Here is a 55,906-nt window from a genome sequence, read left to right as displayed (position 1 = left end):
GCGGTCGCCGAGGGCCGCGCCGAGCACCTCCTCGGACTGGCCGGCGGAGTACATGTCGGCGGTGTCGAAGAAGTTGACGCCCGCGTCCATGCTCCGGTGGACGAGCCGTCGGGCCTCGATCGTGTTGAGCCGGCCCATGTGCTGGAAGCCGTGGCGGCCTCCGAACGTCATGGTGCCGAGGCAGATCTCGGAGACCTGCAGGCCGGTGCGGCCCAGGTAGCGCATACGCATACGGATCGTGCTCCTCGGTCTGTCAGCGCGCCGCGATCTGCTGGTCGGCCATCGGTGTCCCGGCCCCTGCCTCGGTCGCGGGAGCCGAGGAGACAGGAGCCGTGGTCTGCCGGGGCCGCAGGAACGCGATGGCGACGAGGCCCGCGAGGAGCAGCGCGCCGGCCGCGAGGAGCAGACCGTTCTGTACGCCGTTCAGGACCGCGGCCGGACCGTTGCCGCCGGCCGAGTCGATGCCGGCCGCGGCGACCGTGGCCAGGATCGGGGTGCCGACGGTGACACCGAGCTGCTGGCCGGTGTAGGCGAGACCCGTGGCGAGGCCCTGCTCGTGGTCGGGCAGGCCCGAGGTGGCGGTGATCATGTAGCCGACGACGGCGAGGAGGTGGCCAAAGCCGCCGGTGGCGGTCGCGACGAGCAGCAGCGGCATACCGCCCTCGGTGTCGAGGAAGAAGAGCGCGGCGGTGCTCGCGGCCTGCAGCAGCAGGCCGTAGACCAGCGCGCGGTGGACACCGATCCTGCCGATGATCCGGGCGGCGAAGGCGCCGCCGAGGACGGCCGCGACACCCAGCGAGGCGAACGTGAAGCCCGCGTTGAGCGGGCTCATCCCGCGGACCTGCTGCATGTAGAGGGTCAGCAGGAAGACCATGCCGGTCATCATCGCGAAGGTGACCAGGCCGGTGGCGTTGCCCCAGCTGACGGTCCGCCGGCGCAGTACGCGCAGGTCGACGAGCGGGGCGGTGACGCGGGACTCGACGGCGAAGAAGGCGATCAGGAGCACGAGACCGGCGCCGAGGGCGAGCAGCGTCGTGGTGGAGGCCCAGCCGTTGCGCTCGGCGGAGGTGATGCCGAAGATGATCGACAGCAGGCCGCCGGTGACGGTGACCGCGCCGAGGAGGTCGAGCCTCGGCGTCTCCTCGTTGCGGCTCTCCTTGATGAGGATCGGGGCGGCGATCGAGGCGACGATGCCGACCGGGACGCTGATGAAGAGCGTCACGCGCCAGCTGGTGAGGTCGGTGACGACTCCGCCGAGGACCACGCCGGACAGGAAGCCGAGCGACAGCAGGGCGCCGTTGATGCCGAGCGCGCGGTCGCGCTGCGAGCCCTCGGCGAAGCTGGTGGTGAGCAGCGACATGGCCGCCGGGGTCAGCATCGCCGCCGCGACACCCTGTGCGGCACGGGCCGCGAGCAGGAAGCCGGGGGTGGGGGCGAGACCGCCGGCCAGCGAGGCGACGGTGAAGAGCACCATGCCGGCGATGAACCAGTTGCGGCGGCCGTAGAGGTCCGCGGCCCGGCCGAAGAGCAGCAGCAGTCCGCCGGACGGCAGGGCGAAGGCGGTCACGACCCACTGGAGGTCGCTCAGTTGGAAGCCCAGGTCCTCGCCGAGGACGGGCAGGGCGACGCTGAGGATGGAGAAGTCCAGGGCGAGCATGAACTGCGCGCCGCACAGGAGGGCGATGATGAGCCACTGGCGGGTCGTGAAGGGCACCTTGCCCTGCGAAGTGGCGGAGTCGGAAGTCATGCCAGAAGGCTGGCAAATATCGCCACGGCGTGGGGAGCGCGAAAGTATCATGGGTTCATGACCACCAGCCTCAACGCGGTACGGGAGCCCCGCCGACGCGAGGAGCTCAAGCACTTCCTGCGCACGCGGCGGGAGCGCCTCGGTCCCGAGGACGTGGGTCTTGCTCCCGGTGGGCGCCGGCGCACCCCGGGGCTGCGCCGGGAGGAGGTCGCGATGCTGGCCGGCATCGGGGCCTCCTGGTACACGTGGCTCGAACAGGGCCGGGACATCAAGGTGTCGGAGCAGGTCCTGGACGCGATCAGCCGGACGCTGTTGCTCGACGCGGTGGAGAGGGACCATCTGTACCGGCTGGCGGGGATGAACCCGCCGCGGCGCACGGCGGCGGACGAGCCGGGAGACCCGGGCCAGTTGACGGCGCTCCTGGAGGGCTGGATGCCGAGCCCCGCGTACGTCATCGACCGGTGCTGGAACATCGTGGGTACCAACCGGGCGGCAGAGCTGGTCTTCGGTTTCGGCGAGGGTGACACCAACTGCCTGGTGGCCTTCTTCACCAACCAGGCCTTCCGGGCGCGTCATCGCTACTGGGCGGAGGTCGCGCCGGGGCTGGTGTCCGAGTTCCGCAGGGACGCCGCGCGGTACCCCGAGGAGCCGGAGTTCACCCGGATCGCACGCCGACTGGAGGGGGAGAGCCCGGAGTTCGCGGCGTTGTGGTCGCGGTACGAGCTGACGCCCACCAGCCAGGGTGTGAAGGCGATCGACCATCCGTGGGCGGGGTGTCTGATCTTCGATCACTCGGTCCTCGAGATCCCGGACCGTCCCGGCATCCGCCTGATGCTGCACACGGCGCGGGCCGGTACCGATGTCCGCGAGCGGGTCGTGGAGCTGCTCGCGCGCGACGAGCGCAAGGGCCGGATCTCGCTGGTCGAAGCGGGCTGAGGCGGGCCGAGGCGGGCTGAGGCGGGCCGAAGCGGGCCGAGGCGGGGCGAGGCGGGGCGAGAGGGCTGGCGTGGGGGCTGCCTGTGGGCGTCGTACGGGAACCTCCGCGAGGGTCCGCACAAGAACCGCTGAAGGCCGACAAGAGGCCAGCCCAGGAAGTCAAGACAGACCACGATTCAGTGCCAATGCTCTGATAAACATGGCTGCGGTTCGGTTCCCGTGAGCAGAGGACGTTTCCCGTGGTCAAGAAGAGCAAGCTCGTCACGGCCGGTGCCGTCGCCGCCGTGGCGTTCGGCGTCGGATTCGCCACCCAGCCCGTCGCCCAGGCCGAGATCCCGCCGGTGAGCGCGGTCGTGCTGAGCGAGGGCGTCACCTCGGCACCCTTCAAGATCAAGGCGAACGGCGACCGCAAGGTCCTCTACCGCAAGGCGGTCGTGCAGCCCGGCGCCTCGACGGGCTGGCACTACCACCTCGGCGAGGAGATCGCCGTCATCAACTCCGGTACCTTCACCCGGATCGAGGGCGCGGACTGTTCGGTACGGGAGTACGGCCCGGGCGAGTCGCTCGTGGAGCCCGTGGGTCCCGACACCGTGCACATGGGCGTCAACAACGGCACGGAGCCGGTCGAGCTGTACGTCGTCGACATCCTCCCCAAGAACGCCTCCGGCCCGACCAAGGCCGCCCCCGACCCGGGCTGCGACGCGACCGGGAAGAGCGCGACCGTGAAGAGCGCGACCGGGAAGAGCGCGGCAGGGAAGCGCGCGGCCGCCGGGGCCGAGTGATGCGCTTTCCCGGCCCGTTGGGCATCTCCGCCCCCTCGGTCTGGCTTCCCGCCGGGCGCCAGAGCTCCGAGGAGGCCGTCGCGAGGGGACTGGTCGACGCCGAGAGTGCCGAGGAGCTGGGCTACGACCGGCTTCCCGTGGCCGAGCTCGCCCCGCCCGAGATGGCGGTCGAGGCCGGCCGCCACTCCCTCACGGCGGCGGGAGTGGACGCCGCCGCCGTGGGCCTGGTCATGCACGCCTGGATCCACTACCAGGGCCACGACCTGTGGTCCCCCGCGCACTTCGTCGCCGACGGGATCGGCGCCCGGGACGCCGTGCCCGTCGGCGTCCAGCAGGTGTGCAACGGTGGCGCGGCGGCCGTGGAGCTGGCCGCCGCCCGGCTCTTCGTCGAACCCGGCCTCGGCCACGCCCTGATCACCACGGCCGACGCCTTCGTGGAGCCGGGATTCGACCGCTGGAGCGGGGACTACGGCATCGCGTACGGAGACGGGGCCACCGCCCTCGTCCTGCACCACCTGCCCGGGAGCGAGGGCGGCCGGCCGGCCGACCTGGTCCTGCACGCCCTCTCCACGGTGGCCGCACCGAGCCTGGAGCGGATGCACCGCGGCGACGACCCGTTCAGCCCGGCCGCCCGCTCCCTCGGGCCGCGGGTCGACATCCGTCGTACCAAGAAGGCGTTCCTCCAGGCGGAGGGCATGGAGGCGTTCACCGGGGCGAGCGCCGCGGCGCTGAAATCCGCGGTGGGCGAGTGCCTGGCGGCCGCGGGCGACGTGCCGCTGCGGTACGTGGTGGCGCCGCGCCTCGGCCGTAAGACCGTCGACCTGGCCTACGCACCGATGCTGACGAAGCTCACCGGGGCGGAGCTGCTGCGGCCCGGCGCCGACACCGGGCACCTGGGCGCCGGGGACACCGCGGCCAGCCTCGCGGACCTGCACGCCCGGCGGATGCTGGGCCCCGGCGAGTACGCCCTCGTGGTGAGCGCCGGTGCCGGGTTCACCTGGTCGTGCCTGCTGGTCAGCGCCGCCTGACGCGACGAGGGCCGCGGCGCCTGACCCGGCAGGTGCCGCAGCGCCTGACGCACCGAGGGCCGCGATGCCTGACCGGCGGAGGGCCCTCGGCGCCGACGCACCGAGGGCCACCGGTCAGCGGCGCCCGGCACCACAAAGAACAACAAAGACCGCGGGCCGGCGGGGCTCTGTGCCCCGCCGGCCCGCGGTTCTCGTTCTTCCCGGTCAGCCGTCAGCCGGTCGCCCGCATCGGTGCCAGGTGCACCACATGCCGCATCGCTCTGCGGTCCGCCTGCCGTACGACCACGTCGGCGGCCGCCCGCAGCCGGGTCCGGTCGAGGGACGGTTCGCCGCGGAGGATGTCCTGTTCCATCTGGACCAGGAACGGTGAGGGCTCCAGGCCGAGTTCCTCCACGAGCCGGGCGCGCAGCCGCCGCATGACGGCGAGCGACTCGGCCCGCCGGCCGCAGCGGTACAGGGCGAGCATCAGGTGCCGGTGGAAGTTCTCGTGCAGCGGGTGGCGGGCGGTCAGCTCGGTGAGCTCCGGCACCAGCGTGTGGTGTGCTCCTCGCTGGAGATCGGCGTAGATCCGGTGCTCCAGCGCGCACAGCAGGGACTCTTCCAAGTGGACGATCCGGGCGCCGAGCAGCTCACCGGCCTCCACATTGACGAGTGCGGGCCCGCGCCAGAGTCCCACGGCCCGGTGCAGCAGGTCCGATGCCTGGACGAAGTCCTCCCGCTGAATCGCCCCGTTACCCGTCGCGACGAGCATCTCGTACTCCGTGGCGTCGAGCGCGACATTCGCCGTGGACAGCACATAGCTGCCGCCCTCGGTTATCAGGATTTCTTCGGCGACTTCATTGGCGCTCTTCCCGAGGGATTCTGCGATGGTACGCCGGACCTGTCCGATGTATGTCTGTATTGTTGCGGTAGCCGTTCGCGGCGGATTGTTCCCCCACAACTCCTGAACGAGTGCGTGGACGGATACGGCGCTGTCCGCATTGACAGCGAGTAAAGCCAGAAGCCGGCGCGGCTTGGGCGCCAGGACGATCGGTTCAAGCTCGTCGTTCAGGATCGTCATCGGTCCCAGGACATGAATCTGCACGACTCCCCCTTGTCTGCACCACTCCCCCTTAATTGGGCCATCCATCCCGTCGGTGGCGAAATGGTTGATCCCTGCATCCCCCGTAACCCGTGGTGCGCAGCACGCGAGACCAGCCAACCATAGCAGGGCTCTGGCCTAAAACCTTTTTGGGGCCGCCCCCGGTGGCAAACATTTACACGTTCTGTTCCTGCTATTTACTTTGGCCGCGGCATCGAAAAAAGGAAACCGCGGTGATTCACCGAAGGGTGAATTCACCGTGGTTTCCTCATGCCGGCGCCAAGGGATTCGGAGGACTATTCCAAGGACCCCAGAACGGTGATCGCCCGCTCCAGGTACTCCCGGAAGTGGGCGAGCTCCTCGGGCGTGAACTCGGCGCTCAGCGAGCCCTCGACACGCAGGGCAGCCTTGTCCGCCTTCTTGGCGATGGCGCGGCCGGCCCGGGTCGCCCGGTTGACCACGACCTTCTGGTGGAGCTCCGAGGGCTCGCGGAACACGAGATCGGCCTTCTCCAGGTTGGTCAGGACCGTGGCCATGGTCTGCGGCGTGACCATGCACTCACGCGCGAGCTGTGCCGCGGACATGCCGTCGGAGACCGACAGCAGCAGTAGGACCGAGTACTGCGGAACCGTCAGCCCGTATTCGCGCAGCACTTCGGTCTTGCGTCCGATGAGGGCCTGCTCGGCCCTCTTGATCGTGTGCCCGAGTCGGCCGGCGGCGACCGTCTCCGTCGTCGTGTTCGCCATGTCAATAGTCTTGCATACGGCAGAGGACGAAGCAGTAGTCGCACATTGCCGCCTTCGGGCAGGCCCGCGGTCGTTCCCCGGGGCCTTCTGGGTCACCGGCTCGACCGGCGCCGGGCCGGCGGGATCGCGCAGGTCAGCCGGGCGGTACAGGTGCGCCGTCCGCGGTCGTCGGTGATGACGATCTCGTACGTGGCGGTGTGGGTCCCCACGTGCAGGGGCCGGCAGTGCCCGGTGACCTTGCCGGAGCGTGCCCCGGCGTGGTGGGTGCAGGACAGTTCCTGGCCGACGATGATCCGGTCGGCGCCCGCGTGCACCCAGGCCGCGAGCGAGCCGAGGGTCTCGGCGAGGACGGCGTTGGCTCCGCCGTGCATCAGTCCGATGGGCTGACGGTTGCCCGACACCGGCATGGTGCCGATCACGAGATCGGGCTCGCACACGCTGATCTCGATGCCGAGGCGCTCCACGAGCTGCTCGTCGACGTAGGGCGGCAGGACCTCGACGGGTCCGAGGGCGGTCTGGGTCACGGTCGCCCTCTCAGTGCGCGGCGGCGGGCTCGGGCGCCGCCGCGGCCGGGTCGCCGGTGCCGTCGCCGGGAGCGGCGGACGCGTCGTCGGAGTCCGTACGGCCCTTGAGCAGGCTGCCGACGACGACCGCGCTGACCACGCACGCCGCCGCCACGATCCACATGGTGGTGTGCAGGCCGCTGCCGTACGCGTCGGCCATCGCGGTCACGGCCCGGTCCCGCACCTCGCCGGCCGGCAGTTCGCCGGCGGCCTCGGTCAGGCCGCCCTGGAGCGTCCGCGAGGTCAGCGCGTCGGCGCCGCCCGGGAAGGCGGAGACGGCGTCGCTGTCGAGGGCGCTCTTGGTGAGGGCCGTGACGAGGGTGGCCAGACCGGCCATGGAGACGGCGTCGGAGGCGAGCCGCACCGTGTTGAACATGCCCGCGGCCATGCCCATCCGCTCGGGCTCGACGGCGGAGACCGCCGCGCCGTCCAGGATGCCGAGGGAGATGCCGTACCCGATGCCGAGGAAGAGCAGCGGGCCGGCCAGCGCGGCCGTCGAGGCGCCCGGGTCCACCATCGTCAGCCAGGCGGCGCCGACGGCGGAGAAGGAGAGGAGGACGACGAACAGGGCGCGCTGCGAGACCTTCTGGGCGACCACACCGGTGACGGCGGGCATCACCAGCGACGGGCCCGTGAGCAGCAGCAGGACCAGGCCGATGCGGACGGCCGACAGACCGCTCGTGGAGGTCAGGTACGGCGGGAACACGATGACGAGCGCGACGAAGCTGAACGCGAGGACCAGCGGCACCAGGCAGACGGCGAGGAACTGCGGCCGTGCGAAGAGGCCCAGGTCGAACATCGGGTGCTCGGCGCGGCGTTCGACGGTCACGAACGTCACCATCAGGACGAGGCAGACGGCGAACGAGCCGAGGACGACCGGGTCGGTCCAGCCCCGGCCGGGGCCCTCCACCAGGGCGAGGACGAACAGGGCGACGCCGAAGCCGAAGGCGAGGGTGCCGGGCCAGTCGAACCGCGGTCCGCGCTGGGGTTCCGTGCGGGGCAGCAGCGGAGTGCTCAGCAGGACGAGCGCGGAGACGGCGGCCAGGACGAGGAAGACAGAGCGCCAGCCCCACAGGTTGACCAGGACGCCGCCGAACATCGGCCCGAACGCGAGGCCCGCGCCCAGGAACGTGCCGAACAGTCCGAAGGCCTTCGCGCGGGCGGGGCCGTCGAAGGACTGCGCCAGGATCGCGGTGATGGAGGCGAGCGCCGCGCCGCTGCCGAAGCCGGCGATCGCGCGTGCCGCGTCCAGCAGCAGGATGCTGTTGGCCAGTCCGGAGACGGTCATCCAGAAGGCGAAGAAGGCCATGCCCCAGGTGAACATCCTGCGGTGGCCGATGCGGTCGGCGAGCGAGCCCATGGCCGCGAGGCTGCTGGACGCGGTCAGCATGTAGCCGTCGACCACCCACTGGGCGGCGGCGAGCGAGCTGTTCAGGTCGGCGCCGATGTCGGGGACGGCCACGGACGGACCGGTCACGACCAGGGTCATAAGCGGGCCGACGACGCACGCCGCGGCGAGCGTCGCCCGCGGGTTGCCGGTGGACACGGAGATCACCTCTGTCTTATTCGTAGTCAGCTATGTGTATGAGCTCTGGCATAGAGTAGGGGTCTGAACATAGAGGATGTCAATGTCGTATGGCAGAGTTCTGTGTGAAGGTGAGAGTCTGCTGTTCGACTCAGCGGCACAGGACTCAGAGGCACAAGGGGAAAGGCGGTGCGCACGTGATGCGCAGGATCCAACTGGGCGGCTCGGAGAGGACCTTCGCGGCCGTCGGCCTCGGCTGCATGGGGATGTCGTGGGGGTACGACGAACTGGGCCGGGACGAGAGCGAGTCCATCGGCGTCGTCCGGCACGCCCTGGAACTCGGCGTCGATCTCATCGACACGGCCGACCAGTACGGCCCGTTCACCAACGAGCTCCTGGTCGGGAAGGCGCTGCGGGGCCACCGCGACCGGGCACTGCTGGCCACCAAGGGCGGACTCGTCGTGGACGACCCCGCCACCTACCGCAGCCACCGCGACGGCCGGCCCGAGTATCTGCGCGCCGCCGTCGAGGCGAGCCTGGAGCGGCTGGGGGTCGACCACGTGGACCTCTACCAGCTCCACCGCATCGACCCCGAGGTCCCGGTCGAGGAGAGCTGGGGCGCGCTCGCGGAGCTCGTGAAGGAGGGCAAGCTCGGCGCCCTCGGCCTCTCCGAGGCGTCGGCGGAGGAGATCGGCCGGGCGCACGCGGTGCATCCGGTCGCCTCCGTGCAGAGCGAGCTGTCCCTGTGGAGCCGTGACGCGCTGACGGACGGGGTGGTGGAGTTCTGCGGGCGCGAGGGCATCGCGTTCGTCGCGTTCGCCCCCCTCGGCCGCGGCTTCCTGTCCGGACTGATCAGCGGCCCGCAGGACCTGCCGACGGTGGACGGGCGGCACCGGATCCCGCGCTTCCAGCCGGAGGCCCTCAGCGCCAACCAGGCGATCGTCGAGCGCGTGCGGTCCGTCGCCGACGGGCTCGGCGCGACCGTGGCCCAGGTGGCGATCGCCTGGGTGCTCGCCCAGGGCGAGCACGTGGGCGTCATCCCCGGCACCAAGACCCGCCGTTACCTCCAGGACAACGTGGCCGCCGGATCGCTGGTCCTGCCGCCCGAGGCGCTGGAGCAGCTGGCGGTGCTGCCCGCGGCGGTCGGCGCGCGCTGAGACCAGCCGGTCCACCCCGGACCCGCCGGTGAACGGTGCGACGGCCCGCTCGGCCGCCGCACCGCCCACCGGCGTGTCCGGGCGGACCAACACCGCCCACCGGCGTGTCCCGGGCGGACTACACCGGCTGGCGCCTGGTGCCCGGCATGAGCGTGGCCGGGACGACGGGCCAGCCGTGCTCGGCGGCGTGCGCCGTCATCCTCGGGTGCGCGCCGACCACTGTCGGACGGCCCACCATGCTCAGCATGGTCAGGTCACCCGGGTCGTCCCCGTAGGCGTAGCAGTCCGCCGGGTCCGCGCCGAACTTCTCCAGCGCCTCACGGACCGCGTCCGCCTTCGCGGGCCCGAACATCGCGTGCCGGATCGCGCCGGTCATCAGCCCGGCCCCGTCCAGCTCCGGTTCCGTGCACAGGACCAGGTCGATCCCCAGGTCGTCGGTGATCGGGTGCAGCGTCGCGGGCCACGAGCCGGAGATCACCACCGTGTGATGGCCCGCCGCCTGGTGGCGCCGGAGCCGGGCCACCGTCGGCTCGATGAAGGGCGCCCCGCGCTCGCGCAGATCGGCGTACCACTCACGGGCCTCCGCGATCACGTCGTCCCACGGGATGCCGGCGTGCAGCTCGTAGAACTTGGACACCACCTCGACCGGGGTCACGCCCATCGACGCCAGCCGCCGCAGCGGGTCCACGAGCCGCTCGTACGCCGTGCCGGTGACGTCCCCCTGGCGCCGCAGCCGGTAGCGCAGCAGCGAGAACGGGGTCTTCATCGCGATGAGCGTCTCGTCGGCGTCGAAGAACGCCACCACCGGTCGGGAGTGGTCGGTGGTGAGGGACGGGAGGGCGGGAGGTGGGGTCATGACCGGCTCCTGAGATGTGCCGCTCGGTCGAGCAGTCGCGTGGTGTCCTGGGGCCGTGCGGGATCCAGCCGGGCCAGCAGATGGCCGTCGGGGCGCACCACCGCGACGGCGGGGCGCGGGCCGAGGGCCCGGGCCAGGCCCTGGGGGACCGCACGGGTCAGATCGAGTACGGGGGTGGCGTCGGGCAGTTCGCGGCGCACCCGGTCCCGGGTGCGCGGCCAGTCCGCCGGCGGGGTGCGCGTACCGGGCCAGAGCAGCACGGTGTGCCGGTCCCGGTCGATCGCCGGCCAGCCTCCGCTGTCGAACCGCGGGGCCGTGACCCCGGGCGCACCGTCCCCGGCAGCCGCGGAAGCCCCGGACGCCCCGGACGGCCAGGGCCCGGAGGCCACCTTCAGCGGCAGCCGGGGGTGGCGGTCGCCGTCGTAGCTGACGGCCGTCTGGCCGAGCTGCGGGGCCAGCTTGCGCTGGAAGAGCCCGGTCCGGTCCGCCGCCATGAACGCCGCGTCCCGCAGGGCGACCTTCGCCGGGGTGTTGACCAGGCCGGCCTTGGTGAGGAGCTCCGTCGAGCGCGCCACCTGGTGGGAGACGGCCCGGCGCTCGGAGTCGTACGAGTCGAGGATCGCCTCGCCGAACTCGCCGTGGAGGACGCCGGACAGCTTCCACGCCAGGTTGAACGCGTCCTGCATGCCGGTGTTCATGCCCTGCCCGCCCGCCGGGCTGATCACGTGCGCGGCGTCGCCCACCAGGAAGCAGCGCCCGCTGCGGAAGGTGGAGGCGATCCTGACCCGGACCCGGAACGAGCCGCTCCAGAGCAGTTCCTCGACCCGGCTGCGCCCTGCCGCCCGGTCGTCGACGACCTGCTGGAACATCTCGCGCGGCGGCGGGTTCTGCTCGTCGTAGGCGTCGTGCGGCACGTTCAGGGCGATGCGGTGCACGCCGTCGCCCATCGGTCCGAGGACGATGGCGCCGCTCGGCGCGTAGCAGTAGTGCGACAGGTCCTCGGGGAGGCTGGTGGAGAGGCGGGCGTCGGTGATGGCGAACGACACGTCGACCGGCGGGCCGTCGTAGGCGATCCCCAGCTCCCTGCGCACGGTGCTGTGCGCGCCGTCCGCGCCGACGAGCCAGCCGGGCTCCAGTTCCTCGATCCGGCCGTCGTCGTGCTCCAGCTTGACGGCCGGGCCGTCCGCCGTGTTGTCCAGCGCGGTGAGCCGGACGCCCTCCTCGAGGGTGCCGCCGAGGGCGGCGAGCCGCCGGCGCAGTACCCGTTCGGTGTCGTGCTGCGGGATCGTGAGCGCGAACGGGTACGGCGAGTCCGGCAGCCTGCTCATCCAGGCGGTCGCCAGACGGCGGCCGCGCGAGTAGAACGCGGTCCCCGCGAGGCGGTGGCCGGCGGCGAGGAGCTCGTCGGTCACCCCGATCCGGTCGAGCAGTTCGAGGTTGCGCGGCCAGATGACGTTGGCGCGGGAGTGCGCCGAGTGGCCGCGACCGGCGTCCACGACGCGTACGGGGATGTCCCGCTGGAGCAGTTCGCAGGCGACGAGCAGACCGACCGGGCCCGCGCCGACGACCAGGACGGGACGGTCCGCCCCGATCGCGCGACCTCCCGTCAGGCCGCCCACATCAGACCTCCGTTGACCTCGACCACGCTGCCGTTGACGTACGAGCTGTCCTGCGAGGCGAGGAACACGGCGGTCGCTCCGACCTCTGCCGGGCGGCCGAGCCGGCCGGAGAGCAGCCGGCCGCGGTAGTACTCCCAGGCGCTCTCGTTGGAGGCCAGTTCCTTGCCCATGCCCTCGTCGATGTAGCCGGGCGACAGGCAGTTGACGGTGATCCCCTTGGGCGCGAGCTCGGCCGCCGAGGTACGGGTGAACATCTCCACGGCGGCCTTGCTGGCGCTGTACGCGGAGGCGCCGATCGCCGCCCGGCCGGCCACGCAGGACGACAGGTTGATGATGCGTCCGCCGATCCCGGTGGCCTCGCGGCGCGCGGTCATCGGGCCGATCACCGCGCGCGTGCAGAGGAAGACACCGGTCAGGTTGGTCGCGAGGGTGGTGTTCCAGTCCGCGACCGAGAGCCGGGCGATCTTGCCGTCGCGGCTGACGCCCGCGTTGTTGACCAGGATGTCGATGCCGCCGAAGGTCTCGGCGGCGGTGTCCATCAGCCCGGCCACGGATCCCTCGTCGGTGACGTCGGTGTGGTGGTAGACCAGCCGGTCGCCGTGGTCGTCGGCGAGCTCCTTGATGTCGTACGGGTTGCGCGCGGCGACGACCACCGAGGCGCCCTCCGCGAGGTAGGCCTCGGCGATCGCCCGGCCCAGGCCCCGCGTCCCGCCAGTGATGACGGCCGTCTGTCCGTCGAGCCTCATGGGCTCCTCCATCCGATGCTGTGTGCGTGTGGTGTGCGTGTGTGGCTCTGCGCCGACGGGCAGAGAAGGGCCGGGCGGCGGGCTCAGTACCAGGTCAGCAGCGCGGCGCCCGCGGTCATGCCGCCGCCCACCGAGGCGAGCAGCACCCGCTCGCCGCGCCGCAGCGGCTTCTCGCGGTGCGTGGCGTGCAGGGTGAGGGGCACGGACGCGGCGACCGTGTTGCCCAGGTGGGGCGCGGTGTAGGCGACGCGCTCCGGGTCGATGCCGGCGTCCGCCGCGAAGGTCTCCAGGAGACGCGTGTTGGCCTGGTGGAAGACGAACCGGTCGACGTCGTCCAGGGTGAGTCCGCAGTCGTCGAGCGTGACGGCGGTCAGCTTCGCGAGCACCGAGAGGGCGTAGTCCCGCACCGAGCGGCCGTCCATCCGGAAGAGGTGCTTGCCGGCCTCGCGGGCCTCGGCGTCCAGCGGCGTCCGGGTGCCGCCGGCCTCCACGCCCACGTAGTGGTGGTACTCCCCGTCCGTGACCAGGTGCACCGACTGCAGTCCGTAGCCCTCGGGCACCTCGCCGAGCAGGACGGCGCCCGCGCCGTCGCCGAAGAGGCTCACCGTCCGCCGGTCGGACCTGTCCATGATCGTGGAGAACATGTCGGCGCCGACGAGCAGCACGTGGTCGCCGTGCCGGCCGGCCTTGAGGAGGCCCTCGGCGACCGCGAGGCCGTAGAGGAAACCGCTGCAGACGGCGTTGATGTCGAAGGCGGGCAGCGAGGAGAGCCCCAGCTTGTGCTGGAGGATCGCCGCGGTGGACGGCTGCGGCACGTCCGGGGTGCTGGTCGCCACGACCAGCGCGCCCAGCCTCTCGCGCACGGACTCGTCGGCGCCCTGGAGCGCCTCGCGGGCGGCGGGGAGGGCCAGGTCGGACGTGGCGGTCCCGGGCTCGGCGTACCGCCGCTCGAGCACGCCGGTCCGCTCGGCCACCCAGGACTCGGGCATGCCCGTCCAGGCGCTGATCTGCTGGTTGTCGACCACCTTGTCCGGTGTGTAGGAGCCGATCGACAGGACGCCGACTGCCATGGTTTCCCTTTCCTGCGCGGGGGATCCCGCGCGTGGGTTGGTGCGCGTGGCTTGCTGCGCTTGGTGCGTGGTGGTGAAGGCGTACGGCAGGGGGCGTCAGTGACCCATGCCGAGCCCACCGCTGACCGGCAGCACGGCGCCGGTGACGTACGAGGCCTCCTCGCCGGTGAGGAAGCGGACGGCGGCGGCCACCTCGTCGGCGGTGCCGGCGCGGCCGAGCGGCGTCATCGCCAGGTACTGGTCGAGGCGGGCCGGCCGCACCTCGCGGAGCATGTCCGTCTCCACGAGCCCGGGGGCGACGACGTTGACGGTGATGCCACGGCTGCCGAGCTCCCAGGCGAGCGAGCGGGCGAGGCCGACGAGGCCGGACTTGGCGGCGGTGTAGTTCGTCTGGCCGGGCGAGCCGGTGAACGCGACGGCGGAGGAGATCAGCACCATCCGGCCCCAGCGCGCGCCGAGCATGGAGCGGGAGGCGTGCCGGGCGACCCGGATGACCGCCCGCAGGTTGGTGTCGAGCACGGTGTCCACGGCCTCGTCGTCGAGGGTGAGCAGCAGCCCGTCCCGGGTGATCCCGGCGTTGGCGACGAGGACCTCGACGTCGCCCTGTTCGGCCGCGACCTCCTTGAAGGCCCGCGCCACCTGCGCCTCGTCGGTCACGTCGCAGCGCACCCCGAACAGGCCCTCGGGGGGCTCGCCGGTGCGGTAGGTGACCGCCACCCGGTCGCCGCGGGCGGCGAGCGAGCGGGCGACGGCCAGTCCGATGCCCCGGTTGCCCCCGGTGACGAGCACGGAGCGGGGCGGGGCGTTCTCGGTCGTGGTCACGCCGGCGTCACCACGATCACGGCGTTCTGTCCGCCGAAGCCGAACGAGTCGTTCACGGCGGCGCCGATCTCCATCGGGCGGGCCTCCTTGGCGACGACGTCGACCCCGATGCCCGGGTCCAGGCTGGACAGGTTGGCCGTCGGCGGGACGAGCCGGCGCTCGACGGCGAGCACCGTGTACACCGCCTCGGCGGCCCCGGCCGCGCCCAGCAGATGGCCGACGACGCCTTTGGTGGAGGTCACGGCCGGCTTCTCGCCGAAGACCCGGCGGATGACCCCGGCCTCGGTGATGTCGTTGAGCGGCGTCGACGTGCCGTGCGCGTTGACGTGGTCCACCTCGGAGGCGTCGACCAGGGCGTCGGCGAGCGCCGCCCGGATGGCCCGCTCGGCCCCGCTGCCCGTCGGATCGGGCGCCGAGGCGTGGTGGCCGTCGGCGGACGCGCCGAAGCCGGAGACCCGGGCGCGGATGCGCGCACCGCGCGCCGTTGCGTCCTCGACCCGCTCCAGGACCAGCATGGCCGCTCCCTCGCCGGCGACGAATCCGTCGCGGTCGGCGTCGAAGGGCCGGGAGGCGGACGCCGGGTCGTCGCGCCGGGTGGACAGCGCCCCGGCCTTGGCCAGGCTGGCCATCGCGGTGGGGGACATCGCCGCCTCCGCTCCGCCGGCCAGGACGATGTCGCAGACCCCGGACTCCAGCAGGGCACGGGCGTAGCCGATCGCGGTGTTGCCGGAGGCGCAGGCCGTCGACACCACCTGGTTGGGGCCGAGTGCCTTGAGGTCCATGGCGATGTAGCCGGCGGTCATGTTGACCGGGCCCATGACCATCAGGAGCGGTGAGACGAAACCCGGGCCGTCGGCCAGGTGCTTGCCGTGCTCCCGCTCGACGGTGGACCAGCCGCCGAGGGAGGTGCCGACGACCACGCCGACGCGGGGGCCGTCCCAGGCCGCCGGGTCGAGCCCGGCGTCCTCGACGGCCTGCCGGGCGGCGACCACGCCGAAGTGGCTGATCGGGTCCATGCGGACGGCGGAGCGCCGCCCGAGCAGCGCCCCCGCGTCGAAGCCCGGCACGCGACAGGCGAAGTCGACGGGCAGGCCCGCGAGTTCGGGGTCGACGGCGGCGGTGGACCGGCCGGCCCACACCGTCTCGAAGTTGGCCTCGACGCCGAGGCCGGCCGGGGTCACCAGGCCGACGCCGGTGACGGCCACGTCGAAGCGTCTCGTGCGCCCGCTGCGGGCGCTCGTCGGTATGCCGGTCATCAGGCCACCGCGATCTTGGCGTCGATCTCGCCGAGGACGTCGGCGAAGGTGTTCTCCGGGGTCAGCGCGGTCTCGTCGATCTCGACGCCGAACTCCTTCTGCACGATGACGCTGAGTTCGATCAGGGCGAGCGAGTCCAGTTCGAGGGCGTCGAAGGTGGCGGTGGTGTTCAGCTCCTCGGCGGGGACGCCGAGCTTGTCGGAGACGAGGGCGAAGAGACGGTCCTGGGAAGCGGACATGGTGGTGGCTCCTTGGGAGGTGGTGTGGTGCGGATGAAGGTGGGTCAGGGGCCGTGGTGGGGTCAGCACTTGCTGACGACCACGGCGGTGAAGGTGAAGCCGCCGCCGCCGTTGAGCACGAGCGCGTGGCTCCCGGGCGGGAGCAGATCCGTGCGGGCCAGGTCGGCGAGGGAGGCGTTCAGGTCGCCGGCGCCCACGTGTCCGGTGGCGCGGCCGAGGTCGAGCACCTCCGCGGAGGTGACCTCCGTCAGCGGCGGGATGTACGCCTCCGCCATCGCCTTGCTCCCGAGGCGCGGGATCACGGCGTGGCGCAGCCGCGGATCGTCGCCGGTGAGGCCGGCGGCGGCCAGAGCCTCCTCGACGACGCCACGGATCCGGTCGGCGGCCGTCTTGAGGAAGAGGTCGACGCCGTACGCCTTGATGAACGCGCGCTTGGTCCGCCGCACGTCGATCATCGGACTGTGGCCCATCGGTGTCGCGTTGAGCTCGTCGTCGCCGCGGTGCATCACCTCGAGTTCGGAGGCGGCCCGGGTGGCGAGCGAGTGCAGCAGCAGGTCGGGGGCCCGCCCGGGGCCCGTCGGCGCTCCGGCGCGGTCGACGAGGACGGCCGTCGCCGCGTCGCCGGCCGCCATGCCGTAGTCGCTGAGCCAGCGGTGCCAGCTCGGCATCAGGAAACGGTCGGCGGTGGTGACGAGCGCGGGCCCGGCGTCCGGGTCGCCCTGGAGGCGGCTCGCGGCAAGCTCGATGCCGACGGCGCCGCCGTTGCACTGCTGGAGCAGCCCGATCGGTACGGCGTTGTCGGCGCCGATCCGGCGGGCGATGTAGTGCGGGGCCGACCAGGCGTCGTGACCCTGGTGGTGGACGCTCGCGTGCAGGACGAGCGAGAGCCGCTCGGCCCGGGCTCCGGAGAGCGCGAGGGCCTGGTGCGCGGCCTCGACGGCCATGTCCGGGGGTGCGGTGTCCTCGCTGACCGGGAGCGATGTGTAGCCGAGTTCGCGGGCGGTCTTGGCGGGGATGTCACCCGCGGCCACGGCCTCCTCGACGGTCTGGCGACCCTCCGGGTACCAGGCCGTCGCCGTCAGGGCGAGCGGTGAGTCCAGTCGCACGGCGCCGTCACCGGCCGTCCGTGGCCGGGGCCGGCGGCCCCGGGAGCGCGGCGACGGCGACCGTGGCCGTGCAGACCGAGGCCCCGTCCTGGAGGAAGTCGACGGTGAAGCGGTCGTCCGACGCGGGTGCGACGGAGACGGTGACCGGGCTGTCCAGCTCGACGAAGCGGCGGAACGTGGCCGCGAAGGCGGCGGCGTAGCGGCGCTCGGCGGGCGCCCCCGCGGCGAGCACCGCGGCCTGGCGGGCCGCCTCCATGAGCGCCATCGCGGGCACGTGGTCCAGCGGGTGGTCGTACATGGCCGGGTGCAGGACCGGCACGTCGAGCAGGGCGCGCAGGGCGACCGGCCCGCCGGGGCGCTCGACCTCCGTCAGGACCACGTTCTCGGTCCGCTCGCGTCCCACCAGGGCGGGTGCCACGGGCGTGCCCGCGCGGGTCTGCGGCATCGCGGAGGAGAGCGGCGGAACGGTGCCCCGGCTCTTCTCCCGGTGCGCCCCGTAGCCGTCGCGGCTGAGGTAGCCGGCCACGACGGAGCTGGTCCCCGCCCGCCGGCCGGCCACGACGAACGCGCACTCCAGGGTGGCGGCCAGCAGCTTGGTGCCGCGCCGCCTGAGGTCGCGCGTGGTGACCTCGACGACGAGCTCGTCCGGGGCGTCGCCGCGGGCCCGCAGCGCCGCGAGGTCCGTGAACTCGGTGGTCCAGTCGCTGATCAGGAAGGACGTGTCGTACGTGACGTCCAGCCACCGGTGCGCGACGACGGTGACGGCCTGCCGGGCGGCCTCCAGGAGGAACAGGGGGTCGAGCAGCACGGGCCGCTGCGTGTGGTCGTTGTAGTAGCCGTGTGCGCGGGGTGCCTGGACGGCCACGGCGAAGGTGTCGTCGTCGAGCCGGACGGCGTCCGTGACGAACACCTCCATGACGGCCCGGCGGTGCACCAGGACGCGGTCCAGCGGTCGCTGGTAGGCGAGTTCGGCAGCGACCGGAGCGGCCTCGGGCCGCTCCTGCTCAGCAAGGGTCATGCCCCGTCCGTTCGTCCGTGGGTCTGGGTTCGGCGACGCCCCCCGAGGGCGTGAAACCAGCCTCACAGCCGCCCCTTGGGTTTCGTCTGCGAACGGCGAAGGGTCTGACCGACGGCTTCGGGACGGCTGGATCGAGAGCCGCTCAAGGATCACTGGAGACGGGGTGCGGACGCCCCGGACATGCGTAAAGGGCCGCCCCCGGGTGGGGACGGCCCTTGTTTCGTACGGGTTTCGCGAGTGCCGACGGCTGTGTCGCGCCGGTTCAGTCCGGCTGGACCGCGAGGACGATCTTGCCCCGCACATGGCCGGTTTGCACGAGTTCATGCGCGCGTGCCGCCTCGGCGAGCGGGAACTCGGCGCTGACGTGGACCCGGACCTCGCCGCGCTCCGCCATCGCCACCAGCTCGGCCAGGTCGGCCGGGTCGGGGCGGACGAACACGTACTGGCCGCCGAGCCGCGTCACGTCGCCGGAGATGGAGGCGAGCCGCCCGCCCGGCCGCAGCAGCGCGGGCGAGCCGAAGAGGGTGTCGCCGCCCATGAGGTCGAAGACGGCGTCGACGCCCTGTGGCGCCAGGGCGCGCACCCGGTCGGCGAGTCCGGGCCCGTAGGTCACCGGCTCGGCCCCGAGCGACCGCAGGAAGTCGTGGTTGCGCTCGCTCGCCGTCCCGATGACCCGGGCGCCGAGGGCGCGGCCGATCTGCACGGCGAGCGAGCCGACCCCGCCGGCGGCCGCGTGGACGAGCAGCACGTCACCGGCGGCGATCTGCAGATGGCGGCGGAGTGCCTGGTACGCGGTGAGCCCGGCGGCCGGCAGTCCGGCCGCGGCCCGCGGGTCGAGGGAGGGCGGCCTGTGCGCCAGGGTCCTGACGGGTGCGGCCACCAGCTCGCCGTACGTGCCGCGTTGCATGTGGTCGCAGCGGACGTAGCCGACGACCTCGTCGCCGGGGGAGAACTCGGTGACGCCGAGGCCGGTGCGCTCGACCACGCCGGACAGGTCGCAGCCCATCACCATCGGGAAGTGGGACTCGAACCAGTCGTCGATGTAGCCCTCGCGGATCTTCCAGTCCGCCGGGTTGACGCCCGCGTACCGCACGCGGACGAGCACGACGTCCGGGCCGAGGCGCGGCTCGGGCAGGTCCATGAGTTCCAGGACCTCGGGCCCTCCGTAACGCTGGACGGCGATGGCCTTCACGTGCGAACCCCCTGATGGGACGACGACCGTACGGGTATGGGGCGCCGGACCCGGTCGGGGCGCGGGACGCCGGCACCGGCCACTATAGGCGAGTTCTGAGCCAGGGTTCTGATACACAAACGGTAATTGACATATGACCGAGGTCTCGGTCAGAGTCGCGTCATGCTCGTACTGTCCGCCTCCACCGGCAAGTTCGGCACGAACGTCCATCTCGTCGCCGCAGGACCGGGAAATCCCTGCCTCATCGTCGACCCCGGGCACGACTCCGCCGAAGCGGTCCGACAGGCCGTCCGGGCCCACCGCCTGGAGCCCGAGGCCATCCTGATCACACACGGCCACATGGACCACACGTGGGACGCCGTGCCGCTCGCCCGGCACTACGGAGTCGCCGCCTGGATCCACCCCGCCGACCGCTACCAGCTCGGCGCCCCCGCCCGGGGGCTGCCGGACTCCTTCCCCCGCGAACTCCTCCTCGGACACCCCGACGAGGAGCCCGACGAGGTGAGCGAACTCCCCGCACAGGGCGGTGAGCTGACCTTCGCGACCGGCCCCGTCACCGTGCTGCACACTCCCGGACACACCGGGGGTTCCGTGATGTTCCGCTTCGACGGTGGCGCCGAGCCGCTCCTCGCGACCGGGGACAGCCTCCTCGCCACCGGCCCCGGGCGCGCGGACGCGCCGGGCGCCAGCCCGGCCGGTCTGGAGAGCTCCCTGCGCATGATCGCCGGCCTCTGCCCGGACGAGACCCGGCTGCTCACCGGCCACGGCCCCACCACCACCTTCAGCGAGACGGGAATCCGATGACGAACACCGCCCAGACCCCCACGACCCCGGGACACCGCATGCGCACCGTCCGGTTCGAGTCCTTCGGTGACCCGTCCGTCCTCGGCGTCGCGGACGCCGCCGTGCCCGAGCCGGAGGCCGGACAGCTCACGGTCGACGTGCAGTACGCGGGCGTGAACTTCGCCGAAGTGATGTTCCGCCGCGGCCAGTTCCCCGTGGACCTGCCCCACTTCCCGGGTCTCGAGGCCGTCGGCACCGTGCGCGCCGTGGGCGGGGACGTCACCGGCTTCGAGGTCGGCGACCGCGTGGCCGCCCTCACGCTCGGCGGCGGCGGCAACGCCGAGGTGGTCGCCGTCGGAGCCGAGCACGCCGTCCGCCTCGACGGCGACCTCGCCGGGCTCGACGGCGCCGTCGCGGCGGGCGCCCTGTGCAACGTCACCACCGCGCTCGGCGTCCTCACCTCGGCGGGCCGGCTCGCGAAGGGCGAGACCGTCGTCGTCCTCGCCGCCGCCGGCGGTGTCGGCACGGCCGCCGCACAGCTCGCCCGCTCGCTCGGCGCCGCCACGGTCATCGGCGTGACGAGCTCCCCGGCCAAGGCCGCGTACGCCCGCGCCTACGGCTACGACAGCGTGGTGTCCTACGACGAGCTCGAGCGCGAGGTGGCCGAGCGGACCGGCGGCGCCGGCGCCGACCTGGTCCTGGACTCCGTCGGCGGCGCCTTCCGGTCGTCCGTGACCGGCCTGCTGGCAGCCTTCGGCCGCCACGTCATCTTCGGCAACGCCGCCGCCGAGGACGTCACCTTCGAGGGCAACCACCCCTGGTACACGAACAGTTCCCTCGCGGGCTACAACCTCGGCGGCGTCGCCGGCCGCGCCCCGGCGCTGCTCCGCGCCCACCTGGAGCAGGCGCTGACCGAGGTCGCCAAGGGCACCGTCCGCGTGGACGTGACGGTCCTGCCGCTGCAGGACGTGACGCGCGCACACGAGCTCCTGGAGACGCGGGCCTCCACCGGCAAGTACGTCCTGGACGTCCGGAACTGACCACGGCACGGCGGAAATCAACGGGGGAATTCATGCGTGAGTCGGAGTCGGGGTTGCCGATCGAGCCGGTGTACGGGCCGGGTGTGCTGGAGGGGTGGGATCCGGCGGAGGAGTTGGGTGAGCCGGGTTCGTTTCCGTTCACGCGGGGTGTGTACCCATCGATGTATACGGGTCGTCCGTGGACGATGCGGCAGTACGCGGGTTTCGGTACGGCGGTGGAGTCGAATGCCCGGTACAAGCAGTTGATCGCGAACGGTACGACGGGTTTGTCGGTGGCTTTCGATCTGCCGACGCAGATGGGTCACGACTCCGATGCCCCGATTGCGCATGGTGAGGTCGGCAAGGTGGGTGTCGCGATCGATTCGGTCGACGACATGCGGGTGTTGTTCGACGGTATTCCGCTGGACCGGGTGTCCACGTCGATGACGATCAATGCGCCGGCCGCGCTCCTGCTGCTGCTGTACCAGCTCGTGGGTGAGGAGCAGGGCGTCCCGGCGGAGAGGCTGACGGGGACGATCCAGAACGATGTGCTGAAGGAGTACATCGCGCGGGGTACGTACATTTTCCCGCCGAAGCCTTCGTTGCGGTTGATCGCGGACATCTTCAAGTACTGCAAGGCCGAGATCCCGAAGTGGAACACGATCTCGATCTCGGGTTATCACATGGCGGAGGCGGGTGCCTCGCCGGCGCAGGAGATCGCGTTCACTTTGGCGGACGGCGTCGAGTACGTCCGTACGGCGGTCGCGGCCGGGATGGATGTGGATGATTTCGCACCGCGTCTCTCCTTCTTCTTCGTGGCGCGGACGACGCTTTTGGAGGAGGTGGCGAAGTTCCGGGCGGCGCGGCGGATCTGGGCGCGGGTGATGCGCGAGGAGTTCGGTGCGAAGAATCCGAAGTCGCTGATGCTGCGTTTCCACACGCAGACCGCCGGGGTGCAGCTCACCGCGCAGCAGCCGGAGGTGAATCTGGTGCGCGTCGCGGTGCAGGGTCTGGCGGCGGTGCTGGGTGGTACGCAGTCGTTGCACACCAACTCCTTCGACGAGGCGATCGCGCTGCCGACGGACAAGTCGGCGCGCCTGGCACTGCGGACGCAGCAGGTTCTTGCGTACGAGACGGATGTGACCGCCACCGTCGATCCGTTCGCGGGGTCGTTTGTCGTGGAGAAGTTGACGGACGACGTCGAGGCGGCCGTGCTGGAGCTGATGGGGAAGGTCGAGGACCTGGGCGGCGCGGTCAGCGCGATCGAGCGCGGTTTCCAGAAGAGCGAGATCGAGCGCTCCGCCTACCGGATCGCGCAGGAGACCGATTCCGGTGAGCGGGTGGTGGTGGGGGTGAACCGGTTCGCGGTGGAGGTGGAGGAGCCGTACGAGCCGCTGCGGGTGGATCCGGTGATCGAGGCGCAGCAGGCGGAGCGGCTGGCCGGGCTGCGTGCGGAGCGGGACCAGGCGGCGGTGGACGCGGCGCTGGCGGAGCTGCGGAAGGCGGCGGAGGGCACGGACAACGTGCTCTATCCGATGAAGGACGCGCTCAGGGCACGGGCCACCGTCGGCGAGGTCTGCAACGCCCTCCGCGACATCTGGGGCACCTACACACCCACCACCTGAGCCACACAGAACACAGGGGGAAGCACAATGAACACGCCGATTCGTGTCGTGATAGCCAAGCCCGGACTGGACGGGCACGACCGCGGAGCCAAGGTCATCGCCCGCGCCCTGCGGGACGCGGGGATCGAGGTCATCTACACAGGGCTCCACCAGACCCCACGCCAGATCGTCGAGACCGCCCTCCAGGAGGACGCCCACGGCATCGGCCTGTCGGTGCTCTCCGGAGCCCACATGACGCTCTTCGCCGAGGTGCTCCGGCTCCTCGCCGAGGCGGACGCCCGGGACATCACGGTCTTCGGCGGCGGCATCATCCCCGAGGCCGACATCCCGCAGCTCCGGGAGATGGGCGTGGCCGCCCTCTTCACCCCCGGAGCCCCCACGCACGAGATCGCCGCCTGGGTGCGCGGAAACGTCGCTCCCGAGGCCGGGGCGCTCCAGCCGACGGGAGGCGCACGATGACGACGAGCACGGAGGCGACCGGCCTCGGGGCCCTCCTTATACGGGCCCCGCGGCGGAATTCCCGGACCACGGCGTGCGCCATGTGCGGGGGGACCGGCCGCTCGACCACCGGCTCCAGACTCGGTGTCACGCATTCATAGAAGCCACGTTTGATTGTCTTCGCCAGTGAAGTCGGCCTGTACAAGGGAACCGATGCCGGCAAATCCGTCGCTGCCTATCTGGATGACTTTCAAGGAGTGCTCGGCCCTGATCGTATAGCCTCTGTGACCGTGATCACCTGTCGAACTGATGGCGAACAGTTGATTCTTTCCGCCGTGCCAGTCCCACAGAATCACCCGGGCTCCGTTCGCCGTGGACGCTTCCTGTATGTCGAGGACCTTGGGCAGGCCGGCGGGGTCGTCGTTCGTTCGAAACTGCGGCACGGCGATGCGGTAGAGCCCGGACGGCGGTACCCGTTGGAACTGGATCGACAGGTTTTGCACGCTCTCAGGGTCGAACAGCTGGGTCATCAAGACGGTTCCACTCACGGGCGGCGTCTGCTGCAAGACCCAGGAGTAATTACCGAATTCAAGGATCGACCTCACTCGGTCCCCCGCGATATTCAGTTGCTGTGGCCCCGTGGTCGCACCCGAGAATCCTGCCGTGACAGGATCTCCGTCATCCCCGTCCGTGCACAGCACCTGATTGCTGTGCTTCGCCCTTACCCATGCTCCCGTACTTACGCCATCCCGATTGACCGTGAATCGCTGATTGTCGCCCCCGTGCCAGGGCCAGCAAATGAGTCGCGCGCCCCCCTGCATCGACGCGTTGTCCACGTCCAGTACTTTTCCCGAGGACGTGTGAAGAATCCGGATGGACCCGTCGTCGAGTGGCTGCACGCACCATCGTTGGCCCGGGCCCCCGAAGAACTGCCGAAGGACGATGGAACCCTCGCCGTTCGCGCCGCCTTCTGGCGTCAGCGCCAGTTGCGAGCCTGTGTTGATGAGGGGGCCTTCGAACCAGCGGCTGAAGGGGTTCTCGATGGGTTCCTCAGGCATCGGATTCTCCCGCCGGGTGGAGCACCCCGAGTCCTGGTTCCAGGCTATGCAGGTCCTGTTGGTGATCGCATGCGCGCGCTGCGGTCCTCGCGCCGGAGCCCGCAGTCAGATCCGGCGGCCTCGGGGGAGACCGCGACGGCAGTAGCGCTCAGCTCGCCTTCCGGTACACCCCAGAAGATCTCGCCGGTGTGGATGCGGACGGTGGCGCTTGCGGGTGTCGTCGGTGATCCCGACCCACTCGGCATCAGGGCCAGGGCGTGTATCGGAAGTGGATCTCATCAAGTGTCGAGCGGAAGTTCCAGCAGTTCCTCTGGAGGCTGGAAACCGGAGCGCTGATACAGAGGGGTGCTGCGCTCTGACGGCCATACGATCAAGCCCTCGAGGCCAGCGCTGCGTGAGTGCTGCTTCAGCGCCTCCAGGAGTGCCGAGCCGGCTCCTTTGTTCCGTTGTGACGGCATGACGAAGAAGTTCGTGACATAGCCGACCGGGTTGTTGTCGCCATAGGGCTCCGGCATCCTCTCCACGAGACAGAGGAAGACGTGTCCGCAGATTTCGCCCTCGGTCTCCGCGACCCAGGCCAACCAGTGGCCATCGCTGAGCCGGGTGCGGATCCACTGCTCGGCCTCTTCCAGGAGCCGAGCAGGAGCTGGCGGTTGCCCTTCGTGGTCCTCCTGCTTGAACGTCCAACGTAGTTCGGCCAAGGTCCGCGAATCGGCGGGCCGGGCCGGACGCACGATGAGGTCTACCGTCATGGGGACGAGCTTCGGTCCTATAGCACGGTGAGGCAAACCGATTTCCGCGCCGGTCACAGCCACTCGTTGATAGCCGCAACGAGGACGGTCGCCTCGTAGCGGACCGCGAGTTTGTCGTATCTCGTGGCCACTGCCCGGTTTCTCTTGAGGCGGTAGATGCCGCACTCGACCGCGTGGCGCTCCTTGTAGTCCTCCGAGTCGAACTTCGGCGGTCGGCCGCCGTGCGAGCCGCGCTTCTTGCGGTTGCCGGCCTGGTCAGCTTTGTCCGGAATCGTGCAGCGGATGCCACGTCGACGCAGATAGGCGCGGTTCTTGCGGGAGGCGATCAGCCGGCCGGCGGCTTCACGCTCCCTCGTATGCCGGGTCCGCGGTCCCGCGGCCCGATGCGGATCACCGCCGTAGAACGCGCCGCGGCCTCCGCGGCGCTGGGCTGCCCGCCGTGGGAGCTTGGGCTGTGCGCCGGATGCAGCCAGATGATGCGGCGGTACGGGCAGAACGCGGCCATGTACTGCAACGTGTGCCGGGCCGTCCTCAACGGGCGATAGACGGGAACTGCAACCAAAACTGCAACCACACACGTCGAAGGGCCCCACCGCGAACGGTGGGGCCCTTCGACATCGTGCCCGGTGAGGCACTGGCGGAGGATACGAGATTCGAACTCGTGAGGGGTTGCCCCCAACACGCTTTCCAAGCGTGCGCCCTAGGCCACTAGGCGAATCCTCCGCGGCAAACAATACAAGACGCTGAGGGGTGCTCGCGAACGTGATCCAGAACGAGGTCACGCGGTCGGGACCGGGGGACCGCGGGGCCTCTGGGATCGGGTACCCTTGGCGGAGCCCCTCACGTGGCGCTATCTGACTGAACTCCCCCAGGGCCGGAAGGCAGCAAGGGTAGGTCGGCTCTGGCGGGTGCGTGGGGGGCGCTTGCGTTCCCGGGTTGTCGGTGGGCGCCTATAACCTCGTATACGTGTCGTCTCTCGCGCTGTACCGCCGCTACCGCCCCGAGTCCTACGCCGAGGTCATCGGGCAGGAGCATGTCACCGACCCGTTGCAGCAGGCCCTGCGGAACAACCGGGTCAATCACGCGTACCTGTTCAGCGGGCCGCGCGGCTGTGGCAAGACGACCAGTGCGCGCATCCTCGCGCGCTGTCTGAACTGTGAGCAGGGTCCCACTCCCACGCCCTGCGGGGAGTGCCAGTCCTGCCGTGACCTGGCGCGGAACGGGCCGGGTTCGATCGACGTCATCGAGATCGACGCCGCCTCCCACGGTGGTGTGGACGACGCCCGTGACCTGCGGGAGAAGGCCTTCTTCGGGCCCGCCTCCAGCCGGTACAAGATCTACATCATCGACGAGGCGCACATGGTCACCTCGGCGGGCTTCAACGCCCTGCTGAAGGTGGTCGAGGAGCCGCCGGAGCACCTCAAGTTCATCTTCGCCACCACCGAGCCGGAGAAGGTGATCGGGACGATCCGGTCCCGTACGCACCACTACCCGTTCCGGCTCGTGCCGCCCGGCACCCTGCGGGACTACCTGGGCGAGGTCTGCGGGCGCGAGGGCATCCCCGTCGAGGACGGGGTGCTGCCGCTCGTCGTCCGCGCGGGCGCCGGATCCGTGCGTGACTCGATGTCCGTGATGGACCAGCTGCTGGCCGGCGCCGCCGACGACGGTGTGACATACGCCATGGCGACCTCTCTTCTCGGCTATACGGACGGGTCCCTGCTCGACTCGGTCGTGGACGCCTTCGCCGCCGGCGACGGCGCGGCGGCCTTCGAGGTCGTGGACCGCGTCATCGAGGGCGGCAACGACCCCCGCCGCTTCGTCGCCGACCTGCTGGAGCGGCTGCGCGACCTGGTGATCCTCGCCGCCGTGCCGGACGCCGCCGAGAAGGGGCTCATCGACGCCCCCGTGGACGTCGTGGAGCGCATGCAGGCGCAGGCGTCCGTGTTCGGCGCGGCCGAGCTGAGCCGCGCGGCCGACCTGGTCAACGCCGGACTGACCGAGATGCGCGGAGCCACCTCGCCCCGGCTGCAGCTGGAGCTGATCTGCGCGCGCGTGCTGCTGCCCGCCGCCTTCGACGACGAGCGGTCGCTCCAGGCCCGGATCGACCGGCTGGAGCGCGGCGCCGCGGCCGCCCCGGCGTCCGCCGCCGTCTTCACGGCCGGTTCGCCCGCGCCCGCCATGGGGTACGTCCCCGGGCCCGACGCCCACACGCCGATGGCCCCGCCTCCGCCCGCCCCGGTCGCGCAGCCCCCCGCCCCGCAGGCTCCGGCCCCCCAGGCCCCCGGGCCCGTACAGCAGCAGCCCGCCGCGGAAGCGCCCCGGCCCGGTGCCTGGCCCGGGGCCGCGACCCCCGCCGCACCTGCCGCCCCCGCTCCCGGCGCCTGGCCGGGTGCCTCCACCCCCGCGCCCCAGGCCCCCGCCGCCGCGCCCCAGGCCGCCGCGCCCGCCGCCGCACCCGCCCCCGCCGGTGACATGGCGCAAGGCGCCGCCCAGGTGCGGAACATGTGGCCGTCGATCCTCGACGCCGTCAAGAACAAGCGCCGCTTCACCTGGATCCTGCTCAGCCAGAACGCCCAGGTGGCCGGGTTCGACGGCACCACCCTCCAGCTCGGCTTCCTCAACGCCGGCGCGCGGGACAACTTCGCGAGCAGCGGCAGCGAGGACGTCCTGCGCCAGGTCCTGGCCGACCAGTTCAACGTGCAGTGGAAGATCGAGGCGATCGTCGACCCCTCGGGCGGTGCCACCCCGCCGCCCGCCGCGACCGGCTTCGGGGGCGGACGCCCGGCCCAGGCCCCCGCCCCGCAGCAGCCGTGGTCTTCCTCACAGCAGACCCAGCAGGCCCAGCAGCCCCCGTCGGGCCAGCAGGCCCCGCAGTCCCAGCCGTCGCACCAGCCCCCGCGCGCGTCCTCCGCCGCGCCCGCCCCGCAGGCGTCCTCGGCCGCTCCCGTACCGCAGAGCCAGCCGTACGCTCCGCCGCCCGTCGCGCCCGAGGACGACGTGCCGGAGGAGGACGACCCGGACCTCGTCGACTCCGCCCTCTCCGGCCACGAGCTGATCGTGCGCGAGCTCGGAGCCACCGTTGTGGAGGAATACACGAACGAGTAGGGACGTCTCGCTCGGTGGCCCGCACAAGGGCTATCCCGCCGCGCGGGCTACCCTGGCTGGCGTGAAGGTCCTCGTCATCGGCGGCGGCGCCCGCGAACACGCCCTGTGCCGCTCTCTCTCCCTCGATCCCGACGTCACCGCTCTGCACTGCGCGCCCGGCAACGCCGGAATCGCGGAGGTCGCCGAGCTGCACCCCGTCGACCAGCTGGACGGCGAGGCCGTCGCGCGGCTCGCCACCGACCTCCAGGCCGGCCTGGTCGTCGTCGGCCCGGAGGCCCCGCTCGTCGCGGGTGTCGCCGACGCCGTCCGCGCGGCCGGCATCCCCTGCTTCGGCCCGTCCGAGGAGGCGGCGCAGCTGGAGGGCTCCAAGGCGTTCGCCAAGGACGTCATGGCCGGCGCCGGCGTCCCGACCGCCCGCAGCTACGTCTGCACCACCCCCGAGGAGATCGACGAGGCGCTCGACGCCTTCGGTGCTCCGTACGTGGTGAAGGACGACGGCCTCGCGGCCGGCAAGGGCGTCGTCGTCACCGACGACCTGGCGGAGGCGCGGGCGCACGCGCTCGCCTGCGGCCGGGTCGTCATCGAGGAGTTCCTGGACGGCCCCGAGGTCTCCCTCTTCGCGATCACCGACGGCGTCACCGTCCTCCCGCTCACCCCCGCGCAGGACTTCAAGCGCGCGCTCGACGGCGACGAGGGCCCGAACACCGGCGGCATGGGCGCGTACTCGCCACTGCCCTGGGCCGACCCCAAGCTGGTCGACGAGGTCATGGCCACGGTGCTCCAGCCGACGGTCGACGAGCTGCGCCGTCGCGGCACGCCGTTCCAGGGCCTGCTGTACGCGGGTCTGGCGATCACCAGCCGTGGCGTACGGGTCATCGAGTTCAACGCCCGCTTCGGCGACCCGGAGACCCAGGTCGTCCTGGCCCGGCTGCGGACCCCCCTCGCGAGCGTCCTGCTGAACGCCGCCAACGGCACCCTCGACAGCGAGCCGCCGCTGAACTGGCACGAGGACGCGGCCGTGACCGTGGTCGTCGCCTCGCACAACTACCCGGGCACCCCGCGCACGGGCGACCCCATCGAGGGTCTGGACGACGTCGCGGCGCAGGATGCACCGCACGCGTACGTCCTGCACGCCGGGACGAAGCAGGACGGCGACGCGATCGTGAGCGCCGGCGGCCGCGTGCTGTCGGTCACCGCGACCGGAAAGGACCTGGCGCAGGCCCGCGAGCGGGCGTACAAGGCGGTCGGCCGGATCCGTCTGGACGGCTCGCAGCACCGTACGGACATCGCGCGCAAGGCCGCGGGGGAGTGAACCTCTAACCGCCCCGAACCGTCATCACCTTTGCCCAAAGCCATTCCATCGAGTGACGGCTGAGCCATCCGGATGACGCCTGCCGACGCCCCAACTAGGGTGCGGCGCAGGTGTTCCGGCACTTGGCCCACCGGCATTGCGATGTCAGTGGCGGGTGCCACAGTGGGGGAGTGAGCAACACCGCCACAGGCAGTCCCGACGAGGGCAGGAGGGGGTGATGTACGGCGTGTCCGGTACCGGTTCGGTTCCCGGCGAGGAGATGGGTGCGCGTGCCGCGCGCTCCCGGGCCGTCGGCGTGCTCCGGGTCCGCGGCAGGGCGCTGGGCGTCGCCGTGCTCCCGGCAGCCGCGGCCGTGATCCTGTACGCGGGCGGGGTCACCGGCCACATGACCGGGGCCGGCTGGGACGCCGCCCGCTGGCTCACCACCGTGCTCGCGCTGGTCGTCCTCCTCGCCGCGGCGGCCGTCGCCCTGGTGATCGCGCGCTCCCGGCCCGCCGTCACCCCCACCGTCGAGCTCGCCGAGACCTCGGCCCCCGACCTCTACCGCATGGTGCGGGACCTGGCCGACCGGCTCGGCGTCCCCGCGCCCTCCGCGATAGCCCTGACCCCGGACTGCGACAGCTGGCTCGAGGACCGTACGCACCCCGCGCACCGCCCGGGGCGTACGGGCGCGCTCCGGCGCTCCACCGACGCGCCGGTCCTGGTCATAGGCTCCCCCTTCCTCTGGTGGATGCGGGTCGGCGAGCTGCGCGCCGTCCTCGCCCCCGTCGTCGCGGGTACGGCTCCCTCGGCGCACCCCGACATAGCCGCGGCACGCCGCTTCGTCCAGGGCCTCGACGCGGCGGTGGCCGCCCCCCGTACCCCCGGGCTCGACCCGGCACGCAGGCTCGGCGCGCACGCGATCGCGTGGGTCGCCCGGGTCCTTCTGCGCCTCTGTCGCGGACACGCCGCCGAGATGGAGCGGGGCGTCGCCGTCGCCGGATCCGAGCGCGCACAGGCTGTGGACTACGGCATCCGGATCGTCGCCCAGGAGCAGGTCGGCCTCGCCTACGCGGGCTGGGACCGGCTGCTCACCCGCGTCGCGCTGCCCGCCTGGCGGATGGGCCGCTGGCCGTCGAGCCTCGACGTGGGCGTCGTCGCGGCCCTCACCGAGCTGTCCCGCCGCGACCGTCTCGCCGAGGGCTTCACCTCACGGCTCGGCGAGCGCCCGGCCTGTGACCTGCTCGAAGAGCCCGGTGCCGTCGACGAAGCCGCCTCGCTGCTCGCCGCCCGGCTCTTCCACGGCGGCCCGGCGGAGGCCGGCCCGGACTGGGCCCCGGTCGACTGGAGCCAGTACCCGGAGGAGGTCGTGGACCGGAAGTGGCGCAGCGACGCGGCCCGCCTCCACCAGGTCCTCGACGAACTGGGCGTCCTCCCGCCACGACCGGACACCCCCTCGGGCGCCCGTGCCGCCACGAACACCCGCGTCGGCGCCGGCACCCGCACCGGCAAAGGCAACGGCAACGGCGTCGGTCCGGCTCACGAGACCGCCGCTCGCGGCAGCGCAGACGGTCCGACGCTGACCCGCGTGATGACCCACCTGTCGGCCCGCCCCGGGCCGCCCCCGACGGCGGACGGCACTCCCGGCACCCCGCCGCCCCTTCCCGCCCTCGCCCCCACGCCCATGCCCACCCCCACGCCCGCCCCCCTGGCCCCCGCGGCCGCCGACGACCCTGACGATCTGGACCTCGCCGAGCCGCCCGTCTCCAACCCCGCCGCCGACGCCCTCGCCGCCGCGCTCACCGCCCGCGTCGCGCGCGAGGAGGCCGCCGCCGGGCCCGCCGCGCCCGCACCCGCGCCGCACACCGCCGCGGGAGCCCCCGGCGGCGACACGCTGCCCCTCTTCCCGCTGCAGCCGCCCCGGACCGGGCGCGATCTCCTCGCCGACCATGTGACGGCGATGGTCTGCTGCGCCGCCGTCGACACCGCGGGTGCGGCCCCCGGTCTCGACTGGCTCGACGGTCCCGCTCTGCTCGTCGGCGGCGTGCGGAGCACCGACCTCACCGCCCGCGTCCTCGCCCTCGTCGAGGACGGCGACCCCGAGCCCCTGAACGCCTGGCTCGCCGAGACGGGCGTACGCCCCGAGAAGCCCGTCCGCCTCGTGTGAGCCGGGACGGCCCCGGAAGCTTGCCTTCCGTTCACGTCAATTCGCGACGAACGGTGACGGAGTGCGTGCGTTATGTGATGTGCTGGAGACCGGCACTGACAGCAGCACATGACAGCCCATGACAGCGCATGTGCGACACGACGGCAGACGGCACGCGGGGGAGTCGAGGGAGGGGCGCGTTATGGGGGCGGACCAGATCAGGCGGTGGGAGTCGGGCGCGCTCGCCCACGCCGTCACGGACCCTTTCGGCCAGGGCCCCCTGCCCTGGCTGCGCGGTTCGGAGAACTACTTCGACGACACGGGCCAGGTCGTCCCGTGGTACGCCGACGAGACGCTCGCCCGTGGCGGAAGCGGCGGTCCGCGCACCGCCGACGACGTACGGAGCCAGATCAAGGGGTTCGCGTCCAACGGGGCCGTGGCACCCGGCGAGGCGATCGATTTCCACATCACGGTGGACCCGCCGCAGCAGTTCTCGGTCGACATCTACCGGATCGGTCACTACGGCGGCGAGGGCGCCACCAAGATCACCACCAGCCCCCGCCTCTCCGGCATCGTCCAGCCCGCGCCGCTCGCCGCCGACCGCACGGTCTCCTGCCACCACTGGTGGCAGTCCTGGCGCCTGCAGATCCCGGCCCACTGGTCGATCGGCGCGTACGTCGCCGTGCTCACCACCCTCGACGGCTACCGCTCCCACATCCCCTTCACCGTCCGCGACAGCCACCCCGCCGACCTGCTCCTCGTCCTGCCGGACATCACCTGGCAGGCGTACAACCTCTATCCCGAGGACGGCCGGACGGGCGCCAGCCTCTACCACGCGTGGGACGAGGACGGCCGCCTCCTCGGCGAGCGGGACGCGGCGATCACCGTCTCCTTCGACCGCCCCTACGCGGGCGCCGGTCTCCCCCTCCACGTCGGCCACGCCTACGACTTCATCCGCTGGGCCGAGCGGTACGGCTACGACCTCGCCTACGCCGAGACCCGCGATCTGCACGCCGGCCGCGTCGACCCCACCCGCTACCGCGGCCTGGTCTTCCCCGGCCACGACGAGTACTGGTCCGTCCCCATGCGCCGGACCGTCGAACTCGCCCGCGAGCAGGGCACCTCCCTCGTCTTCCTCTCCGCCAACACCATGTACTGGCAGGTCGAGCTGGGCCCCTCGCCGTCCGGCGTCCCCGACCGGCTCCTCACCTGCCGCAAGCGCCGCGGCCCCGGCCGCTCGGCGCTCTGGCGCGAGATCGACCGCCCGGAGCAGCAGCTGCTCGGCATCCAGTACGCGGGAAGGGTGCCGGAGCCGCACCCGCTGGTCGTACGGAACGCGGAGCACTGGCTCTGGGACGCCACCGGCGCCGGGGACGGGGACGAGATCCCCGGCCTGGTCGCGGGCGAGGCGGACCGCTACTTCCCGCGCACCGCCCTCCCCGAGCACCAGGGCCGGATCCTGCTCGCCCACTCGCCCTACCGGGACGGCGAAGGCGCTCTGCGCCACCAGGAGACCTCGCTCTACCGCGCCCCGTCCGGCGCCTGGGTCTTCGCCTCCGGCACCTTCGCCTGGTCGCCCGCCCTGGACCGGCCGGGCCATGTCGACGAGCGGATCCAGCGCGCCACGGCGAACCTCCTGGACCGCATCTGCAAGCGGGACTGATCGACGGCAGGGTCTGACCAGGGCTTCGAAGGGGTCGCGCGCCGGGTCACCCGGAGAGTGCGAGAGAATCGGAACCGCTCCTGGATCAACCTACGCGGAGGAACCGTGTCCGGATTCGTAGAAAAGCCCGAGCCCGTCCAGGTCCCGGGCCTGACCCACCTCCACACGGGCAAGGTGCGTGACCTCTACCGGAACGAGGCCGGCGACCTCGTGATGGTGGCCAGCGACCGCATGTCCGCGTACGACTGGGTCCTGCCCACCGAGATCCCCGACAAGGGGCGGGTGCTCACCAAGCTCTCCCTGTGGTGGTTCGACCGGCTCTCCGACCTCGTCCCCCACCACGTCCTCTCCACCGAGCTGCCGGCCGGCGCTCCCGCCGACTGGGAGGGCCGCACCCTCGTCTGCAAGTCGCTGACCATGGTCCCGGTCGAGTGCGTGGCCCGCGGCTACCTGACCGGCTCCGGCCTCGTCGAGTACGACGCCTCGCGCACGGTCTGCGGCATCCCGCTGCCCGAGGGCCTCAGCGACGGCTCCGAGCTGCCCGCGCCGATCTTCACCCCGGCCACCAAGGCCGCGGTGGGCGACCACGACGAGAACGTGTCGTACGAGGAGGTCGCCCGCCAGGTCGGCGAGGAGACCGCCGCGCTGCTGCGCGACACGACCCTCGCGGTCTACGGACGCGCCCGGGACATCGCCCGCGAGCGGGGCATCATCCTCGCCGACACCAAGTTCGAGTTCGGCTTCGAGGCCACCGGAGACGGCCCGGTCCTGGTCATCGCCGACGAGGTCCTCACCCCGGACTCCTCCCGCTTCTGGCCCGCCGACCAGTGGCAGCCGGGCCGCGCCCAGCCCTCGTACGACAAGCAGTTCGTCCGTGACTGGCTGACCTCCCCGGCCTCCGGCTGGGACCGCAAGAGCGAGCAGCCGCCGCCCGCGCTCCCGCAGGAGGTCGTGGACGCCACGCGCGCCAAGTACATCGAGGCGTACGAGCTGCTGACCGGCGCCGCCTGGTCGTAGCCCCGAGCGGGGACACGAAGAAGCCCCCGGTCCGAGAGGACCGGGGGCTTCTTCCATGGAGCGGACGACGAGATTCGAACTCGCGACCCTCACCTTGGCAAGGTGATGCTCTACCAACTGAGCCACGTCCGCATGCGCCGTAGCGCGGAGCCAACTATACCCAACCTTTCGCGCGGGCGAGACGCACCGCCGCGTGACGGTTCTCGGCCCCGAGCTTCGCGGCGGCCGAGGAGAGGTAGTTGCGGACCGTCCCCTGCGAGAGCGAGGCCCGCTCGGCGATCTCCGCGACCGGTGCGCCGTCCGCCGCGAGTTCGAGCACCTCGGCCTCGCGCGCGGTCAGCGGGGAGTCCCCCGCGGCGATCGCGTCGGCCGCCAACTCCGGGTCCACGTAACGGTTTCCGGCGTGTACGGAGCGGATCAGCTCGGCCAGCCGCTGGGCGCTGACGGTCTTCGGCACGAAGCCCCGCACCCCGGCCGCGAGCGCCCGCTTGAGGTGCCCGGGGCGGCCGTGGCTGGTCACGATCATGGTGCGGCAGTCGGGGAGTTCGTCGCGCAGGGATGTGGCGACCCTCACACCGTCGAGGCCCGGCATCTGCAGATCGAGGACGGCTACGTCGGGCCGGTGGGCCCGGGCCATGGCAAGCGCCTCGGGTCCGGTCGCGGCCTCGGCGACGACCACGAGATCGTCCTCCAGGGCGAGCAGCGCGGCGAGCGCGCCCCGGATCAGATGCTCGTCGTCGGCGAGCAGCACACGTACGGGCACGGTCACGCCCCCTTCCTGGCGCTCGGCACGCCCACGGGCACCAACGCCGTCACCTGGAACGTACCGCCGTCGCGCGGTCCCGCCTCCAGGGTTCCGTCCACCGCGGCGAGCCGCTCCCGCAGCCCCGCGAGGCCCGAGCCCTGCCCCATCACCGCCCCTTCCCGTACGCCGTCGTTCCGTACCGTCAGCAGCACCGAACCGTCCTTCTCCCGCAGCGAGATCCCGCACCGTCGCGCGTCTCCGTGCCGCAGCACGTTGGTCGTCGTCTCCCGCACCACCCAGCCGAGGACCGACTGGACGCCGGCGGGCAGTTCGACGGTGACCGGGTCGATCGCGCAGTCGATGCCCGCGGCGCCGAGCACCCCGCGGGCGCCTTCGAGTTCGACGCGCAGGTCCGCGTCGCGGTAGCCGCGCACCACGTCCCGCACCTCGCGCTGGGACTCCCGCGCGATCCGCTGCACCTCGATCATCTGGTCGACGGCCTCGGGCCGTTCGCGCCGGGCGAGCTGGACGGCGAGTTCGCTCTTGAGCGCGATCACCGACAGGTTGCGGCCCATGACGTCGTGGAGGTCGCGGCCGAAGCGGAGCCGCTCCTCGGCGACGGCCAGGCGCGCCTTCAGCTCCTTGGACCGCTCCAGTTCCCAGACCATCTTCATCAGCCAGCCGGAGAACCCGCAGGCGGCCACGAGCCCGCCGCCGCTCAGCAGGATGCCGACCGTGTAGCCGAGCGCCTCGCCGAGTCCGACGCCCGCCGCCGCGACCGCGCCGCCGGTGGTGAGGGCGGCGAGCGGAGCCACGTACAGCATGTGGCGGATCCGGTTCATGCACAGGACGAGGCTGCCGAGGGTGAAGGTGACCGTGCCGGTGACGACGGCGGCGGCCACCGCCGGCTCGGCGAGGGCCCCGGTGGCCCGCAGGGCGATGGCGGTCAGCGCGCCGGCCGCGGTCAGTGCCACGAGGGACGCCGCGAGCCGGACCGGCCGCTCGCGGCGGTCGAGGACCCAGTCGAGGGCGCGGGAGGAGAGCACGCCGTTCAGGACGGCGTGCAGGCAGACGAGTGCGGCCAGGGTGGCTGCCAGGGGCAGTCCGAGCGGGCTGCGGTCGCCCTGCGCCACCGTTCCGCCGCCGATGAAGGCGATCTCGAGCAGCACGAAGAAGTGGAAGCTCCACCGGGTGTACAGCTCGACCTTGGCCGCCGTACTGCGACCGCTCCACCACCCCGTCAGCCTGGACACGCGCCCGGCCCCCCTCTCTAGCGACGCGGCTCCCAGCGGAACCACCGTCGGACAGCAAACACGGTGAGCACGCCCCAGGCCAATGTGTTGAGTACGGCGGTGAGCAGGTCCTTGGTGTCACCGACGCCGAGCCAGCCCATGCGGACGAGCTCCATGACACCGCTGGCCGGGAGCAGTCGGCAGAGGTCGGCGACGAGGTCGGGGAGCAGCTCCGTGGGGACCATCAGCCCCGATCCCATGGCGGAGAGGAGGAAGAAGGGCAGGGTGGTGAGCCCCGCGCTCTCGACGTTGCGGGTGATGGCCGTGGTCACGGCGGCCAGGCCGGCGAGCAGCACGACCGCGGCGAGCAGTCCGAGCACGAGCAGTTCCGGCCTGCGGGGCGCGGGCACGTCGAGGGCGATGGCGCCGCCGACGGTCAGCAGGGCGCACTGGACGAAGGCGATGGCGGCCGACGGGAGCGCGGCCCCGGTGAGGATCTCCAGGTCGCTCGCCTCTCCGGTCCGCAGTCGCTTGAGGACCAGTTCCTCGCGGCGGGCGACGAGGGCGGACGTCAGGCCCATGTAGACGACGAGGATGAGGACCAGGCCGGTCCCGCCGATGAGGGTGGCGCCCGCCATGCCCATCGGCAGCTCCTTCCCACCCATCGTGGTGAGCGAGGAGCGCAGCACGAAGATCATCAGCAGTGGCATCAGCAGGGCGATGAAGAGGTTGTTCTTGTTCCGCCCGAGGAGGGTGAGTTCGGCCCGCCCCAGCGAGGTCATCCGGCGTGCGGTCGCGTTCATCGGGCGGTCTCCAGGGAGTCGGTGCGGGAGGCGTCGGTGCGGGAGGCGTCGGCGTGGGAGCCGGTGGCACGGGAGTCGTCGGTGCGGGAGGCGATCTCCAGGAACGCCTCTTCGAGGGAGGCCGAGCGGGCGTCCAGCCCCTCCAGCCGTACGTCCGCCTCGCGGGCCCAGTCGAGGAGTTCGCCGAGCGCGTTCTGCAGTTCGTGCGTACGGATCTCCACGCGCCGTCCCTCCGCCCCGGCCTTCAGGGTGAGCGGGAGCCGCCCGGGCTCGACGCCCTCGGGGAGCACGAAGCGGATGCGGGCGGGGCGAGCGGCGGTGACCTCGGCGGGGGTGCCGGAGAGCACGATCCGCCCCTGGTGCATGATCGCCAGCCGGTCGGCCAGGGACTCGGCCTCCTCCAGGTAGTGCGTGGTGAGGACGACGGTCGTGCCGCCGTCCCGCAGCGCCCGCACCAGCTCCCAGGTGTCGCGCCGGCCTTCGGCGTCGAGGCCGGTGGTCGGCTCGTCGAGGAAGAGGACCTCGGGGCGGCCCAGGAGCGCGAGCGCCAGGTCGAGACGGCGCCGCTCGCCGCCGGAGAGCTGCTTGATCCGCACGCTGCCGCGGGCGGCGAGCCCGACCATCTCCAGCGCTTCGAGGAGCGGCCGCGCGCCGGTGGTGCAGCCGGCCCACATCCGTACGGTCTCGGTCACCGTCAAGTCGGAGGGGAAGCCGCCCTCCTGGAGCATCACCCCGATCCGGGGCCGGACGGCGGCACGTTCGCGGTACGGGTCGTGGCCGAGGACGTGGACCGTGCCGCCGCTGGGCGCGGCGAGGCCCTCCAGGAGTTCGACGGTGGAGGTCTTGCCGGCTCCGTTGGTCCCGAGGAGGGCGAAGATCTCACCTCGGGGGACGGCGAAGGAGATGCCGTCGACGGCGGCGAACCCGCCGCTGTAGATCCGGCGGAGGTCGTCGGCCTCGATCACGTTGGTCATGACCTCAGCCTCGCGGCGGACGGAGCCGGTCGGCAGTGCGTGCTGTCATCGCTGCGCATGACAAATGTCAGGAGGGGGCCGCGACATGGGCGGACACGACGAAGGCCCCGGTTCGTGAGAACCGGGGCCTTCGCTTCCTGAGCGGACGACGAGATTCGAACTCGCGACCCTCACCTTGGCAAGGTGATGCTCTACCAACTGAGCCACGTCCGCATGCCTCCGACCGGCTTTCACCGGGCGGTGCGAGCACCACTCTACCTGATCCACAAGAGTGGTCGGTAATGCGATGCAGAGCGGGTGACAGGAATTGCACACTGCGCCTTCCCCCTGGAAGGGGGATGTTCTACTACTGAACTACACCCGCACGCTGCGTGAGGTCCGGCCCTGCGGCCTCGCCCCTCGGCGTGATCCAGACTCTAGCCGATCAGCGGGGGTGCAGTGCAACTCCGTTCGCCGCGGCACGTCGGACGGCCCGGTCAACTGGCCTCGCGGAAGGCCTCGTAGACCCTCTTCGGAATGCGGCCCCGGGCCGGCACGTCGAGCTTGTTGGACTGCGCCCAGGCGCGGACCGCCGCCGGGTCGGGAGCGAGGGCGGTGTGCTTGTACGAAGCCACGGAGGCGGGCGCACCGCTCGCCCTCGCGGCGGCGGCCCTGCCCGTCAGCTTGCGGCCGGCCGCGAGGTAGGGCGCCAGCGCCTTGCGCAGTTTCTTTGCATTGGCGGGATTCAGGTCGATCTCGTACATCTTCCCGTCGAGGCCGAACGCCACCGTTTCCGCCGCTTCTCCGCCGTCGATGTCGTCGAAGAGAGTGACCACTACTCGCTGAGCCACGGATATCGGTCCTTTCGTGCGGTACCACCGTGTCCAGTTCGGCGCGTCGAGCGCCTCTGACGTGCGGCGACACCGGCTTTGCGGCTACTCCGGCGCAATGCTGCTTTCCTCTGTATTCCTTTGTACAGCGGTAGGCGTCGCATTGTGAAGCCCAGCCAATTGCATCCGCGTGTCCCGCCGCAATGGGCCGCGCAATATTTCACTTGAATTTTCCGTGGGGATCTTCGGGTGCGTTTGTAGGGTCCTCCAGTCCTCTACCCGCGTAGAATTTGGAGGCAGGTACGCTGAGGGAACCGCCCACGCAACACACCACCGGGAGTGCCAGTGGCACGCGTCGTAGTCGACGTCATGCTCAAGCCGGAGATCCTCGACCCTCAGGGGCAGGCGGTGCAGCGTGCACTGCCCCGCCTGGGATTCGACGGAATCGCCGACGTCCGCCAGGGAAAGCGCTTCGAGCTGGAGGTGGAGGGACCGGTCGACGAGGCCGCCCTCGCCCGCATCCATGAGATGGCCGAAACCTTCCTCGCCAACACCGTGATCGAGGACTTCACCGTCAAGGTCGAGTCCACGGAGACCGCCGGGGCCTCGTCGTGACCGCACGCATCGGCGTCGTCACCTTCCCCGGAACGCTCGACGACCAGGACGCGCTGCGCGCCGTCCGGCTCGCCGGAGCCGAGCCCGTCTCGCTCTGGCACCGCGACAAGGACCTCAAGCAGGTCGACGCCGTGGTCCTGGCCGGCGGCTTCTCCTACGGCGACTACCTGCGCGCCGGGGCCATCTCCCGGTTCTCGCCGGTGATGGAGCCGCTCATCGAGCAGGCCAGGGCGGGCATGCCCGTCCTCGGCATCTGCAACGGCTTCCAGATCCTCACCGAGGCCCATCTGCTGCCGGGCGCGATGCTGCGCAACAACCACCTGCACTTCATCTGCCGCGACCAGAAGCTGCGGGTGGAGAACGCGGACACCGCGTGGACGTCCGACTACGCGCAGGGCCAGGAGATCCAGGTCCCGCTCAAGAACATGGACGGCCGGTACGTCGCCGACGAGCGGACGCTCGACGAGCTGGAGGCCGAGGGGCGCGTGGCCTTCCGCTACGTGGACATGAACCCCAACGGCTCGCTCCGTGACATCGCGGGCATCACCAACGCCGCCGGGAACGTCGTCGGGCTCATGCCGCACCCCGAGCACGCCGTCGAGCCGCTGATCGGTACGGGCCGTACCGACGGCCTCGGTTTCTTCACCTCGATCCTCAAGAAGCTGGTCAACGCCTGATGAGCCTCGACACCGTCAAGCACGCCACCGAGACCCCGGACAGCGAGCAGCCCTGGAAGGAGCTCGGCCTCAAGGAGGACGAGTACGCGCGCATCCGCGAGATCCTCGGCCGCCGTCCCACCGGTGCCGAGCTCGCCATGTACTCCGTCATGTGGTCCGAGCACTGCTCGTACAAGAGCAGCAAGGTCCACCTGAAGCAGTTCGGCGAGAAGGTCCCGGCCAACGACGCCATGCTCGTCGGCATCGGCGAGAACGCGGGCGTCGTCGACGTCGGCCAGGGGTACGCGGTCACCTTCAAGGTCGAGTCGCACAACCACCCGTCGTACATCGAGCCCTACCAGGGCGCGGCCACCGGCGTCGGCGGCATCGTCCGCGACATCCTCGCCATGGGTGCCCGCCCGGTCGCCGTCGTCGACCCGCTGCGCTTCGGCGCGGCCGACCACCCCGACACCAAGCGCGTGCTCCCCGGAGTCGTCGCCGGCATCGGTGGCTACGGCAACTGCCTGGGTCTGCCGAACATCGGCGGCGAGGTCGTCTTCGACGAGTGCTACCAGGGCAACCCGCTGGTCAACGCCGGCTGCATCGGTGTCATGAAGCACGAGGACATCCACCTCGCCAAGGCCTCCGGCCCCGGCAACAAGGTGATCCTCTACGGCGCCCGTACGGGCGGCGACGGCATCGGCGGTGTCTCGGTCCTCGCGTCCGAGACCTTCGACGACACCAAGCCCACCAAGCGCCCCGCGGTCCAGGTCGGCGACCCGTTCCAGGAGAAGCTCCTCATCGAGTGCACCCTGGAGATCTTCCAGGAGAAGCTGGTCGCGGGCATCCAGGACCTGGGTGGCGCCGGACTCTCCTGCGCGACCTCCGAGCTGGCCTCCGCCGGCTCCGGCGGCATGCGGGTCGACCTCGACCGGGTCCACCTGCGCGACGCGACGCTCTCGCCCGAGGAGATCCTCATGAGCGAGTCGCAGGAGCGCATGTGCGCCATCGTGGAGCCGCAGCACGTCGACCGCTTCCTGGAGATCTGCGAGAAGTGGGACGTCATCGCGGTCGTCATCGGTGAGGTCACCGAGGGCGAGCGCCTGGAGATCTTCTGGCACGGCGAGCAGATCGTCGACGTGCCGCCGCGCACGGTCGCCCACGAGGGCCCGGTCTACCACCGGCCGTACGCCCGCCCGGAGTGGCAGGACGCGCTCCAGGCCGACGACGCGGGCAAGCTGCCCCGGCCGCAGAACGGCGAGGAGCTGAAGGACCAGGTCCTGAAGCTGGTCTCCTCCCCGAACCAGGCCTCGAAGTCCTGGATCACGGACCAGTACGACCGGTTCGTGCAGGGCAACACGGTCCTCGCGCAGCCCGAGGACGCGGGCATGGTCCGCATCGACGAGGAGACCAACCTCGGCGTGGCCATGGCGACCGACGGCAACGGCCGGTACGCCAAGCTCGACCCGTACACGGGCGCGCAGCTCGCGCTGGCGGAGGCGTACCGCAACGTCGCCGCCTCCGGTGCCAAGCCGCTGGCGATCTCGGACTGCCTGAACTTCGGTTCGCCCGAGGACCCGGCCGTGATGTGGCAGTTCGCCGAGGCCACCCGTGGTCTCGCGGACGGCTGCCTCCAGCTCGGCACCCCGGTGACCGGCGGCAACGTCTCGCTGTACAACCAGACGGGCGAGGTCGCCATCCACCCGACGCCGGTCGTGGCCGTGCTCGGTGTGATCGACGACGTCAACCGCCGCACGCCGATCGCCTTCGCGGAAGAGGGCCAGCTCCTCTACCTGCTCGGCGACACGCGTGAGGAGTTCGGCGGCTCGGCCTGGTCCGAGGTCGTCCACAAGCACCTCGGCGGTCTGCCGCCGGCCGTGGACCTCGACCGGGAGAAGCTGCTCGGCGAGATCCTGATCTCGGCCTCCCGCGACGGCATGATCGACGCCGCGCACGACCTGTCCGACGGCGGTCTGGTCCAGGCGGTCGTCGAGTCCTGCCTGCGTGGCGGCACGGGCGCGCGCCTGGTCGTCCCGGACGGCCTGGACGCCTTCACCTTCCTCTTCAGCGAGTCGGCGGGCCGTGCGGTCGTCGCCGTCCCGCGCAGCGAGGAGCTCCGCTTCACCGACATGTGCGGCGCGCGGGGCCTCCCGGCGACGCGGATCGGTGTCGTGGACGGCGCAGAGGTCGACGTGCAGGGCGAGTTCAGCATCTCCCTGGAGGAGCTGCGCGCCGCGCACGAGGCGACGATCCCGGGCCTGCTGGCCTGAGCGGCGCCTGACACACCGCACCACGGGAGCCCCCGTCCGGACCTTCGGTTCCGGGCGGGGGCTTTCCCGTTCCTCACTTGCACGTAATTACGTAATTACGTAATCTGCACACATGGAGCTGGAGGAGCGGGTCGCGGAGCTGGAACGCCGGATGGCGGCCCTGGAGGGCACGGAGCGTCCGGTGCCCGAGGCCGTCGACGACGCCTTCTGGGCCCTGGAAGGGCTGAAGGCGCAGCTCGCCGAGGCGGGCCCGCAGGGCGAGGACGGCGGGGTGCTGTTCACCGGCTCGGTCCGCCTGCCGACCCGGGAGCGGTACGAGTGGCAGTTCGGCGCCCTCACCGAGCGGCTGCTCGACGAGGACTGGGCCGACACCGCCGACTCCTTCGCCGCGCTCGGTCATCCCGTACGGCTCCGGCTGCTGCGGGAGATCCTCGGCGGCCGGCGCACGGCGGCCGAGCTGGCGGAGCTGGAGGAGACCGGCACGACCGGCCAGATCTACCACCACCTGCGCCAGCTGACCGGCGCGGGCTGGCTCCACACGACGGGGCGGGGCCGCTACGAGGTGCCGGGAGCCCGGGTCGTCCCGCTCCTGGTGGTCCTCACCGCCGCCCGTCCGTAACCGCGATCCACCGGATCCACAGGGGGAAAGTTCATGACGCGCAAGCTCGCCGTGGTCGTCCACCGTCTGCTCTGGCTGGTCTTCGCCGTGCAGGCGCTCGCCTCGGTCTTCGTCGAGCCGCCCTATCCGTACTGGGCGGGTTGGCTGCCGGCGCTCGCCGCCCTGGCGGTCGGTGTCACGCTCGCCGGCACGGACCGCAGGCGGCACACGGCGGACACCCGCCCGCCGGTCGAGGTCGGCCCGCCGGTCACCGGCCGCTGGTCGGCGCTGAACAGCCCGGCGGACCGCACGCCCAGCCACGGCACGCACCAGTACGGCCAGACCTACGCCATCGACATCGTGGCGGAGGACGAGGAGCGGCCCCGTCCGCCCTTCGCCCGCCTCTGGCCGACGGTCCGGCGCAGCGAGGACTTCCCCGCCTTCGGCGCCCCGCTGTTCGCGGTCGCCGACGCGACCGTCGTGCACGCCGAGGACGGCCAGCGCGACCACCTCAGCCGCAACTCGCTGCCCGCCGTCGCCTATCTGATGCTGGTCGAAGCCGCCGTACGCGCGCTGGCCGGCGCGCGCCGGGTCACCGGCAACCACGTGATCCTCGACCTCGGCGACGGTACGTACGCGATGTACGCCCACCTGAAGCGCGGCTCGCTCACCGTGCGCGCGGGCGACCGGGTGGCGGCGGGACAGGAGCTGGCCCGGTGCGGCAACTCCGGCAACTCCACGGAGCCGCATGTGCACTTCCAGCTGATGGACGGCCCGGACCTGGACACGGCGCGCGGCGTGCCGTTCACCTGGCGGGGGGTGGGCGTGCCGGCGAACGGCGAGACGTTCGCGGCGGGCGGCCCGGTCTACTCGGCCTGACCCCAGAAGGCGTCCGCCTCGTCGATGTCCTCGACGCACTCGTCGATGTCGGTGACCTTGCCGCCCATAATGGTGAAGAAGAGGCCGCCCTTCATCTCGATGCCCCGGTCACCGTGGTCGCCGTGCCACTTGTGGACGGCCATCACATGGCCCCGGCCGTCGGGGTAGAGGCCCTGTATCTCCGCCGTGAACGTGTCGCCGGTGAGCTCCATGCACTTGGCGTACATGCCGAAGATGGCCTCGCGGCCCTTGAAGTGCCCCGACATCTGGCTGTTGCCGGGGACATGGTGCGTACAGTCGGCCGTCATCATCGCGGCGAGCGCCTCCATGTCCCCTCTGGAGAACGCCTCGTACCCCTTGCGCACGAGTGTCACGTCAGGGTGTTCAGCCATGGTCCTTCGCCCCTCTCGGAAGCCCTCTTCCAGTCTCCGCCGGGGCCCACGGCCCTGCCACACGGCGACGGACTACCCTCGCCCCATGCCACCGGCCAAGAAGCGCACCCGCAGCTACGACACCGCCAGGATCCGGGCCGCCGTGCTCGCCCAGTTCGGGAACGTACGGGAGGCGGTGGAGGGGCTCACGGCCGAGCAGCTCGACGGGCCGACCCGGCTGGGGGAGTGGACCGTACGGGAACTGGCCGCGCATCTGACGCTGGCGGTCGGCGCCGTCGCCCGCGCGCTCGGCGAGCCCGAGCCCGCCAGGCAGGAAGTCGCCCTCCTCGACTGGCCGTCGGCGACGGCCACGGCCGCCGCGCGGATCGACGAGGACACCCGGGCGATCGACACGGCCGACCTGGCCGGCCTGTACGAGCGGACCGCCGCGCGGTACGAGGAGTCGATCGCGGGCGTCCCCGACGACCGGCTCGTCCCGATGCGTTTCGGCGCCATGCGGCTGGCCGACTTCCTGGTGACCCGCACCGTCGAACTCGTCGTGCACACCGACGACCTGAACCGGGCGACGGGTCTGGCCGTCCCGTTCGACCGGCAGGCCCTGGCCGCCTGCACCCGTCTCCTCGCGGACGCGCTCGCGGTGAAGGCCCCGGGCGGCGCGGTCGAGGTCCGGGTCCCGCCCTTCGCGGTGGTCCAGTGCGTGGAGGGCCCCCGGCACACCCGCGGCACCCCGCCCAACGTCGTCGAGACCGACCCGCTCACCTGGATCCGGCTGGCCACCGGCCGGGCGCGGTGGGCGGAGGAGCTGGACGAGGCACGGGTGAGCGCCAGTGGGGAGCGGGCGGACCTCGCCGCCCTGCTGCCCCTGATGGGCTGAGCGGCTGCCTGGGCTGAGCGGCTGCCCGGGCTGAGCGGCTGCCCGGGCTGGGCGGCTGCCCCGCGGAGGCGGGCGGAACCGTCCGTACCGTTCGCCCGTCCCATCCCCATGCTGAAGACACGTACCACCGCAGCCACCGCAGTCCTGGCCTCGCTCGTCGTGCTCTCGGCGTGCGGCACCCAGCAGTCCGGCTCGGAACCCGGCGCCGGCTCCGTCGCCCCCGACGCGCCCGTCGCCGGAGCCCACTGGGTGTTCGACACGGTGACGGTGGCGGGCAAGGAGACCAGGGCGCCCGACGGTGCCCACGTCGAGATCGCCGCGGACGGCAAGGCGTCGGGGAACAGCGGCTGCAACGGCTTCGGTGCCGAGGTGTCGGTGCAGGGCGACACGGTCACCGTGAAGCAGGGCCAGGGCACCGAGATGGCGTGTCCCGGTGAGCGGGGGGCCTTCGAGGCGGTGCTCCAGAAGGCCTTCACCGGCTCGCTGAAGGCGAAGGTCGAGGGAGACCGGCTCACGCTGACCTCGCCCGACGGCAAGAACGTCGTCGCCCTGACCTCCGAACCGGCCGCACCGCTCACCGGCACCGAATGGACCGTCGACTCCCTCCTCACCGGCGACACGGCCTCCTCCCCGCCCAAGGGCAGCGAGGGCAAGGCCACCTTCGTCATCGACAAGGAGGGCGCGGTCCGCGGCAACCTGGGCTGCAACCGGTTCACGGCCACGGCGAAGGTCACCGGGAAGACCCTCACCGTCACCGGACCGGTCGCGACCACCCGCATGATCTGCTCGGGCCCGCAGATGGAGCTGGAGACGAAGCTCTACGACCTCCTCGACGGTCCCCTCACGTACGAGCTCCGCCACCGCACCCTGACCCTCACCGGCGCCGACGGCGAGGGCTTCGCCGCGACGGCGAAGCCCGCCGCGAGCGCGACGCCGTAGCCTTCAGGGGCCGTAGCCTTCAGGACCCGTAGGGCAGCAGCCCGGCGTCGGTCCGCTCCCACGCCGTCCGGAGCGCGGCGAGCCGCTCCGGCTCGAAGGGGGCACGGTCCGCCTGTTCGCGGGCGTCCTCGGTCAGGTCGAAGAGCTGGTCGCGGCCGCCCTTGCCCCGGTAGTACTTCCAGTCGCCCCGGCGCAGCGCCCGCTCGCCCCGCACCCGCCAGAACAGGTCGCGCTCGGCGACCTTCTCGCCGCGCAGCAGATACCCGGCGAGGCTGGTGCCGTCGAGCGGGTAGGCGGGGTGGGGGCGGGCGCCGCCCAGTTCGAGCAGGGTCGCCGTCCAGTCGGGGGTGTACACCGGCAGGCCGCTGACCTGCCCGCCGTCGATCCGGGCGGGCCAGCGCAGGACGGACGGCACCCGGATGCCGCCCTCCTGGAGCGAGCCCTTGTTCCCGGCGAGCGGCCAGTTGTAAGAGAACCGCTCACCACCGTTGTCGCTGGCGAAGAAGACGAGCGTGTCGTCCTCCTGGCCGGAGCGCTTCAGCGCGCGGAGGACCTCGCCCACCGACCGGTCGAGGTCCTCGACCATCTCCTTGTACTTCTCGATCGAGCCGCCGTCCTGGTGCCAGAGGGCGGAGCGGTCTCCGGCCTTGATCCGCCGGACGATCTCGGCGCTCGTCTCCGTGTCGCCGTCGGCGATCCACGGCCAGTGGGGGGTGGTGAAGTTGAGGTTGAGCAGCCAGGGCTTCTCGTGGTCGCGGGCCACGTACTCGCTCGCCCGCTCCGTCAGGATCCGGGTGTAGTAGCGCAGGTCCTTGTACGTGGCGTCGCCTTCGTAGAGGTCGTACTCGCCGCCGAGGCCGAGCTTGGAGTAGTACTCCAGGGCGCCGCCGAAGTTGCCGAAGAACTCGTCCCAGCCCGAGCGGGTGGGGGAGTAGTCGGGCAGGTAGCCGCAGTGCCACTTGCCGATGAGGGCGGTGGCGTAGCCGGCCTCGCGGAGCCGGGAGGCGAGCGTGGGGTGGGTCGGCTCCAGGCCGACGGACCGGTCGGCGATCGGCTCGGCGAGCCCGCCCTTCGTACGGCCGGGGAAGCGGCCCGTGTAGAGGCTGAAGCGGGTCGGGGAGCAGGTCGCGGAGCCGGAGTAGGCGTCCGTGAACCGGACGCCCTGGCGGGCGAGGCGGTCCAGGTGCGGGGTCCTGATGTGCGGGGAGCCGTAGGAGGACAGGTCGGCCCAGCCGAGGTCGTCCCCGAGGATGAAGAGGATGTTCGGCCGCCGGGAGTGGCGGCCGCGGGCGGCGCGGAACGGGCGCTCCCCGCTCTGCACGGCACTGGCCTGCGCGGCAGTCGCCTGCACGGCACTCGCCTGCGCGGTGCCGGATCCCAGTGCGCCGACGGCGGCGGCGCCGACGGCCGCCCCGCCGAGGGCGCGTCGGGACAGGGGGATCTTGGGCGTGGGCATGGGGGCTCCTTGGAAGGTGCGGGTGCGGGGAGGTCCGGGTGGCGTGGGCGATGCGGAAGGGCGCGGGACGGCGCGCGCGGTGGTACGGCCCGGGAAGCGGGCCGTCGCTCAGGAGAAGGCGCCCCGGTCGCCGGGCTGGCGGTCGCCGGGCAGGCGGGGGCCGCGGGGGTCCGGGGGATCTCCCGCGATCAGGGGCGCGTGGGTGTGATCAGGCGCAGCGACAGATGGCGCTGGCGACACGGACGAGGTCCACGTGTCGGCGCGCGACGAGGGTGACCGCTCGGTCACGCACAGGCTGCATGCCGGGGAGCCTCGCCCAGAGCGCGTGCACCTGTCAACGGCCGTCCCACTCCCCGGAACGCGCACCCTCCGGGGCGCCCTGTCGGCGGGGTCCGGCCCCGCCGGTGCGACTCCCGTCACACTCCGGGCCCGCTCCGGGCACCGTACGAGCGTCCGCTTGCATGCGACCGGTCGGGCGGGAGCCCCTTCCCGCCTAGGCAGGAGCGTGTCTACGCACGTCAATCGATCACTTTGTGGGATCGCACCACTCGGAGGGGCCCCGGATTTCCCCAATTCGGACCAGTGGTCGACCTCCCCTACACTCGGAGGCGTGCCACGTGGTGACGGTCGACTCAATCACGATCTGCTCCCCGGCGAGAAAGGCCCCCAGGACGCGTGTGGCGTCTTCGGTGTCTGGGCTCCGGGTGAAGAGGTCGCAAAGCTCACGTACTTCGGGCTCTACGCCCTCCAGCATCGGGGCCAGGAATCCGCGGGTATCGCGGTCAGCAACGGCTCCCAGATCCTCGTCTTCAAGGACATGGGCCTTGTGTCCCAGGTCTTCGACGAGACCTCTCTCGGTTCCCTCCAAGGTCATATCGCGGTCGGTCACGCCCGCTACTCGACCACCGGGGCCTCCGTGTGGGAGAACGCGCAGCCGACGTTCCGGGCGACAGCCCACGGCTCCATCGCGCTCGGCCACAACGGCAACCTGGTGAACACGGCCCAGCTCGCCGAGATGGTCGCCGACCTGCCCAAGCAGGAAGGCCGCACCACCCGGGTCGCGGCCACCAACGACACCGACCTGCTGACGGCGCTCCTCGCCGCCCAGGTCGACGACGACGGCAAGCCGCTCACCATCGAGGAAGGTGCCGCCAAGGTCCTTCCCGATGTCCGCGGCGCCTTCTCCCTCGTCTTCATGGACGAGCACACGCTCTACGCGGCCCGTGACCCGCAGGGCATCCGCCCGCTGGTCCTCGGCCGTCTCGAGCGCGGCTGGGTCGTCGCCTCCGAGTCCGCCGCCCTCGACATCTGCGGCGCCAGCTTCGTCCGCGAGGTCGAGCCGGGCGAGATGATCGCGATCGACGAGAACGGCATCCGCACCTCGCGATTCGCGGAAGCGAAGCCCAAGGGCTGTGTCTTCGAGTACGTGTACCTGGCGCGCCCGGACACCGACATCGCCGGCCGGAACGTCTACCTCTCCCGCGTGGAGATGGGCCGCCGCCTCGCCAAGGAGGCCCCGGTCGAGGCGGACCTCGTCATAGCGACGCCGGAGTCCGGCACCCCGGCCGCGATCGGCTACGCCGAGGCCAGCGGTATCCCCTTCGGCGCGGGCCTGGTGAAGAACGCCTACGTGGGCCGCACCTTCATCCAGCCCTCCCAGACCATCCGCCAGCTCGGCATCCGGCTGAAGCTGAACCCCCTCAGGGACGTCATCAAGGGCAAGCGCCTGGTGGTCGTCGACGACTCGATCGTCCGCGGCAACACCCAGCGCGCCCTGGTCAAGATGCTCCGTGAGGCCGGCGCGGCCGAGATCCACATCCGGATCTCCTCCCCGCCGGTGAAGTGGCCCTGCTTCTTCGGCATCGACTTCGCCACCCGCGCGGAGCTGATCGCCAACGGCATGACGATCGAGGAGATCGGCACGTCGCTCGGCGCGGACTCGCTCTCGTACATCTCCATCGACGGGATGATCGAGGCGACCACGATCCAGAAGCCGAACCTCTGCCGCGCCTGCTTCGACGGCGAGTACCCGATGGAGCTTCCGGACCCCGAGCTGCTCGGCAAGCAGCTCCTGGAGAACGAGCTGGCCGCCGGCCCCGCCGCCACCGCGGCCGCCGACGCCCTCCGTCGGCCGTAAGACCCCCGCAGTACCGCAGTAACGACACGAAAGCTCTCACCTATGTCTGAGACCACCGGTGCCTCCTACGCGTCCGCGGGCGTCGACATCGAGGCGGGTGACCGCGCCGTCGAGCTCATGAAGGAATGGGTGAAGAAGACGCAGCGCCCCGAGGTCCTCGGTGGCCTCGGCGGCTTCGCCGGCCTCTTCGACGCCTCCGCCCTCAAGCGCTACGAGCGCCCGCTGCTCGCCTCCGCCACCGACGGTGTCGGCACGAAGGTCGACATCGCCCGGCAGATGGGCGTCTACGACACCATCGGCCACGACCTGGTCGCGATGGTCATGGACGACATCGTCGTCTGCGGCGCCGAGCCGCTCTTCATGACCGACTACATCTGCGTCGGCAAGGTCCACCCCGAGCGGGTCGCGGCGATCGTCAAGGGCATCGCCGAGGGCTGCGTCCTGGCCGGCACCGCCCTCGTCGGCGGCGAGACCGCCGAGCACCCCGGCCTGCTCGGCCCGGACGACTTCGATGTCGCCGGCGCCGGTACGGGCGTGGTGGAGGCGGACCGTCTGCTCGGCCCCGATCGCATCCGTACGGGTGACGCCGTGATCGCGATGGAGTCCTCCGGCCTTCACTCCAACGGGTACTCGCTCGTCCGGCACGTGGTCTTCGACCGCGCGGGCATGACCCTCGACCAGCACGTCGAGGAGCTCGGCCGGACTCTCGGCGAGGAGCTCCTGGAGCCGACGAAGATCTACTCCCTCGACTGCCTGGCGCTCACCCGGACCACCGAGGTGCACGCCTTCAGCCACATCACGGGTGGCGGGCTGGCCGCCAACCTGGCGCGGGTGATCCCGGACGGGCTGCACGCCACGGTCGACCGTTCGACCTGGGCGCCCGGCGCGATCTTCGACCTGGTCGGCAAGGCCGGCAAGGTCGAGCGCCTGGAGCTGGAGAAGACGCTGAACATGGGCGTCGGCATGATGGCCGTCGTCCCGGCCGAGTCCGTGGAGGTGGCCCTGGCCACCCTGGAGGACCGGGGCGTCGAGGCCTGGGTCGCGGGCGAGATCACCGAGCGCGGCGAGCACGCGACCGGCGCGGAGCTGGTCGGCGACTACGCGGTCTGATCAGGCACGAAGGCACGGTGGGCGCCCCCCGCCCACCGTGCCCACCGCCCCGCTCCCGCGGACGCACAGAAACCCGGTCCGGGATACCCGGACCGGGTTCGGTGTTGAGCAGCGCTCTTTATGAGGTCAAGCGCGACGCTGGGACGACGCGTCGGGACCGGACTCGTCGTCCTCGTCCTCGTCGTCCGTGTTGTAGAGATCCGCGTACTGCGCGTACGGGTCGTCTTCCTCGTCGTCGTCCTCGAACGGCTCGCCATTCGGCGGCTGGCTCGAAGTCGAAGCGCCCAGCTCGTTGGCCAGACGCGACAGGTCAGTCCCGCCGCTGCTGTACTTCAGCTGGCGGGCGACCTTCGTCTGCTTGGCCTTTGCCCGGCCGCGCCCCATGGCTCGACCCCCTCGGTGACGGGGCTCGACGGCCCCAGAGTCTTGACACGCGTTCATGATTCGGAACGGGCTCTCGATGGAGAGACCGGTCCGTAGGGCTTCAACGGTACCTGCTTCCGTGGCCATACGGTACGCCGCACGCATCACATGCCCCGGTACAGAACCATCGAGGTGCCCTGTCCTCGCTGGTCAATCGCGATTTTAACCTCTTCTTGAGGGCCGACCCGCCGACCGGGGTGAGTCATCTCTCGATTGGGGTGAACCTACAAAGTTCACCCCTGCGAGCGCGCGGCGGGTCGGCCCCGTCAGGATTCGGCCGGATCAGGCGCGGCGGGCGTCGGCCATCCGCTGCTCGGCGATCCGGTCGGCGGCCGCGGCCGGCGGGATGCCGTCCGCCTTCGCACGCGCGAAGATTTCGAGAGTGGTGTCGAAGATCTTCGTGGCCTTCGCCTTGCAGCGGTCGAAGTCGAAGCCGTGCAGCTCGTCGGCCACCTGGATCACGCCACCGGCGTTGACCACGTAGTCGGGCGCGTAGAGGATCCCGCGGTCCGCGAGGTCCTTCTCGACCCCGGGGTGCGCGAGCTGGTTGTTGGCCGCGCCGCAGACGATCTTCGCGGTGAGGACCGGCACGGTCTCGTCGTTCAGGGCGCCGCCGAGGGCGCACGGGGCGTAGATGTCCAGGCCCTCGACACGGATCAGGGCGTCGGTGTCGGCGACGACCTCGACCTGCGGGAACTTCTCCGTGATCCGGCGCACCGACTCCTCGCGCACGTCGGTGATGTACACCTTGGCGCCGTCCTTCAGGAGGTGCTCGACGAGGTAGTGGCCGACCTTGCCGACACCCGCGACGCCGACCTTGCGGTCGCGCAGCGTGGGGTCGCCCCACAGGGTCTGCGCGGAGGCGCGCATGCCCTGGAAGACGCCGAAGGCGGTGAGGACCGAGGAGTCGCCGGCGCCGCCGTTCTCGGGGGAACGGCCGGTGGTCCACCGGTTGGTGCGGGCGACGACGTCCATGTCGGCGACGTAGGTGCCGACGTCGCAGGCCGTCACGTAGCGGCCGCCCAGCGAGGCGACCATGCGGCCGTAGGCGAGCAGCAGCTCGTCCGACTTGATCTTCTCCGGGTCGCCGATGATCACGGCCTTGCCGCCGCCGTGGTCGAGCCCGGCCATGGCGTTCTTGTACGACATGCCTCGCGAGAGGTTCAGCGCGTCGGCGACGGCCTCGGCCTCCGAGGCGTACGGGTAGAACCGGGTGCCGCCGAGGGCGGGGCCCAGGGCGGTGGAGTGGAGGGCGATGACGGCCTTGAGGCCGGAGGCGCGGTCCTGGCAGAGCACGACTTGCTCGTGGCCACCCTGCTCCGAGTGGAACAGAGTGTGCAGTACGTCAGCAGCAGGAACGCCGGTCACATCGGTCACGGTGGTGACTCCCAAGTACGAAGCGGCGGTTATCCCGGTCCCCCCTGCGGGTGGTGGCGGGACCGGTTCGGCAAGAGAGTAAGCCCTACCTGGGCGTAGATCCGGCGCAGTGCGCAGGATCACCGTTTCGGAGGCTGAGCGGGGGCGGGTCCTGTTGCCAGGTCCCGTGCTCAGCCGCGTGTCCCGAACGGTGTGGGGCACGCTGGTCGCCCGCGTTCGCTCCACGTCCGGGCGGCACGCATCCTGTGCGTGGTCCGGGTACGTGGGGGCGGGGTTCCTCGCGCCCGAGAGTGCCCGAAGGGGCCTGGACGGTCCGATGCCCACGACGATCACTCCGGTCGTCGCGGGGCGGTGCCGTCCTCCCCCAGACTTCGTCCGGGAGGTGCCCCCAGCCGGATCGGGTGCCCTTGGGCGCGCCTTCCGATCGCCACGGCGGCAGCGTCGTGGCGAGAGGTCCTACGAGTCTTGCTGGTGAGGGGCTTCTGCCAGTGCTGGGCACCCCACCGAGAGGTGTAGGCGGGGTCCACCGCGATGATCGCGATGCCGCTGCGGTCTGCCATGGAGGTGAGGCGGGCGCGCAGTCTGCCGGTCGGCATTCCGGCGATCAGCTGCCGAAACCGCTTTCGTCTGCCGTGTTTCTCTCGGGTCGTCGCTGCCCCGAAGTCCAGGTCTTCGACCGCGATCGCGGTCACCCCGCAGCTCTTGGCCCAGCGCAGGAGCTGGGTGAGGGAGTGCCGGACCTGAGCGTCTCGATGCTGTGCGCCGCCCGACAGGTCGTAGAAGAAGCGGCGGGGATTTCCGATCGGGTTGCCGTGGACGTCGAGGCGCCAGGCGGCGAGATGGTCCGCGTTCATGTCAAGGCCGATCACACCGTGCGACAGCGCCGCCTCGATCGGGACTGCGGGGGCCGCCGGGATCTGCCAGGACGCGGTCAGGTACCAGCGCATGCGGTCCGGGTCGTAGTGGATGCGGTAGGCGATGGCCCTGTTCGTCTCCACACGATGCGCCCACTCCGCACCCCGGTGCGCGAACCTCACCCGCGCCGCGAGGATGTACCTGCCGTGCGGGGCATTGGCCAGCCCGGCGAGCGGCGCCGGCAACCTGATCGACACGTCGCCGGCGGGGCCCACACGGATCGTCTCGTTGCCGAACAGCTTGCCCGACTCTCCGTCAGCAGTGAGGAACCAGCGCCCCGCCTCCCACCGCTCCCGCCACTCGGCCTCCGTGAGGTGAGCATGGCCTAGGTGGTGGCGGGCGTTCAAGAGTCGCCTGCCGCCCCTGACCACCCTCACTCGGCCGGCACGCCAGTCCGCCACAGTGGCAGCGTGCCGTGCCTCCAGGACGGCCAGACGCCGCGATTTCGCATGCCACTCCCGTCGCGACCGGTACCCACCCGGAGCTCGCCTCGAAGCAGGCTTGCCCACGGGCAGTGAGAGGCGGTGGCGGAGCATCCGGATTCCCGCCTCGAGGTTCTGGATGTGTGCGGCCTGGCAGCGTCGGGCCAAGGCCCACTGATCATGAGATGCCTTCGTCACCGAACCGGCCCACCGCGAGGACGACAACGCCGTCAGCCTCCGCTTCCGATCCCCCCACGATCGTGCTGAGTGCGCGAGGCCGTCCGCGCATCGAGTCGCGAGATCTCGGGCTGCGAGGGACCCCATGTGGGCGCCCACCAGCCGCAGAACCTCCAGGTCCTCCGGCGTCATGCCCCGGAGTCGATCACGCACCGTCGTACCGGTGGGCGGATCCGCGACGGAGGGAGCCGCCGCACCCCGTGGGCCCGGAAGTGGCCGCGCCTCGTCCTCTCGCACCTGGCCCCCTCACGGCCGTGACTCTTGCTTCGAACAGGTCAACGAACAAGCGCGGGAAAGGTCACAAGTTCCCCGCCCGAACATCGACCCGTATCGACGGAACGCGGAGATCTGTGCTCAACGGCACTCCCGGAGTAGCTCCGTGGAAGGATCGCGACATGTCGGTCGCCTCTTCGGTCCTCGTCCCGTACGCCTCCTATCTGCGGGTCTACGAACCGCTCGGGGCCTTTCCGGAGCCGGAGCGGGGGCACTGGGCGCGGTACGCGGGGCGGGCGGAGACGCCGACGGCGCAGGACGAGCTGCGCCGCTCGCTGGCGGATCTGCTGCCGACCCCGCCGGTGCCCGTGCCGGTCCACGAGAGCGGGGACGCCTTCGTGGCGCATGTCGACGGGGTGGTCGTGGTCTGTCCGTGGCGGACCAGGCTGCGGGGCTGGCTGGCCCTGGAGGAGCTGGGGCGGGCCCGGGACGCCGACCCCGCGCGGTCGCTGCCGGGGCCTGTGCTCGACGCGATGCTGCCGCCGGTGGTGCGCGCCCAGGTGGCGGCGGATCACGAGCGCTGGCGGGAGCGGAACCCGGACGCCCGCCCGTGGATCCGCACGGCGGTCTGGCAGGTGCCGGTGCGCTGGTTCACCCTCTTCGCCGACGAGGAGCGGGAGTACGAGCCGGGGGACCCGGAGCGGGGCGCGGCGCCGGTCCTGCGGTACCGGACGCCGATGGTGCAGGCGCGGCGGCGGCTGGCGCGGGCGCTGAAGACGCTGCGGGAGTCGATCGACGAGGGGCCGATGACGGAGGGGCTCGTCGAGATCGGCCGGTGGCTGGAGGAGTTCCATCCGCGGGCGCTCGTGGAGCTGGACTACGGCGGTCTGGTGCACGTGCTGTCGCCGGAGCGGCTCGCGGCGGACCGGTCGGCGGCCGACGCGGCCGAGGGGGTCGCGGCGCTGCGGGACGGTGACGGGGAGGGCGCGGGGGAGGCGTACGGCCGGCTCGCCGAGCGATGGCGTGCCGTCCGCAACCTGCAGTTCGCCAACTGACCATCGACAGGACACGTCCGGCTGATGTAAATGATCATTGAGCGTCTTGGGGCTTCGGTGTGCCGGCGTGAGGATGTCGGTGAGTTCGCGACGGGACGTAGGTCCCGATCCGGGCCTTTGGCTCAAGCGTGACGGATCGCACTTACTGCACCCTTGCGTCCATCGCCCACCCTCGTGCCAAAATAGGACAAGGAGTCCGGGGAGGGTTCCTTCCGTCCAACTTTGGGCGGAACGCTCAGCATTGCACTCTATGGGGGGTCTGAGGACTCCTGATCGCTCTGTGACTGATCGTCACAGTGGCGTGACTGTCCGTTATGGCATGGTCCATCGACTTCCGCCGCTGATGAACACCTGCGAGGGCAATTCCATCGGTTTGGCCGACGTGGCTG

At 71.6% G+C, this 55,906-nt stretch carries 52 protein-coding genes, 4 tRNA genes, 1 other RNA gene and 2 pseudogenes (1 of these 59 running past the window's edge); 24 read left to right on the top strand and 35 right to left on the bottom strand.

What is annotated here, in order from left to right:
• Both ACFVGW_RS33455 and ACFVGW_RS33450 read right to left on the bottom strand, forming a co-directional pair.
• On the bottom strand, positions 1-231 hold the 5' end (the start) of the coding sequence (locus ACFVGW_RS33455; RefSeq protein WP_385854594.1) for an aldo/keto reductase. 825 nt of this gene lie to the left of the window's left edge; the window shows 231 of its 1,056 coding nt (coding positions 1-231); the start codon lies at positions 229-231; its stop codon lies beyond the left edge, outside the window.
• 22 nt (positions 232-253) lie between these two features.
• Complete coding sequence (locus tag ACFVGW_RS33450; RefSeq protein WP_385854593.1) at positions 254-1,747, bottom strand: MFS transporter; 1,494 nt, start codon at positions 1,745-1,747, stop codon at positions 254-256.
• A gap of 57 nt (positions 1,748-1,804) precedes the next feature.
• Between ACFVGW_RS33450 and ACFVGW_RS33445 the strand changes: the two genes are divergently transcribed.
• The 3 genes from ACFVGW_RS33445 (at position 1,805) to ACFVGW_RS33435 (ending at position 4,493) form a co-directional block, all read left to right on the top strand.
• Complete coding sequence (locus tag ACFVGW_RS33445; protein WP_385854592.1) at positions 1,805-2,683, top strand: helix-turn-helix transcriptional regulator; 879 nt, start codon at positions 1,805-1,807, stop codon at positions 2,681-2,683.
• Positions 2,684-2,922: 239 nt separating this feature from the next.
• Positions 2,923-3,465 (top strand): cupin domain-containing protein, encoded by a 543-nt coding sequence (locus ACFVGW_RS33440; RefSeq protein WP_385854591.1) that lies wholly within the window; start codon positions 2,923-2,925, stop codon positions 3,463-3,465.
• Between the two features lie 17 nt (positions 3,466-3,482).
• A complete protein-coding gene (locus ACFVGW_RS33435; protein WP_385854590.1) occupies positions 3,483-4,493 on the top strand; it encodes a 3-oxoacyl-[acyl-carrier-protein] synthase III C-terminal domain-containing protein in 1,011 nt (336 codons plus the stop codon).
• 211 nt (positions 4,494-4,704) lie between these two features.
• On the opposite strand, the gene ACFVGW_RS33430 is transcribed toward ACFVGW_RS33435, so the two are convergent.
• The 5 genes and pseudogenes from ACFVGW_RS33430 to ACFVGW_RS33410 form a co-directional block, all read right to left on the bottom strand.
• The gene (locus ACFVGW_RS33430) at positions 4,705-5,289 is read right to left on the bottom strand and encodes an AfsR/SARP family transcriptional regulator (RefSeq protein WP_385854617.1); all 585 of its coding nucleotides are present in this window, start codon (positions 5,287-5,289) and stop codon (positions 4,705-4,707) included.
• A 66-nt stretch (positions 5,290-5,355) separates the two neighbouring features.
• Positions 5,356-5,553 (bottom strand): annotated as a pseudogene (locus tag ACFVGW_RS33425) (winged helix-turn-helix domain-containing protein); the annotation flags it as partial.
• Between the two features lie 317 nt (positions 5,554-5,870).
• Positions 5,871-6,320, bottom strand: a complete 450-nt coding sequence (locus ACFVGW_RS33420; RefSeq protein WP_385854589.1) for a MarR family winged helix-turn-helix transcriptional regulator — start codon at positions 6,318-6,320, stop codon at positions 5,871-5,873.
• Between the two features lie 92 nt (positions 6,321-6,412).
• Positions 6,413-6,844 (bottom strand): hotdog fold thioesterase, encoded by a 432-nt coding sequence (locus ACFVGW_RS33415; protein WP_383226446.1) that lies wholly within the window; start codon positions 6,842-6,844, stop codon positions 6,413-6,415.
• A 10-nt stretch (positions 6,845-6,854) separates the two neighbouring features.
• The gene (locus tag ACFVGW_RS33410) at positions 6,855-8,429 is read right to left on the bottom strand and encodes an MFS transporter (RefSeq protein ID WP_385854588.1); all 1,575 of its coding nucleotides are present in this window, start codon (positions 8,427-8,429) and stop codon (positions 6,855-6,857) included.
• Positions 8,430-8,608: 179 nt separating this feature from the next.
• On the opposite strand from ACFVGW_RS33410, the gene ACFVGW_RS33405 reads away from it, so the two are divergent.
• A complete protein-coding gene (locus tag ACFVGW_RS33405; RefSeq protein WP_385854616.1) occupies positions 8,609-9,565 on the top strand; it encodes an aldo/keto reductase in 957 nt (318 codons plus the stop codon).
• 118 nt (positions 9,566-9,683) lie between these two features.
• On the opposite strand, the gene ACFVGW_RS33400 is transcribed toward ACFVGW_RS33405, so the two are convergent.
• The 10 genes from ACFVGW_RS33400 to ACFVGW_RS33355 all read right to left on the bottom strand — a co-directional run bounded on the left by ACFVGW_RS33400 (position 9,684) and on the right by ACFVGW_RS33355 (position 19,489).
• Positions 9,684-10,421, bottom strand: a complete 738-nt coding sequence (locus ACFVGW_RS33400; RefSeq protein WP_385854587.1) for an HAD family hydrolase — start codon at positions 10,419-10,421, stop codon at positions 9,684-9,686.
• Positions 10,418-12,040: an FAD-dependent monooxygenase gene (locus ACFVGW_RS33395; protein ID WP_385854586.1), complete on the bottom strand. Its 1,623-nt coding sequence runs from the start codon at positions 12,038-12,040 to the stop codon at positions 10,418-10,420. Before ACFVGW_RS33395 ends, ACFVGW_RS33400 begins: the two co-directional genes overlap by 4 nt.
• Positions 12,028-12,786, bottom strand: coding sequence for an SDR family oxidoreductase (locus tag ACFVGW_RS33390; RefSeq protein WP_352189771.1), 759 nt, complete (start codon positions 12,784-12,786; stop codon positions 12,028-12,030). Before ACFVGW_RS33390 ends, ACFVGW_RS33395 begins: the two co-directional genes overlap by 13 nt.
• Before the next feature lie 83 nt (positions 12,787-12,869).
• Complete coding sequence (locus tag ACFVGW_RS33385; RefSeq protein ID WP_383226456.1) at positions 12,870-13,856, bottom strand: 3-oxoacyl-ACP synthase III family protein; 987 nt, start codon at positions 13,854-13,856, stop codon at positions 12,870-12,872.
• Between the two features lie 96 nt (positions 13,857-13,952).
• On the bottom strand, positions 13,953-14,678 hold the full coding sequence (locus ACFVGW_RS33380) for an SDR family oxidoreductase (RefSeq protein WP_385854585.1): 726 nt from the start codon (positions 14,676-14,678) through the stop codon (positions 13,953-13,955).
• The gene (locus tag ACFVGW_RS33375) at positions 14,675-15,934 is read right to left on the bottom strand and encodes a beta-ketoacyl-[acyl-carrier-protein] synthase family protein (protein WP_385854584.1); all 1,260 of its coding nucleotides are present in this window, start codon (positions 15,932-15,934) and stop codon (positions 14,675-14,677) included. The genes ACFVGW_RS33380 and ACFVGW_RS33375 overlap by 4 nt, the downstream gene beginning before the upstream one ends.
• Positions 15,934-16,173 (bottom strand): acyl carrier protein, encoded by a 240-nt coding sequence (locus tag ACFVGW_RS33370; RefSeq protein ID WP_383226463.1) that lies wholly within the window; start codon positions 16,171-16,173, stop codon positions 15,934-15,936. The genes ACFVGW_RS33375 and ACFVGW_RS33370 overlap by 1 nt, the downstream gene beginning before the upstream one ends.
• A gap of 62 nt (positions 16,174-16,235) precedes the next feature.
• The gene (locus ACFVGW_RS33365) at positions 16,236-17,279 is read right to left on the bottom strand and encodes a ketoacyl-ACP synthase III family protein (protein ID WP_383294368.1); all 1,044 of its coding nucleotides are present in this window, start codon (positions 17,277-17,279) and stop codon (positions 16,236-16,238) included.
• Positions 17,280-17,286: 7 nt separating this feature from the next.
• A complete protein-coding gene (locus ACFVGW_RS33360) occupies positions 17,287-18,297 on the bottom strand; it encodes a ScbA/BarX family gamma-butyrolactone biosynthesis protein (RefSeq protein WP_385854583.1) in 1,011 nt (336 codons plus the stop codon).
• A gap of 262 nt (positions 18,298-18,559) precedes the next feature.
• A complete protein-coding gene (locus ACFVGW_RS33355) occupies positions 18,560-19,489 on the bottom strand; it encodes an NADP-dependent oxidoreductase (protein ID WP_385854582.1) in 930 nt (309 codons plus the stop codon).
• A 162-nt stretch (positions 19,490-19,651) separates the two neighbouring features.
• On the opposite strand from ACFVGW_RS33355, the gene ACFVGW_RS33350 reads away from it, so the two are divergent.
• From ACFVGW_RS33350 to ACFVGW_RS33335, 4 genes are read left to right on the top strand one after another with little or no spacing between them, the layout of a single operon-like run.
• The gene (locus ACFVGW_RS33350; protein ID WP_385854581.1) at positions 19,652-20,293 is read left to right on the top strand and encodes an MBL fold metallo-hydrolase; all 642 of its coding nucleotides are present in this window, start codon (positions 19,652-19,654) and stop codon (positions 20,291-20,293) included.
• Positions 20,290-21,312 (top strand): zinc-binding alcohol dehydrogenase family protein, encoded by a 1,023-nt coding sequence (locus ACFVGW_RS33345; RefSeq protein ID WP_385854580.1) that lies wholly within the window; start codon positions 20,290-20,292, stop codon positions 21,310-21,312. The genes ACFVGW_RS33350 and ACFVGW_RS33345 overlap by 4 nt, the downstream gene beginning before the upstream one ends.
• A gap of 32 nt (positions 21,313-21,344) precedes the next feature.
• Entirely contained in the window at positions 21,345-22,916 is a 1,572-nt protein-coding gene (locus ACFVGW_RS33340) for a methylmalonyl-CoA mutase (RefSeq protein ID WP_385854579.1), read from the top strand.
• A 27-nt stretch (positions 22,917-22,943) separates the two neighbouring features.
• On the top strand, positions 22,944-23,375 hold the full coding sequence (locus tag ACFVGW_RS33335; RefSeq protein WP_383291754.1) for a cobalamin B12-binding domain-containing protein: 432 nt from the start codon (positions 22,944-22,946) through the stop codon (positions 23,373-23,375).
• A gap of 134 nt (positions 23,376-23,509) precedes the next feature.
• On the opposite strand, the gene ACFVGW_RS33330 is transcribed toward ACFVGW_RS33335, so the two are convergent.
• The 4 genes from ACFVGW_RS33330 to ACFVGW_RS33315 form a co-directional block, all read right to left on the bottom strand.
• Entirely contained in the window at positions 23,510-24,412 is a 903-nt protein-coding gene (locus ACFVGW_RS33330; protein ID WP_385854578.1) for an RICIN domain-containing protein, read from the bottom strand.
• A gap of 278 nt (positions 24,413-24,690) precedes the next feature.
• Positions 24,691-25,164 (bottom strand): GNAT family N-acetyltransferase, encoded by a 474-nt coding sequence (locus tag ACFVGW_RS33325; protein WP_385854577.1) that lies wholly within the window; start codon positions 25,162-25,164, stop codon positions 24,691-24,693.
• A 53-nt stretch (positions 25,165-25,217) separates the two neighbouring features.
• Complete coding sequence (locus ACFVGW_RS33320) at positions 25,218-25,757, bottom strand: hypothetical protein (RefSeq protein WP_385854576.1); 540 nt, start codon at positions 25,755-25,757, stop codon at positions 25,218-25,220.
• Positions 25,758-25,799: 42 nt separating this feature from the next.
• Positions 25,800-25,887: transfer RNA gene (locus ACFVGW_RS33315), tRNA-Ser, on the bottom strand.
• A gap of 108 nt (positions 25,888-25,995) precedes the next feature.
• Here ACFVGW_RS33315 and ffs point away from each other — a divergent pair.
• The 6 genes from ffs to ACFVGW_RS33285 all read left to right on the top strand — a co-directional run bounded on the left by ffs (position 25,996) and on the right by ACFVGW_RS33285 (position 34,386).
• An RNA gene (gene ffs, locus ACFVGW_RS33310) (signal recognition particle sRNA small type) lies at positions 25,996-26,094 on the top strand.
• Between the two features lie 36 nt (positions 26,095-26,130).
• Complete coding sequence (locus ACFVGW_RS33305) at positions 26,131-28,269, top strand: DNA polymerase III subunit gamma and tau (protein ID WP_385854575.1); 2,139 nt, start codon at positions 26,131-26,133, stop codon at positions 28,267-28,269.
• Positions 28,270-28,330: 61 nt separating this feature from the next.
• Positions 28,331-29,581: a phosphoribosylamine--glycine ligase gene (gene purD / locus ACFVGW_RS33300; protein WP_385854574.1), complete on the top strand. Its 1,251-nt coding sequence runs from the start codon at positions 28,331-28,333 to the stop codon at positions 29,579-29,581.
• Positions 29,582-29,798: 217 nt separating this feature from the next.
• On the top strand, positions 29,799-31,727 hold the full coding sequence (locus ACFVGW_RS33295) for a hypothetical protein (protein WP_385854573.1): 1,929 nt from the start codon (positions 29,799-29,801) through the stop codon (positions 31,725-31,727).
• A 181-nt stretch (positions 31,728-31,908) separates the two neighbouring features.
• Complete coding sequence (locus ACFVGW_RS33290; RefSeq protein ID WP_385854572.1) at positions 31,909-33,369, top strand: N,N-dimethylformamidase beta subunit family domain-containing protein; 1,461 nt, start codon at positions 31,909-31,911, stop codon at positions 33,367-33,369.
• Positions 33,370-33,474: 105 nt separating this feature from the next.
• Positions 33,475-34,386 carry a phosphoribosylaminoimidazolesuccinocarboxamide synthase gene (locus tag ACFVGW_RS33285; RefSeq protein ID WP_352189740.1) on the top strand — a complete coding sequence of 304 codons (912 nt, stop codon included), beginning with the start codon at positions 33,475-33,477 and terminating at the stop codon, positions 34,384-34,386.
• A gap of 56 nt (positions 34,387-34,442) precedes the next feature.
• On the opposite strand, the gene ACFVGW_RS33280 is transcribed toward ACFVGW_RS33285, so the two are convergent.
• The 8 genes from ACFVGW_RS33280 to ACFVGW_RS33245 form a co-directional block, all read right to left on the bottom strand.
• A tRNA-Gly gene (locus ACFVGW_RS33280) sits at positions 34,443-34,518 on the bottom strand.
• Positions 34,519-34,540: 22 nt separating this feature from the next.
• Positions 34,541-35,155 carry a response regulator transcription factor gene (locus ACFVGW_RS33275; RefSeq protein WP_352189739.1) on the bottom strand — a complete coding sequence of 205 codons (615 nt, stop codon included), beginning with the start codon at positions 35,153-35,155 and terminating at the stop codon, positions 34,541-34,543.
• Positions 35,152-36,384 (bottom strand): sensor histidine kinase, encoded by a 1,233-nt coding sequence (locus tag ACFVGW_RS33270; RefSeq protein WP_385854571.1) that lies wholly within the window; start codon positions 36,382-36,384, stop codon positions 35,152-35,154. The genes ACFVGW_RS33275 and ACFVGW_RS33270 overlap by 4 nt, the downstream gene beginning before the upstream one ends.
• Positions 36,385-36,401: 17 nt before the next feature.
• A complete protein-coding gene (locus tag ACFVGW_RS33265; protein WP_385854570.1) occupies positions 36,402-37,166 on the bottom strand; it encodes an ABC transporter permease in 765 nt (254 codons plus the stop codon).
• Complete coding sequence (locus ACFVGW_RS33260) at positions 37,163-38,140, bottom strand: ABC transporter ATP-binding protein (protein ID WP_385854569.1); 978 nt, start codon at positions 38,138-38,140, stop codon at positions 37,163-37,165. Before ACFVGW_RS33260 ends, ACFVGW_RS33265 begins: the two co-directional genes overlap by 4 nt.
• A 140-nt stretch (positions 38,141-38,280) precedes the next feature.
• A tRNA-Gly gene (locus ACFVGW_RS33255) sits at positions 38,281-38,353 on the bottom strand.
• Between the two features lie 79 nt (positions 38,354-38,432).
• Positions 38,433-38,504: transfer RNA gene (locus ACFVGW_RS33250), tRNA-Gly, on the bottom strand.
• Positions 38,505-38,616: 112 nt separating this feature from the next.
• Complete coding sequence (locus ACFVGW_RS33245; protein ID WP_352189735.1) at positions 38,617-38,970, bottom strand: Lsr2 family protein; 354 nt, start codon at positions 38,968-38,970, stop codon at positions 38,617-38,619.
• Positions 38,971-39,294: 324 nt separating this feature from the next.
• Here ACFVGW_RS33245 and purS point away from each other — a divergent pair, with 324 nt between their 5' ends.
• The 5 genes from purS (at position 39,295) to ACFVGW_RS33220 (ending at position 43,967) form a co-directional block, all read left to right on the top strand.
• On the top strand, positions 39,295-39,564 hold the full coding sequence (gene purS / locus ACFVGW_RS33240) for a phosphoribosylformylglycinamidine synthase subunit PurS (protein ID WP_352189734.1): 270 nt from the start codon (positions 39,295-39,297) through the stop codon (positions 39,562-39,564).
• Positions 39,561-40,241: a phosphoribosylformylglycinamidine synthase subunit PurQ gene (gene purQ, locus ACFVGW_RS33235; RefSeq protein WP_383226497.1), complete on the top strand. Its 681-nt coding sequence runs from the start codon at positions 39,561-39,563 to the stop codon at positions 40,239-40,241. Before purS ends, purQ begins: the two co-directional genes overlap by 4 nt.
• Positions 40,241-42,490, top strand: a complete 2,250-nt coding sequence (gene purL, locus ACFVGW_RS33230; RefSeq protein ID WP_352189732.1) for a phosphoribosylformylglycinamidine synthase subunit PurL — start codon at positions 40,241-40,243, stop codon at positions 42,488-42,490. The genes purQ and purL overlap by 1 nt, the downstream gene beginning before the upstream one ends.
• A 112-nt stretch (positions 42,491-42,602) precedes the next feature.
• A complete protein-coding gene (locus ACFVGW_RS33225; RefSeq protein ID WP_385854568.1) occupies positions 42,603-43,109 on the top strand; it encodes an ArsR/SmtB family transcription factor in 507 nt (168 codons plus the stop codon).
• A gap of 33 nt (positions 43,110-43,142) precedes the next feature.
• Positions 43,143-43,967: a M23 family metallopeptidase gene (locus tag ACFVGW_RS33220; RefSeq protein ID WP_385854567.1), complete on the top strand. Its 825-nt coding sequence runs from the start codon at positions 43,143-43,145 to the stop codon at positions 43,965-43,967.
• On the opposite strand, the gene ACFVGW_RS33215 is transcribed toward ACFVGW_RS33220, so the two are convergent.
• Positions 43,955-44,359 carry a nuclear transport factor 2 family protein gene (locus ACFVGW_RS33215; RefSeq protein WP_383226504.1) on the bottom strand — a complete coding sequence of 135 codons (405 nt, stop codon included), beginning with the start codon at positions 44,357-44,359 and terminating at the stop codon, positions 43,955-43,957. The genes ACFVGW_RS33220 and ACFVGW_RS33215 overlap by 13 nt on opposite strands.
• An 85-nt stretch (positions 44,360-44,444) precedes the next feature.
• On the opposite strand from ACFVGW_RS33215, the gene ACFVGW_RS33210 reads away from it, so the two are divergent.
• Complete coding sequence (locus ACFVGW_RS33210; RefSeq protein ID WP_385854566.1) at positions 44,445-45,233, top strand: sterol carrier family protein; 789 nt, start codon at positions 44,445-44,447, stop codon at positions 45,231-45,233.
• Between the two features lie 108 nt (positions 45,234-45,341).
• Positions 45,342-46,172 (top strand): META domain-containing protein, encoded by an 831-nt coding sequence (locus ACFVGW_RS33205; RefSeq protein WP_385854565.1) that lies wholly within the window; start codon positions 45,342-45,344, stop codon positions 46,170-46,172.
• Positions 46,173-46,191: 19 nt separating this feature from the next.
• Here the strand turns inward: ACFVGW_RS33205 and ACFVGW_RS33200 are convergent, their stop codons facing one another.
• Both ACFVGW_RS33200 and ACFVGW_RS33195 read right to left on the bottom strand, forming a co-directional pair.
• Positions 46,192-47,628 (bottom strand): sulfatase, encoded by a 1,437-nt coding sequence (locus ACFVGW_RS33200; RefSeq protein WP_385854564.1) that lies wholly within the window; start codon positions 47,626-47,628, stop codon positions 46,192-46,194.
• Positions 47,629-47,836: 208 nt separating this feature from the next.
• Entirely contained in the window at positions 47,837-47,929 is a 93-nt protein-coding gene (locus ACFVGW_RS33195; protein WP_352189727.1) for a putative leader peptide, read from the bottom strand.
• Positions 47,930-48,238: 309 nt separating this feature from the next.
• Here ACFVGW_RS33195 and purF point away from each other — a divergent pair, with 309 nt between their 5' ends.
• Positions 48,239-49,765, top strand: coding sequence for an amidophosphoribosyltransferase (purF, locus tag ACFVGW_RS33190; protein ID WP_352189726.1), 1,527 nt, complete (start codon positions 48,239-48,241; stop codon positions 49,763-49,765).
• Positions 49,766-49,807: 42 nt separating this feature from the next.
• Complete coding sequence (purM, locus tag ACFVGW_RS33185) at positions 49,808-50,875, top strand: phosphoribosylformylglycinamidine cyclo-ligase (protein WP_385854563.1); 1,068 nt, start codon at positions 49,808-49,810, stop codon at positions 50,873-50,875.
• Positions 50,876-51,001: 126 nt separating this feature from the next.
• Here the strand turns inward: purM and ACFVGW_RS33180 are convergent, their stop codons facing one another.
• The 3 genes and pseudogenes from ACFVGW_RS33180 to ACFVGW_RS33170 all read right to left on the bottom strand — a co-directional run.
• Positions 51,002-51,259 carry a DUF3073 domain-containing protein gene (locus tag ACFVGW_RS33180; RefSeq protein ID WP_352189724.1) on the bottom strand — a complete coding sequence of 86 codons (258 nt, stop codon included), beginning with the start codon at positions 51,257-51,259 and terminating at the stop codon, positions 51,002-51,004.
• Positions 51,260-51,580: 321 nt separating this feature from the next.
• The gene (locus ACFVGW_RS33175; RefSeq protein WP_352189723.1) at positions 51,581-52,675 is read right to left on the bottom strand and encodes a Glu/Leu/Phe/Val dehydrogenase dimerization domain-containing protein; all 1,095 of its coding nucleotides are present in this window, start codon (positions 52,673-52,675) and stop codon (positions 51,581-51,583) included.
• 174 nt (positions 52,676-52,849) lie between these two features.
• Positions 52,850-54,486 (bottom strand): annotated as a pseudogene (locus ACFVGW_RS33170) (hypothetical protein); the annotation flags it as partial.
• 158 nt (positions 54,487-54,644) lie between these two features.
• Here ACFVGW_RS33170 and ACFVGW_RS33165 point away from each other — a divergent pair.
• A complete protein-coding gene (locus ACFVGW_RS33165) occupies positions 54,645-55,517 on the top strand; it encodes a hypothetical protein (protein WP_385854562.1) in 873 nt (290 codons plus the stop codon).
• The last annotated feature ends 389 nt before the right edge of the window (positions 55,518-55,906 follow it).

Source organism: Streptomyces sp. NPDC127129 (assembly GCF_042671585.1).
Classification (GTDB): Bacteria; Actinomycetota; Actinomycetes; order Streptomycetales; family Streptomycetaceae; genus Streptomyces.
This window is presented reverse-complemented; position numbering and strand designations above follow the sequence as displayed.

Coding starts and splice junctions, on each gene's coding strand:
- ACFVGW_RS33370 (WP_383226463.1), bottom strand. CDS start 16,173: ATGTCCGCTTCCCAGGACCGTCTCTTCGCCCTCGTCTCCGACAAGCTC.
- ACFVGW_RS33390 (WP_352189771.1), bottom strand. CDS start 12,786: ATGAGGCTCGACGGACAGACGGCCGTCATCACTGGCGGGACGCGGGGC.
- ACFVGW_RS33405 (WP_385854616.1), top strand. CDS start 8,609: ATGCGCAGGATCCAACTGGGCGGCTCGGAGAGGACCTTCGCGGCCGTC.
- purL (WP_352189732.1), top strand. CDS start 40,241: ATGAGCCTCGACACCGTCAAGCACGCCACCGAGACCCCGGACAGCGAG.
- ACFVGW_RS33325 (WP_385854577.1), bottom strand. CDS start 25,164: ATGACGGTAGACCTCATCGTGCGTCCGGCCCGGCCCGCCGATTCGCGG.
- ACFVGW_RS33295 (WP_385854573.1), top strand. CDS start 29,799: ATGTACGGCGTGTCCGGTACCGGTTCGGTTCCCGGCGAGGAGATGGGT.
- ACFVGW_RS33420 (WP_385854589.1), bottom strand. CDS start 6,320: ATGGCGAACACGACGACGGAGACGGTCGCCGCCGGCCGACTCGGGCAC.
- ACFVGW_RS33180 (WP_352189724.1), bottom strand. CDS start 51,259: ATGGGGCGCGGCCGGGCAAAGGCCAAGCAGACGAAGGTCGCCCGCCAG.
- ACFVGW_RS33385 (WP_383226456.1), bottom strand. CDS start 13,856: ATGGCAGTCGGCGTCCTGTCGATCGGCTCCTACACACCGGACAAGGTG.
- ACFVGW_RS33215 (WP_383226504.1), bottom strand. CDS start 44,359: ATGGCTGAACACCCTGACGTGACACTCGTGCGCAAGGGGTACGAGGCG.
- ACFVGW_RS33450 (WP_385854593.1), bottom strand. CDS start 1,747: ATGACTTCCGACTCCGCCACTTCGCAGGGCAAGGTGCCCTTCACGACC.
- ACFVGW_RS33340 (WP_385854579.1), top strand. CDS start 21,345: ATGCGTGAGTCGGAGTCGGGGTTGCCGATCGAGCCGGTGTACGGGCCG.
- ACFVGW_RS33165 (WP_385854562.1), top strand. CDS start 54,645: ATGTCGGTCGCCTCTTCGGTCCTCGTCCCGTACGCCTCCTATCTGCGG.
- ACFVGW_RS33220 (WP_385854567.1), top strand. CDS start 43,143: ATGACGCGCAAGCTCGCCGTGGTCGTCCACCGTCTGCTCTGGCTGGTC.
- ACFVGW_RS33195 (WP_352189727.1), bottom strand. CDS start 47,929: ATGCAGCCTGTGCGTGACCGAGCGGTCACCCTCGTCGCGCGCCGACAC.
- ACFVGW_RS33200 (WP_385854564.1), bottom strand. CDS start 47,628: ATGCCCACGCCCAAGATCCCCCTGTCCCGACGCGCCCTCGGCGGGGCG.
- ACFVGW_RS33345 (WP_385854580.1), top strand. CDS start 20,290: ATGACGAACACCGCCCAGACCCCCACGACCCCGGGACACCGCATGCGC.
- ACFVGW_RS33375 (WP_385854584.1), bottom strand. CDS start 15,934: ATGACCGGCATACCGACGAGCGCCCGCAGCGGGCGCACGAGACGCTTC.
- ACFVGW_RS33260 (WP_385854569.1), bottom strand. CDS start 38,140: ATGACCAACGTGATCGAGGCCGACGACCTCCGCCGGATCTACAGCGGC.
- ACFVGW_RS33265 (WP_385854570.1), bottom strand. CDS start 37,166: ATGAACGCGACCGCACGCCGGATGACCTCGCTGGGGCGGGCCGAACTC.
- purM (WP_385854563.1), top strand. CDS start 49,808: ATGTCTGAGACCACCGGTGCCTCCTACGCGTCCGCGGGCGTCGACATC.
- ACFVGW_RS33335 (WP_383291754.1), top strand. CDS start 22,944: ATGAACACGCCGATTCGTGTCGTGATAGCCAAGCCCGGACTGGACGGG.
- ACFVGW_RS33225 (WP_385854568.1), top strand. CDS start 42,603: ATGGAGCTGGAGGAGCGGGTCGCGGAGCTGGAACGCCGGATGGCGGCC.
- ACFVGW_RS33205 (WP_385854565.1), top strand. CDS start 45,342: ATGCTGAAGACACGTACCACCGCAGCCACCGCAGTCCTGGCCTCGCTC.
- ACFVGW_RS33400 (WP_385854587.1), bottom strand. CDS start 10,421: ATGACCCCACCTCCCGCCCTCCCGTCCCTCACCACCGACCACTCCCGA.
- ACFVGW_RS33330 (WP_385854578.1), bottom strand. CDS start 24,412: ATGCCTGAGGAACCCATCGAGAACCCCTTCAGCCGCTGGTTCGAAGGC.
- ACFVGW_RS33210 (WP_385854566.1), top strand. CDS start 44,445: ATGCCACCGGCCAAGAAGCGCACCCGCAGCTACGACACCGCCAGGATC.
- ACFVGW_RS33290 (WP_385854572.1), top strand. CDS start 31,909: ATGGGGGCGGACCAGATCAGGCGGTGGGAGTCGGGCGCGCTCGCCCAC.
- ACFVGW_RS33360 (WP_385854583.1), bottom strand. CDS start 18,297: ATGACCCTTGCTGAGCAGGAGCGGCCCGAGGCCGCTCCGGTCGCTGCC.
- ACFVGW_RS33445 (WP_385854592.1), top strand. CDS start 1,805: ATGACCACCAGCCTCAACGCGGTACGGGAGCCCCGCCGACGCGAGGAG.
- ACFVGW_RS33350 (WP_385854581.1), top strand. CDS start 19,652: ATGCTCGTACTGTCCGCCTCCACCGGCAAGTTCGGCACGAACGTCCAT.